The 57,330-nt window shown below is 71.9% G+C and carries 51 protein-coding genes (1 of these 51 only partly in view); 33 read left to right on the top strand and 18 right to left on the bottom strand.

Annotation, left to right across the window (positions count from 1 at the left end; genetic code table 11):
* The 6 genes from ACFY3L_RS10440 to fabF form a co-directional block, all read left to right on the top strand.
* Positions 1-535, top strand: the 3' portion of a protein-coding gene (locus ACFY3L_RS10440; protein ID WP_389321301.1) for a cellulase family glycosylhydrolase. 473 nt of this gene lie to the left of the window's left edge; the window shows 535 of its 1,008 coding nt (coding positions 474-1,008); its start codon lies beyond the left edge, outside the window; it ends in the stop codon at positions 533-535.
* A 12-nt stretch (positions 536-547) separates the two neighbouring features.
* Entirely contained in the window at positions 548-1,774 is a 1,227-nt protein-coding gene (locus ACFY3L_RS10435; RefSeq protein WP_389321299.1) for a PucR family transcriptional regulator, read from the top strand.
* A 215-nt stretch (positions 1,775-1,989) separates the two neighbouring features.
* Positions 1,990-3,150 (top strand): acyltransferase domain-containing protein, encoded by a 1,161-nt coding sequence (locus ACFY3L_RS10430; protein ID WP_389321297.1) that lies wholly within the window; start codon positions 1,990-1,992, stop codon positions 3,148-3,150.
* The gene (locus ACFY3L_RS10425; protein ID WP_389321295.1) at positions 3,147-4,100 is read left to right on the top strand and encodes a beta-ketoacyl-ACP synthase III; all 954 of its coding nucleotides are present in this window, start codon (positions 3,147-3,149) and stop codon (positions 4,098-4,100) included. The genes ACFY3L_RS10430 and ACFY3L_RS10425 overlap by 4 nt, the downstream gene beginning before the upstream one ends.
* 73 nt (positions 4,101-4,173) lie before the next feature.
* Positions 4,174-4,419 carry an acyl carrier protein gene (locus ACFY3L_RS10420; protein ID WP_033362432.1) on the top strand — a complete coding sequence of 82 codons (246 nt, stop codon included), beginning with the start codon at positions 4,174-4,176 and terminating at the stop codon, positions 4,417-4,419.
* A gap of 115 nt (positions 4,420-4,534) precedes the next feature.
* The gene (gene fabF, locus ACFY3L_RS10415) at positions 4,535-5,752 is read left to right on the top strand and encodes a beta-ketoacyl-ACP synthase II (RefSeq protein WP_389321293.1); all 1,218 of its coding nucleotides are present in this window, start codon (positions 4,535-4,537) and stop codon (positions 5,750-5,752) included.
* Positions 5,753-6,784: 1,032 nt separating this feature from the next.
* On the opposite strand, the gene ACFY3L_RS10410 is transcribed toward fabF, so the two are convergent.
* Complete coding sequence (locus tag ACFY3L_RS10410) at positions 6,785-8,470, bottom strand: glycoside hydrolase family 3 protein (RefSeq protein WP_389322574.1); 1,686 nt, start codon at positions 8,468-8,470, stop codon at positions 6,785-6,787.
* Positions 8,471-8,571: 101 nt separating this feature from the next.
* Positions 8,572-9,063 carry a DUF3145 domain-containing protein gene (locus tag ACFY3L_RS10405; protein ID WP_389321291.1) on the bottom strand — a complete coding sequence of 164 codons (492 nt, stop codon included), beginning with the start codon at positions 9,061-9,063 and terminating at the stop codon, positions 8,572-8,574.
* Positions 9,064-9,399: 336 nt separating this feature from the next.
* Between ACFY3L_RS10405 and ACFY3L_RS10400 the strand changes: the two genes are divergently transcribed.
* Positions 9,400-9,729 (top strand): hypothetical protein, encoded by a 330-nt coding sequence (locus ACFY3L_RS10400; protein ID WP_389321289.1) that lies wholly within the window; start codon positions 9,400-9,402, stop codon positions 9,727-9,729.
* Positions 9,730-9,881: 152 nt separating this feature from the next.
* Complete coding sequence (locus ACFY3L_RS10395) at positions 9,882-10,922, top strand: alpha/beta fold hydrolase (protein ID WP_389321287.1); 1,041 nt, start codon at positions 9,882-9,884, stop codon at positions 10,920-10,922.
* On the opposite strand, the gene ACFY3L_RS10390 is transcribed toward ACFY3L_RS10395, so the two are convergent.
* Entirely contained in the window at positions 10,894-11,904 is a 1,011-nt protein-coding gene (locus ACFY3L_RS10390) for a saccharopine dehydrogenase family protein (RefSeq protein ID WP_389322573.1), read from the bottom strand. The genes ACFY3L_RS10395 and ACFY3L_RS10390 overlap by 29 nt on opposite strands.
* 117 nt (positions 11,905-12,021) lie before the next feature.
* Here ACFY3L_RS10390 and ACFY3L_RS10385 point away from each other — a divergent pair, with 117 nt between their 5' ends.
* From ACFY3L_RS10385 to galK, 5 genes are all read left to right on the top strand, one after another.
* Complete coding sequence (locus ACFY3L_RS10385; protein ID WP_389321285.1) at positions 12,022-12,672, top strand: DedA family protein; 651 nt, start codon at positions 12,022-12,024, stop codon at positions 12,670-12,672.
* Positions 12,673-12,719: 47 nt separating this feature from the next.
* On the top strand, positions 12,720-14,888 hold the full coding sequence (locus tag ACFY3L_RS10380; RefSeq protein ID WP_389321283.1) for a HelD family protein: 2,169 nt from the start codon (positions 12,720-12,722) through the stop codon (positions 14,886-14,888).
* Between the two features lie 241 nt (positions 14,889-15,129).
* Positions 15,130-15,909, top strand: coding sequence for a DeoR/GlpR family DNA-binding transcription regulator (locus ACFY3L_RS10375; protein WP_389321281.1), 780 nt, complete (start codon positions 15,130-15,132; stop codon positions 15,907-15,909).
* Positions 15,910-15,929: 20 nt separating this feature from the next.
* Positions 15,930-17,000, top strand: a complete 1,071-nt coding sequence (gene galT / locus ACFY3L_RS10370) for a galactose-1-phosphate uridylyltransferase (RefSeq protein ID WP_389321279.1) — start codon at positions 15,930-15,932, stop codon at positions 16,998-17,000.
* Positions 16,997-18,130, top strand: coding sequence for a galactokinase (gene galK, locus ACFY3L_RS10365; protein ID WP_389321277.1), 1,134 nt, complete (start codon positions 16,997-16,999; stop codon positions 18,128-18,130). The genes galT and galK overlap by 4 nt, the downstream gene beginning before the upstream one ends.
* Before the next feature lies 1 nt (position 18,131).
* Here galK and ACFY3L_RS10360 read toward each other — a convergent pair whose 3' ends face one another.
* Complete coding sequence (locus tag ACFY3L_RS10360; protein ID WP_389321275.1) at positions 18,132-20,234, bottom strand: NPCBM/NEW2 domain-containing protein; 2,103 nt, start codon at positions 20,232-20,234, stop codon at positions 18,132-18,134.
* Positions 20,235-20,486: 252 nt separating this feature from the next.
* On the opposite strand from ACFY3L_RS10360, the gene ACFY3L_RS10355 reads away from it, so the two are divergent.
* From ACFY3L_RS10355 to ACFY3L_RS10335, 5 genes are all read left to right on the top strand, one after another.
* Positions 20,487-21,572 carry an ABC transporter substrate-binding protein gene (locus tag ACFY3L_RS10355; RefSeq protein ID WP_389321273.1) on the top strand — a complete coding sequence of 362 codons (1,086 nt, stop codon included), beginning with the start codon at positions 20,487-20,489 and terminating at the stop codon, positions 21,570-21,572.
* An 89-nt stretch (positions 21,573-21,661) separates the two neighbouring features.
* Complete coding sequence (locus ACFY3L_RS10350) at positions 21,662-23,188, top strand: sugar ABC transporter ATP-binding protein (RefSeq protein WP_389321271.1); 1,527 nt, start codon at positions 21,662-21,664, stop codon at positions 23,186-23,188.
* On the top strand, positions 23,185-24,177 hold the full coding sequence (locus tag ACFY3L_RS10345) for an ABC transporter permease (RefSeq protein ID WP_389321269.1): 993 nt from the start codon (positions 23,185-23,187) through the stop codon (positions 24,175-24,177). Before ACFY3L_RS10350 ends, ACFY3L_RS10345 begins: the two co-directional genes overlap by 4 nt.
* Positions 24,174-25,181, top strand: a complete 1,008-nt coding sequence (locus tag ACFY3L_RS10340; protein WP_389321267.1) for an ABC transporter permease — start codon at positions 24,174-24,176, stop codon at positions 25,179-25,181. Before ACFY3L_RS10345 ends, ACFY3L_RS10340 begins: the two co-directional genes overlap by 4 nt.
* 192 nt (positions 25,182-25,373) lie before the next feature.
* Positions 25,374-26,762, top strand: coding sequence for a nitric oxide synthase oxygenase (locus ACFY3L_RS10335; protein ID WP_389321265.1), 1,389 nt, complete (start codon positions 25,374-25,376; stop codon positions 26,760-26,762).
* A 422-nt stretch (positions 26,763-27,184) separates the two neighbouring features.
* On the opposite strand, the gene rocD is transcribed toward ACFY3L_RS10335, so the two are convergent.
* From rocD to ACFY3L_RS10320, 3 genes are all read right to left on the bottom strand, one after another.
* Positions 27,185-28,396, bottom strand: a complete 1,212-nt coding sequence (gene rocD, locus ACFY3L_RS10330) for an ornithine--oxo-acid transaminase (protein WP_389321263.1) — start codon at positions 28,394-28,396, stop codon at positions 27,185-27,187.
* Complete coding sequence (gene ddaH, locus ACFY3L_RS10325; RefSeq protein ID WP_389321261.1) at positions 28,393-29,184, bottom strand: dimethylargininase; 792 nt, start codon at positions 29,182-29,184, stop codon at positions 28,393-28,395. Before ddaH ends, rocD begins: the two co-directional genes overlap by 4 nt.
* Before the next feature lie 226 nt (positions 29,185-29,410).
* A complete protein-coding gene (locus ACFY3L_RS10320) occupies positions 29,411-29,626 on the bottom strand; it encodes a hypothetical protein (protein WP_344506134.1) in 216 nt (71 codons plus the stop codon).
* 141 nt (positions 29,627-29,767) lie between these two features.
* On the opposite strand from ACFY3L_RS10320, the gene ACFY3L_RS10315 reads away from it, so the two are divergent.
* From ACFY3L_RS10315 to ACFY3L_RS10300, 4 genes are read left to right on the top strand one after another with little or no spacing between them, the layout of a single operon-like run.
* Positions 29,768-30,142, top strand: coding sequence for a hemerythrin domain-containing protein (locus tag ACFY3L_RS10315; protein ID WP_389321258.1), 375 nt, complete (start codon positions 29,768-29,770; stop codon positions 30,140-30,142).
* 22 nt (positions 30,143-30,164) lie between these two features.
* Positions 30,165-30,764 carry a nucleotidyltransferase family protein gene (locus ACFY3L_RS10310; RefSeq protein WP_389321256.1) on the top strand — a complete coding sequence of 200 codons (600 nt, stop codon included), beginning with the start codon at positions 30,165-30,167 and terminating at the stop codon, positions 30,762-30,764.
* 10 nt (positions 30,765-30,774) lie between these two features.
* Positions 30,775-31,020, top strand: coding sequence for a hypothetical protein (locus ACFY3L_RS10305; RefSeq protein ID WP_389321254.1), 246 nt, complete (start codon positions 30,775-30,777; stop codon positions 31,018-31,020).
* Positions 31,017-31,778, top strand: coding sequence for a metallophosphoesterase (locus tag ACFY3L_RS10300; RefSeq protein ID WP_389321252.1), 762 nt, complete (start codon positions 31,017-31,019; stop codon positions 31,776-31,778). Before ACFY3L_RS10305 ends, ACFY3L_RS10300 begins: the two co-directional genes overlap by 4 nt.
* Positions 31,779-31,792: 14 nt before the next feature.
* Here ACFY3L_RS10300 and ACFY3L_RS10295 read toward each other — a convergent pair whose 3' ends face one another.
* Both ACFY3L_RS10295 and ACFY3L_RS10290 read right to left on the bottom strand, forming a co-directional pair.
* A complete protein-coding gene (locus tag ACFY3L_RS10295) occupies positions 31,793-32,605 on the bottom strand; it encodes an RNA polymerase sigma factor SigF (protein WP_389321250.1) in 813 nt (270 codons plus the stop codon).
* A gap of 213 nt (positions 32,606-32,818) precedes the next feature.
* A complete protein-coding gene (locus ACFY3L_RS10290; RefSeq protein WP_389321248.1) occupies positions 32,819-34,084 on the bottom strand; it encodes a glycosyltransferase in 1,266 nt (421 codons plus the stop codon).
* A gap of 178 nt (positions 34,085-34,262) precedes the next feature.
* Here ACFY3L_RS10290 and ACFY3L_RS10285 point away from each other — a divergent pair, with 178 nt between their 5' ends.
* A complete protein-coding gene (locus ACFY3L_RS10285; RefSeq protein WP_389321246.1) occupies positions 34,263-36,905 on the top strand; it encodes a SpoIIE family protein phosphatase in 2,643 nt (880 codons plus the stop codon).
* 213 nt (positions 36,906-37,118) lie between these two features.
* Here the strand turns inward: ACFY3L_RS10285 and ACFY3L_RS10280 are convergent, their stop codons facing one another.
* The 3 genes from ACFY3L_RS10280 to ACFY3L_RS10270 all read right to left on the bottom strand — a co-directional run bounded on the left by ACFY3L_RS10280 (position 37,119) and on the right by ACFY3L_RS10270 (position 39,659).
* Positions 37,119-37,727: a hypothetical protein gene (locus tag ACFY3L_RS10280; protein WP_389321244.1), complete on the bottom strand. Its 609-nt coding sequence runs from the start codon at positions 37,725-37,727 to the stop codon at positions 37,119-37,121.
* 771 nt (positions 37,728-38,498) lie between these two features.
* Positions 38,499-38,864 carry a hypothetical protein gene (locus ACFY3L_RS10275; protein WP_389321241.1) on the bottom strand — a complete coding sequence of 122 codons (366 nt, stop codon included), beginning with the start codon at positions 38,862-38,864 and terminating at the stop codon, positions 38,499-38,501.
* 153 nt (positions 38,865-39,017) lie between these two features.
* Complete coding sequence (locus ACFY3L_RS10270) at positions 39,018-39,659, bottom strand: hypothetical protein (RefSeq protein ID WP_389321239.1); 642 nt, start codon at positions 39,657-39,659, stop codon at positions 39,018-39,020.
* Between the two features lie 60 nt (positions 39,660-39,719).
* Between ACFY3L_RS10270 and ACFY3L_RS10265 the strand changes: the two genes are divergently transcribed.
* From ACFY3L_RS10265 to ACFY3L_RS10255, 3 genes are all read left to right on the top strand, one after another.
* Positions 39,720-40,508: a phosphatase gene (locus ACFY3L_RS10265; protein ID WP_389321236.1), complete on the top strand. Its 789-nt coding sequence runs from the start codon at positions 39,720-39,722 to the stop codon at positions 40,506-40,508.
* Between the two features lie 116 nt (positions 40,509-40,624).
* A complete protein-coding gene (locus tag ACFY3L_RS10260) occupies positions 40,625-41,659 on the top strand; it encodes a S1 family peptidase (protein WP_389321233.1) in 1,035 nt (344 codons plus the stop codon).
* Positions 41,660-41,712: 53 nt separating this feature from the next.
* On the top strand, positions 41,713-44,895 hold the full coding sequence (locus tag ACFY3L_RS10255; protein WP_389321230.1) for a BTAD domain-containing putative transcriptional regulator: 3,183 nt from the start codon (positions 41,713-41,715) through the stop codon (positions 44,893-44,895).
* Here the strand turns inward: ACFY3L_RS10255 and ACFY3L_RS10250 are convergent.
* Positions 44,833-45,624: an ABC transporter permease gene (locus ACFY3L_RS10250; RefSeq protein WP_389321227.1), complete on the bottom strand. Its 792-nt coding sequence runs from the start codon at positions 45,622-45,624 to the stop codon at positions 44,833-44,835. The genes ACFY3L_RS10255 and ACFY3L_RS10250 overlap by 63 nt on opposite strands.
* On the bottom strand, positions 45,621-46,574 hold the full coding sequence (locus tag ACFY3L_RS10245; protein ID WP_344506117.1) for an ATP-binding cassette domain-containing protein: 954 nt from the start codon (positions 46,572-46,574) through the stop codon (positions 45,621-45,623). Before ACFY3L_RS10245 ends, ACFY3L_RS10250 begins: the two co-directional genes overlap by 4 nt.
* A 145-nt stretch (positions 46,575-46,719) precedes the next feature.
* Between ACFY3L_RS10245 and ACFY3L_RS10240 the strand changes: the two genes are divergently transcribed.
* Genes ACFY3L_RS10240 through ACFY3L_RS10230 form a run of 3 tightly spaced genes read left to right on the top strand, consistent with a single transcriptional unit; the run spans position 46,720 to position 47,844 of the window.
* Positions 46,720-47,175: a cysteine dioxygenase gene (locus ACFY3L_RS10240; protein ID WP_389321223.1), complete on the top strand. Its 456-nt coding sequence runs from the start codon at positions 46,720-46,722 to the stop codon at positions 47,173-47,175.
* Entirely contained in the window at positions 47,172-47,561 is a 390-nt protein-coding gene (locus tag ACFY3L_RS10235; RefSeq protein WP_389321220.1) for a rhodanese-like domain-containing protein, read from the top strand. Before ACFY3L_RS10240 ends, ACFY3L_RS10235 begins: the two co-directional genes overlap by 4 nt.
* 4 nt (positions 47,562-47,565) lie before the next feature.
* Positions 47,566-47,844 carry a Smr/MutS family protein gene (locus tag ACFY3L_RS10230; RefSeq protein ID WP_360563622.1) on the top strand — a complete coding sequence of 93 codons (279 nt, stop codon included), beginning with the start codon at positions 47,566-47,568 and terminating at the stop codon, positions 47,842-47,844.
* 118 nt (positions 47,845-47,962) lie between these two features.
* On the opposite strand, the gene ACFY3L_RS10225 is transcribed toward ACFY3L_RS10230, so the two are convergent.
* The gene (locus ACFY3L_RS10225; protein WP_389321217.1) at positions 47,963-48,343 is read right to left on the bottom strand and encodes a DUF6401 family natural product biosynthesis protein; all 381 of its coding nucleotides are present in this window, start codon (positions 48,341-48,343) and stop codon (positions 47,963-47,965) included.
* A gap of 154 nt (positions 48,344-48,497) precedes the next feature.
* Between ACFY3L_RS10225 and ACFY3L_RS10220 the strand changes: the two genes are divergently transcribed.
* Positions 48,498-50,822, top strand: coding sequence for a M28 family peptidase (locus ACFY3L_RS10220; protein WP_389321214.1), 2,325 nt, complete (start codon positions 48,498-48,500; stop codon positions 50,820-50,822).
* Positions 50,823-51,851: 1,029 nt separating this feature from the next.
* Here ACFY3L_RS10220 and ACFY3L_RS10215 read toward each other — a convergent pair.
* From ACFY3L_RS10215 to ACFY3L_RS10205, 3 genes are all read right to left on the bottom strand, one after another.
* Positions 51,852-53,075 (bottom strand): LCP family protein, encoded by a 1,224-nt coding sequence (locus ACFY3L_RS10215; protein WP_389321211.1) that lies wholly within the window; start codon positions 53,073-53,075, stop codon positions 51,852-51,854.
* Positions 53,076-53,137: 62 nt separating this feature from the next.
* Positions 53,138-53,263 carry a hypothetical protein gene (locus ACFY3L_RS10210; protein ID WP_389321209.1) on the bottom strand — a complete coding sequence of 42 codons (126 nt, stop codon included), beginning with the start codon at positions 53,261-53,263 and terminating at the stop codon, positions 53,138-53,140.
* Positions 53,264-53,372: 109 nt separating this feature from the next.
* Positions 53,373-54,350, bottom strand: coding sequence for an isopenicillin N synthase family dioxygenase (locus ACFY3L_RS10205; RefSeq protein WP_389321206.1), 978 nt, complete (start codon positions 54,348-54,350; stop codon positions 53,373-53,375).
* Between the two features lie 62 nt (positions 54,351-54,412).
* Between ACFY3L_RS10205 and ACFY3L_RS10200 the strand changes: the two genes are divergently transcribed.
* The 3 genes from ACFY3L_RS10200 to ACFY3L_RS10190 are packed head-to-tail and all read left to right on the top strand — an operon-like array spanning position 54,413 to position 56,339.
* A complete protein-coding gene (locus ACFY3L_RS10200; RefSeq protein WP_389321203.1) occupies positions 54,413-54,673 on the top strand; it encodes a helix-turn-helix domain-containing protein in 261 nt (86 codons plus the stop codon).
* On the top strand, positions 54,673-55,221 hold the full coding sequence (locus ACFY3L_RS10195) for a Clp protease N-terminal domain-containing protein (protein WP_389321200.1): 549 nt from the start codon (positions 54,673-54,675) through the stop codon (positions 55,219-55,221). Before ACFY3L_RS10200 ends, ACFY3L_RS10195 begins: the two co-directional genes overlap by 1 nt.
* 32 nt (positions 55,222-55,253) lie before the next feature.
* Positions 55,254-56,339, top strand: a complete 1,086-nt coding sequence (locus ACFY3L_RS10190) for a winged helix DNA-binding domain-containing protein (RefSeq protein ID WP_389321197.1) — start codon at positions 55,254-55,256, stop codon at positions 56,337-56,339.
* The last annotated feature ends 991 nt before the right edge of the window (positions 56,340-57,330 follow it).

The raw sequence follows: 57,330 nt of genomic DNA, 5'->3' as shown, positions 1-57,330 counted from the left end.
CCACGCGGTGAACATGGACTGGATCGGCGACACGAAGCGGGCGATCCAGCGGCTGCGCGCCGCCGGCCTGCTGCACGCGATCATGGTCGACGCGCCGAACTGGGGCAACGACTCGTTCCACGTCATGCACGACCACGCGGCGGAGGTGTTCGCCGCCGACCCGGAGCACAACACGGTCTTCGACGTGCACATGTACGGGCCGTTCAACACCCCGGACAAGGTCTCCGGCTACCTCGACACGTTCGTGCGGCAGCGGCTGCCGATCGTCGTCGGGGAGTTCTCCTCGCTCCACCAGTACGGCGACCCGGACGAGGACGCGATCATGGCGTACTGCCAGCAGCACGACCTCGGATACCTCGGCTGGGCGTGGAGCGGCAACAGCGCCGAGTACCACTACCTGGACATGGTCGAGGCGTTCCGCCCGGCCCGCCGGACCGACTGGGGCAGGCGCCTGATCGACGGCCCGGACGGCCTGCGGCAGACCTCCCGGGAGGCCGGGATCTACGGCGGCTTCTGGTTGGCGGCCAGACGATGAAAAGCTGTGCGGGTGACGAACCAGGAGTCGACGGCAGGGCGCGACACCCGCCGAAGCCTCGAGGCGAGCGTGCGCTCGATCGAGCGGGCCGCCGGCGCCCTCGCGACCGCGAGCGTGGCGCGGATGGACGAGACGCTGCCCTGGTTCCGGGACCTCCCGGCCGACCAGCGGGCGTGGGTGATGCTGGTCGCGCAGGCTGGCGTCCGGTCGCTGGTCGACTGGCTGCGCAACCGGCAGGAGGGCGGGACGCTGCCGCCCGACAACTCCGACGAGTTCTTCGACGCCGCCCCGCGCGCCCTGGCCCGCTCGATCAACCTGGGCCAGACGGTCCAGCTGATCCGGGTCACGATCGAGGTCGTCGAGGAGCAGCTGCCGCTGCTGGCCGCCGAGGGCGAGGAGGCCGGGATCCGCGAGGCGGTGCTGCACTACAGCCGGGAGGTCGCGTTCGGCGCCGCCCGGGTGTACGCGCGGGCGGCGGAGACCCGCGGCGCCTGGGACGCGCGGCTGCAGGCACTGCTCGTCGACGCGCTGCTGCGCGGCGACTCCTCCGACGTCCTCGCCAGCCGGGCGGCGGCGCTGGGCTGGGCGGACGCGCCGCCGGTCGCGGTCGCGGTCGGCCGGTCCCCGGGCGGGGAGGCGACCGCGGTGCTGCACACCGTCTACCGGGCGGCCCGCCGCATCGGGGTCGAGATCCTCGGCGGCGTGCACGGCGACCGCCTCGTGGTGGTCCTCGGCGGCGCGCCCGACCCGATCGCGGCGACCGAGCGGCTCCTCGTCGGGTTCGGCGAAGGCCCCGTGGTGGTGGGGCCGGCGGTGCCGTCGCTGGACGAGGCGACCGAGTCGGCCAGGGCCGCCCTGGCGGGGTTCCGGGCCGCGCCCGCCTGGCCGGCCGCGCCCCGCCCCGTCGCCGCCGCGGACCTGCTGCCGGAGCGCGCCCTCGCCGGCGACGCGGAGGCGCGCCGGATCCTGCGGCAGGACATCTACGGCGCGCTCGTGCGGGCCGGCGGCGAGCTCCTCGAGACCCTGGACGCGTTCTACGCCGGCGGTGGCGTGCTCGAAAGCGCCGCGCGCGGGCTGTTCGTGCATCCGAACACGGTCCGGTACCGGCTGCGCCGCATCGGCGAGGTCACCGGGTTCGTCCCGCTGGTGCCGCGTGACGCGTTCGCCCTGCGGATCGCGCTGACGATCGGCAGACTGGATCCGTTCGCACCCGCACCTTCCAGTCCGCCGTCCCAGTGATGTACGGGCAGCTGTGACGCAGTCGCGTGACGTACGTCGCAGCCCCACGTGACGCACGTCGCAAGGCAGGTGAACGGAGCGTTGCGGTGGGTGACCGCATGGAGCTGTTGGGGCAACACCACGCAAACTCTTGTAGGGTTCCTACAAACGACCTGGTTCACTTTGGTGTGTCGCGCTACCCGCGCGATTGACGGAAATCCGGAAAAGTCATAGACGTGCTCGCCGTACTCGCCCCAGGGCAAGGCTCCCAGAAACCCGGCTTCCTGACACCGTGGCTCGCGCTGCCCGGCGCCGAGGCCCGCCTGCGCTGGTGGTCCGTCCTCGCCGGCGTCGACCTGGTCCACCTCGGCACGAAGGCCGACGCGGACGAGATCAAGGACACCGCGAAGACCCAGCCCCTGCTCGTCGCGGCGGCGCTGCTGACCGCGGAGCAGCTGCCGATGTACGACGCCACGATCGTCGCCGGGCACAGCGTCGGCGAGCTCGCCGCCACGGCGCTGGCCGGGGTGCTCAGCCCCGAGACGGCGGTCACCCTCGCCGCGGTCCGCGGCCGGGAGATGGCGGCCGCGTGCGCGCTGGAGCCGACCGGCATGAGCGCGGTCCTCGGCGGCGACCCCGACGAGGTCATCGCCGCCATCGAGGCCGCCGGCCTGTACCCGGCCAACCGCAACGGCGCCGGCCAGATCGTCGCCGCCGGCTCCCTCGCCGGCCTGGAGAAGTTCGCCGCCGCGCCCCCGGCCCGCACGCGGATCATCACGCTGCAGGTCGCCGGCGCGTTCCACACGCCCTACATGGCACCGGCCGAGGAGGCCCTCGCCGCGATCGCGGCCGGCGTCACCACGGCCGCCCCGGCGAAGCTGCTGCTGTCCAACCGGGACGGCACCGTCGTCGAGCACGGCCCGAGCATGCTGCAGCGCCTCGTCAAGCAGGTGACCGCGCCGGTGTGCTGGGACCTGTGCATGGCCGCCCTCGCCGACCTCGGCGTCACCGCCGTGATCGAGCTGGCCCCCGCCGGCACGCTCGCCGGGCTCGTCAAACGCACCATCAAGGGCATCGAGATCGTCACCGTCAACACGCCCGACGACCTGGCCGCCGCCCGTGACCTGATCACCCGTCACGGCAGCGCGCCGGTCCTCGAGCCGCACCCGCAGGGCAACGTGGTCCTGTCGACGGCGGCAGGCACGTTCACCCCCGCCGAGGGCCTGGCCGAGGGCGCCGAGGTCGGCGACGGGCAGCGCATCGGCACAGTGCAGACCCCGCAGGGGCCGGTCGACGTCACCACCCACGGCGCCGGCGTGCTCGCCGAATGGCTTGTCACCCTGGACGACCCGGTCGCGCCCGGCCAGCCGCTCGCTCGCATTGGAGACCAGCTATGAACCAGCCGACCGGGTCGAAGATCCTCGCGTTCGGGCACTACCAGCCGTCGCAGGTGGTCACCAACGACGACCTGTCCAAGGTGATCGAGACCAACGACGCGTGGATCCGTGACCGGGTCGGCATCGCCGAGCGCCGCATCGCCGGCACGGAGAGCGTCGCCGACATGGCGATCGCCGCCGCCGGGAAGGCCCTCGCCGCGTCCGGGCTCACCGCCGCCGACATCGACCAGGTGATCGTCGCGACGTGCAGCTCGGTCGACCGCTGCCCCAACGTGGCGACCCGGGTCGCGGCGAAGCTTGGCATCCTGGCGCCCGCCGCGTACGACCTGAACACTGCCTGCTCCGGCTTCTGCTACGGCCTCGCGAGCGCCGACCACGCGATCCGCGCCGGGGCCAGCCGCAACGCCCTCGTCATCGGCGCGGAGAAGCTCTCCGACGTCGTCGACTGGACCGACCGGACGACCGCCGTGCTCTTCGGCGACGGCGCCGGCGCCGCGGTCGTCACCGCCACCTACGGCGACGAGCCGACGGGTGTCGGGCCGGTCGTCTGGGGCTCCGCCCCCGACAAGGGCGACGTGCTGAAGATCGAGGGCTGGCGGCCCTACATCAAGCAGGAGGGCCAGTCGGTCTTCCGGTGGGCGACCACCGCCATCGCCCCGTACGCGCAGGCCGCCCTCGATCGGGCGGGCGTGCAGGGCAAGGACATCGCCGCGTTCGTCGCGCACCAGGCCAACACCCGCATCATCGACGGCATCGTCAAGCGGCTCGACCTGCCCAACGCGATCGTCCTCAAGGACCTCGTCGAGTCCGGCAACACGTCGGCGGCGAGCATCCCCCTCGCGCTGTCGAAGGCCATCGAGCGGCGTGAGGTACCCTCCGGCGCGCCGGTGCTGCTGTTCGGCTTCGGCGGCGGCCTGACGTACGCGGGCCAGGTCGTCCGCTGCCCCTGAGGCATGCCAGCTGTTGTTTCGCCAGCGTTCGACTTCAGGTCGGTGCTGCGTCAACCCAAGGAAGGAAAGCTCTATGTCCACCCGTGAAGAGATCGCCGGCGGTCTCGCCGAAATCCTCGAAGAGGTCGCCGGGGTCAACCCCGACGATGTCGCCGAGGACAAGTCGTTCACCGACGACCTGGACGTCGACTCGCTGTCGATGGTCGAGGTCGTGGTGGCGGCAGAGGAGAAGTTCGGCGTGAAGATCCCGGATGACGAGGTGCCGAACCTCAAGACCGTCGGTGACGCCGTGTCGTACATCGTGAAGTCGCAGGCCTGAGAGCCGTTGCCGCGGTCTCGGGTCTGGACGGTCACCCCGGACCTGCCCGAGACCGCGTCATGTGGGTCAGCCAGACGAGACCGCGAACGCGGTCCGCGCGAGAGGTAGTAGTGCTGTGAGTGTTGAGGTCGTCGTCACCGGACTCGGGGCCACCACGCCCCTGGGCGGAGATGTCGCGTCCACCTGGGACGCCATGCTCGCCGGGAAGTCGGGCGTGTCGGCGCTGACCCAGGACTGGGCCGCGCAGCTGACCGTGCGGATCGCCGCGCAGCTGGCCGTGGAGCCCAGCACGGTCATCGACCGGGTGCAGGCCCGCCGCCTGGACCGCTCCGAGATGACCGCGATCATCGCCGCCCGCGAGGCCTGGGCCGACGCCGGCGCCCCCGAGGTCGACAAGCTGCGGCTCGCCGTCAGCGTCGGATCCGGCATCGGCGGCGCGCAGACCCTCCTCGCCCAGGACGACATCCTGGAGGCCAGCGGGCCGCGCAAGGTGTCGCCGCACACCGTGCCGATGCTCATGCCCAACGGCCCGGCCGCCTGGGTCGGCCTGGAGCTCGGCGCGCAGGCCGGTGTGCACTGCGTCGCCAGCGCCTGCGCCACCGGCGCCGAGGCCATCGCGCACGGCCTGGACCTGATCCGGCTCGGCCGCGCCGACGTCGTGGTCGCCGGCGGCACCGAGGCCGTGATCCACCCGCTGCCGATGGCCGGGTTCGCCTCGATGCGCGCCATGTCGATCCGCAACGACGAGCCCGAGCGCGCGTCCCGCCCGTGGGACAAGGGCCGCGACGGGTTCGTGCTCGGCGAGGGCGCCGGCGTCATCGTCCTGGAGCGGGCCGACCACGCCCGCGCCCGCGGCGCCCGCATCTACGCCCGGCTCGCCGGCTCGGGGCTCACCTCCGACGGGTACGACATCGTCCAGCCGCACCCGGAGGGCGACGGCGCCGTCCGCGCCATCGACTTCGCGCTCCGCGACGCCGGTATCGCCAAGTCCGACGTCGTCCACGTCAACGCGCACGCCACCTCGACGCCCGTCGGCGACCTCGCGGAGATCAAGGCGCTGCACCGCGCGCTCGGCGACCACCCGCTGATCACGTCCACCAAGTCGATGACCGGGCACCTGCTCGGCGCGGCCGGGGCGGTCGAGTCGATCGCGACGATCCTCGCGATCCACCACGGGGTCGTCCCGCCGACCATCAACCTCGACGACCCCGACGAGGGCCTCGACCTGGAGGTGGCCGCGCACAAGGCACGCCACCTGGACATCCCGGCGGCGCTGAACAACTCGTTCGGCTTCGGCGGCCACAACGCGGCGCTGGTCTTCGCCCGCGCCTGAGGTCTCACCCTGATCGGACCGGGGGCCTGCGGGCCTCCGGTCCTTTCTCGTTTCCCGGCTTCCTCGTCTCCCGGCTTCCTCGTCTCCCGGCTTCGCGGCTTCCAGCTTCCCGGCTTCCAGCTTCCCGGCTTCCCGGCTTTCGGGCGCCGCATCACGCGTACCGCGGCGCTCCCCCGGACATGTCCGCTGCCCTTCCCCTTTCATACTGAAGCGGCGCGTGCGCGAAGCGTGATTTCCGCGAGATCGATTAGATCGATGGATGTACGGTGTGGAAGAAGGCCCGTCACCGGCACCGAGCCCTCCTCGCCGCGACGTGCCGCGCCCCGCGACGTGCCGCGCCCCGCGACGTGCCGCTCCCGAGGACTGCCGCATCCCCCGGCCAACGAAGCGCCATCGCGCCCCGCGCGCCGCGCCCGCGCCCGCGCGCCGCGCCCGCGCCCTGCGCGCCACGATGGCGCAGGCGACCGCTGAGCGCCGACAGCGGCGGTCAGCCACGGCGCGCCGCTGTCGGCGGTGGGTCAGATGCGGCCCTCGTCGGGCGGGTCGGACGCGGACGCTGTCGTCGGGTCCGTCGCCGCCGAGGTGCGGGCGAGGGTGTGATGCGGGGTGTCGTTTGTCGGGGGTGGGTCAGACGCGGGCCGTTGTCAGGGCCGTCCTCTCGTCGCCGGGGCGTGGGCGAGGGGCAGTCGCGGCGCGCTGCTGCTGGCGGTGAGTCAGACGCGAACACTCGTCGTCGGGTGGGCCGGGCGCGGGCGTTGTCGTCGGGTTGCCGGCGTCTTCGTCGCCGCCGGGCGTAGGCAAAGAGAGCCGGAGGAGACGCCGGCCGCGGACAGCGGTCGCGGCGTGCCCTCGCCGGGGTGGGTCAGACGCGGGCGTTGCCGCCGGGGGCCGGCGTCTTCCCGGCTTCGCACGTACGGGCGCCGCATCGCGCGGACCAAGGCGATCCCCGGACATGTCGGCTGTGCGAACATATCCGAAATTTCGGTTATGTCGGCTCGTACGTGCTCGCCGACGGTGCTGGCCGGCTTCGCGTCAGGTGCAGGCGCTCGCCGGCAGGCCCTGCACCGGCACCGGTGAGCGGCCCGGGGCCTTCGCCTTGCCGACCAGGACGTCGGCGAGGGCCAGCATCGACGCGTGCGACGACGAGTAGGTCGCGACCAGGGTCCCCTTCGCCGAGCGCAGCACGTACGGGGTGTCCACCGCCACCGTCACCGCCGCCGACGACGACAGGTCGGAGGTGCCCTTGCCGTACCCGAGCAGCCGGACCTCCGAGCCGCCCTGCTTCACCACCGTCGCGCCCGCCGCGGTCAGCGCCGCCTCCAGCCAGCCGCGGGCCGTCTCGCTGCCGGCGCTGGTGACCCGGACCGGTCCGGTGACGAGCGCGCCCGTACAGGGGCCGCGCAGGACCGTGACGGCCGCGGCGGCGCTCGCCCGGGCGGCCGCCTTGCCGGCGTCGCCGTCGACGACGGAGGCCTCGGGGCGCGGCACCGCGGCGAGGCGGAACTTGAGCGTCAGGATGCGGGTCGCGGCCTCGGTGAGGCGCTGCTTCGTGATCCGGCCGGAGCGCACCGCGTCGAGGAGTCCCTTGTACGCCTCGGTCAGCTTCGGCGGCATCAGCAGGATGTCGTTGCCGGCCAGAACGGCCCGCACCGCGGCCTCGCCCGGCCCCCACTGCTCCGCGGGCTCCATGTTCAGCGCGTCGGTCACCACGACCCCGGTGTAGCCGAGCCTGGTCCGCAGGAGGTCGACGAGCACCTTGCTGGAGAACGACGCCGGTACACCGGGATCCACCGCCTTGACGTCGAGGTGTCCCGACATGACGAGCCCGACGCCGGCCTGCGACGCGGCCACGAAGGGCGGCAGGTCACCGGACTCCAGCGCCCCGATGTTCTGGCTGAGGAGGGGCAGGCTGCTGTGGCTGTCCACGGTGGTGTGGCCGTGCCCCGGGAAGTGCTTCACGGTCGCGGCGACACCCGCCGCCTGCAGCCCCCTGACCGCGGCGGCCACCTGGTCGGCGACGAGCTTCGGGTCGCTGCCGAACGACCTGGACCCGATCACTCCGCCCGGCTGCGCGCCGAGGACGTCGGCGTCGGGGGCGAAGTCGAGGTTGATCCCGATGGCGGCGAGCTCGGCGCCCGCGGCCTTCCACGCGGCCTCCGTCAGCGCCGGGTCGCCGCCCGCGCCGAGGGCGAGCGCGCTGGGCAGCTGCACCATGCCGTCACGGATGCGGGTGACCTGGCCGTACTCCTGGTCGGTGCCGATGAGCAGCGGGATCCTCGCGGGCAGGCCGAGCGCGGCGGCCTGCAGTCCGGCGGTGAGCTTCGCGACCTGTGCCGGCGACTCGACGTTGGTGGTCTTGTTGGTGCCGGCGGTCGGGTCGTCGGCGCTGCTGGACACCAGGATGATCCCGCCGAGGTGGTACTTCCTGACGATCTCCGCCGGGGTCGCGGCGCCCGCGTACGCCTTGTTGGCCGACACCGAGCCGGAGGACACCTTGTCGGCGGTGTTGCCGTACGCGTACGGCATCAGCAGCTGCCCGACCAGCTCCTCGTCGGACAGCTTGGCGACCAGGTCCGCGGCCTGCTTCGCCGGGTCACCGCCGGGCTTCACCGCCGAGTCCTGCGACGCGGCGGACGGCGCCGGCGAGCCGGGTTTCCCGTCGGAGCACCCGCTCACGAGGACGGCGACCGCCGTCATGGGCACGAGCAGGCGGGACATGGATTCCAGACGCGGCACCTTGCCACTCAACCATGCACGTGCAACTCACGCTGTCTTCATCTTCACCCGACGCGGGTTATTCACAAGCTCACCTGGGCCGATCAGCCGACCCGGGTGAGCAGCGTCATGGGGACGCCGTCGGCCGCGTGGCGGTAGGGCTCGAGCTCCGCGTCCCACGGGCCGCCGAGCGCCTTCTCCATGGCGTGGGCGAGCGTCTCGTACCCCCGCGACGTCGCGATCAGGCTGCGGAGGCGGTCCTCGGACAGGACGATGTCGCCGTTGGCGCTCGTGGAGCCGTGGAACAGCCCGCGGCCCGGCACGTGCATGAACCGCTCGCCGTCGACGCCGTTGCTCGGCTCCTCCGTCACCTCGAAACGGATCATGGGCCACTGCCGCAGGGCAGCCGCCAGCTCGCCCCCGGTGCCGGGCACGCCGGACCAAGAGCACTGCGCCCGGCGAGCCGACGGCTCGACAGGCTGCGGCGTCCACTCGAGTCTGACCGGCGCTCCGAGGACGCGTGCGATCGCCCACTCGACGTGCGATGACACGGCGAGCGGTGACGAGTGAACATATATGACGCCACGCGTGGGCACGTACAACCTCCCGGAGACCGAGGTGCGTCTTCCCCTACGACCTCGAACCCGGCACGGCCTGCCCGGTAGCTATGTGCTTGTGGGACTCATGATGACGATGATGCGGGCGGTGCGCCAGCGAATCGGCAACTCGGGTCCTACGAAATGTCCAACGTGTGGAGCCTCCACCAGGTAACTCACTTTTTTGGGCCGGACCAGCAGGGTGTTACAGTTTTGCTGTCTCGCCTGGGGCAGCAGTCTGCGATCTTCACGGTCGCGAGGCCGGCGGCCCTTCGGAGCCTTATGTAGTACAGCACCAACTTTCCGTAGTTACAGCCTCGACAAGGAGTTCCCGCCGTGGCGACCAACACCTCAAAGACCGCGCGGGCTTCAGTCCGCGCCGGCCAGGGCGCCGCCGGCGCCCTGAGCGTGCTGGGTGAGTTCAAGTACCTCATCCCGCTCAACGGCGGCAAGCACGTCTACGTGCGCAACCTGACCAACGGCAAGACCAACCGCCTGGCGACCTCATCCGACGCGTTCATCGAGGAGATCCGCGTGCTGGCCGGCGCCGGCCACGCGACCAAGGTGCGCACCGAGCTGCAGGCCCTCAACGTCGCCCACCCCGGCCACGGCTGGGACGCGACGGAGCAGCGCCTGGTCGACGCCGGCGTGTTCGAAGCCGCCTGAACGCTCCCCCATCACAGCACTTCCTCAAGGCCGCCGCCCGGTTCCCGGGCGGCGGCCTTGTCACTCCCGAAATACTCCCGGAGTTCGCCGGAGTAGTTCGACGTACTTCCGGGTAACAATGGTTCATGGGTACCGTCGTCTCATCCTCCACCGTGAGGCTCCCGGACGGCGCCCGCCTGCACAGCGTGCTGCACACGCCTGAGCGCGCTCCGGCGCCGCGCGGTGCGGCACGGACCCCGGTCACGGTGGTCCTCCTGCACGGCTGGACGCTCGACAACCGGCTCTGGCGGCGGCAGATCGCCGACCTCCCCGCCCGCCTCGCCACCCTCACGACGAGACCCGTCCAGCTGCTCACCTTCGACCTGCGCGGCCACGGCCGCTCCTCCGCGACCAGGGGCACCGACGCGACCCTCGAACAGCTCGGCGACGACCTGGCCGAGGTCGTGACCCGGCTGGTGCCGGACGGCCCTGTCGTCCTCGTCGGCCACTCCCTCGGCGGCATGGCGATCATGGAGTACGCCCAACGCCACGCCAAGGCCTTCGCCGCCCGCGTCGTCGGCGTGGTCCTCATCTCGACGTCCGCGGAGGGCTCGTCCCGCACCAGCTACGGCCTGAGCCCGCGCCTCGCCCGCGTCATGCGGATCCTCGAGATCCAGGGCGCCTGCCTGCTCGCCCGCTCCGGCGCCTGGCGCCCCCACCGGCGCCTGATGCCCCTGCTGGCCCCCGGCGTCCGCTGGCTCGTCTTCGGCGACCGCGTCGACACGTCGTGGGTGGCCCTGACCGCCTCGATGGTCGGCAACGCCCCCCTGTGCGCGATCGGCGGCTTCCGCCCCTCGGTCGACCTCCACCACCGCGTGGAGACCCTGGCCGCGATGCGCGGCCTACCGGTCTCCGTCCTCGTCGGCACCCTGGACCGGCTGACACCCCCCGCCTGCGCCGCGACGATCGCGGACGAGCTCCCCGACGCCGAGCTCATCACCTGCCACGACGCCGGCCACATGCTGCCCATCGAACGCCCCGACACCGTCACCGACGCCATCGCCGAGGTGATCCGCCGCGCCGCGGACACCGGCCGCATGGCCCGCCACCGCCCCCGTCCCGCCCCCTCGGCGCGCACGGCCGCCAAGGCCGCGCCCACCGCGACCCCAGCGCCCGCGACCGCCGTCACCGAGCCGGTCGGTGGGGTGGGGTGACGGTGACGCCGTCCAGGGTCTGCACGAAGGAAGGGCCCAGCGCGGTCGCCGGGGTGTGCGTGCCCGGAGGAATTCCGCCGGCGAGGACCGCCTGCACGGCGCGCAGCGACGCGTCGGCGGTCAGCGCGTAGGCGTTGGGGCCGGTCAGGGTCGCGGTGAGGGTGGCGCCGGAGGCGTCCGTCACCTCGCCCCAGACCTCGCAGCCGGTCTCCGCGCGGCGGGTCTCGGAGGGGCCGCCGGCGGGGATCAGGGCCCTGGCGGCCGCGCGCAGCGCACCGATCCGGAGCAGGCGCACGAGCGGCGACGCGGCGTTGCGGGGCAGCCGCATGTACACGGTGATGTCGGGCACGCCGGTCGAGTGGTAGGCGGTCACGAGGTCGCCCCAGCGGGTGGCGCCGACGGTGCGCGGGCCTGACGGGAAGGGGACGGTGCGGGAGGGGGTGCCGAACGGGGTATCGACGAGGCGGCCGTCCACCCGGCGGCGGGCGCCGGACGCGGCCTCGGCGAGGCTGGTGCGGGCGGTGCCGCGGCTGAGGCCGCCCGGGGCGTCGAAGGCGAGCTCCAGCCGCACGGCGCCCGGCATGGCGGCGGCGAGCATCGCGGCGAGGCAGTCGGTGGGGACGACGTCGAAGCCGGCGCCGGTGAGCAGGACGACGCCGGCGGTCACGGCGCGGGGCGACTGGGCGAGCATCCAGTCGAAGACGTCGAGCTCACCGGTGATGTCGAGGTAGTGCACGCCGGCGGCGAGGCAGGCCTCGACGAGGGGGCGGGCGGTGGCGGCGAACGGGCCGGCGCAGTTGACGACCGCGCTGACGCCGGACAGGTCGGGTGCGGTGAGCGGGAACGACCGGTGCGGCAGGCCGAGCGGGTCCGCGAGGGCGGCCACGGCGGCGGAGCGGCCGGCGAGCACCGGGCGCTCGCCGCGGGCGGCCGCGAGCCGGGCGAGCAGTGACCCGCTGTAACCGTTCGCGCCATACACCATCCACGTCACGGTCGCCACGGTATGAGAAGGTGGAGGACGCCGCAAAGGTGCTGCCACAGCGAACGCACAGCACGAAGGCACGACAATGGCCAGCGGGGCAACCGCGGGGAGGCGACTGTGCATCACATCGAGACGTGGATGGCGACCCTGTCGCCGATCTGGGTCTACCTGCTGGTCGGCAGCGTGATCGGGATCGAGAGCATGGGGATCCCGGTGCCGGGCGAGATCACACTCGTCACGGCGTCGTTGCTGTCCGTAACGACGAAGATCGACCCGTGGATGGTGGCCGCGTCGGCGTCGGCCGGGGCGATCGTCGGCGACTCGATCGGCTACTTCATCGGCCGGCGGGGCGGGCGGCACCTGCTCGAGCGGGTCGGCCGGCGGTTCCCGAAGCATTTCGGGCCCACGCACCTGGCGAAGGCCGAGCGGGCGTTCCAGCGGTGGGGCGTGTGGGCGGTGTTCTTCGGCCGGTTCATCGCGCTGCTGCGCATCCTCGCCGGCCCGCTCGCCGGGGCGCTGCGGGTGCCGTATGGCAAGTTCCTCATCGCCAATGCGCTCGGCGGTCTGACCTGGGCGTTCGGCACGGTGTTCGCGATCTACTCGCTGGGCCGGGTGGCGGAGAAGTGGCTGAAGGACTTCTCCTGGGTCGCCCTCGCGGTCGCGCTCGTCGCCGGTCTCGCCACGACGTGGTATCTGCGCCGCAAGGCGGCGGCGGAGGCCCGGGCACTGCGCGAGGAAGCGGAGCAAACACCGGCGCCCACGCCGTGAAGTAGGCTCTTAGGGTTGTTTTCAACCCGGTGCATAGGGGTGGGGCGTTGAACGACGCGGTTCGCGAGTCGGAGATCGCCGCCGAGCAGGCTTACCTCGACCGGGTCTACACCCGCCTCGACCAGCTGCGGATCACTGCCGCCGAGGTCGAGCGCGAGGGCTACAGCCTCGCCAGGGTCGGCAACTTCGGCGCGCTGGTGGAGCGCGACGCGATGGTCTATCACGCCGCGAAGCGCCGCCGGGCCCTGGAGAGCGAGCACGACGGTCTCGTCTTCGGCCGCCTGGATCTCGGCCCCGACGGCCGGTCCGGCGACGGCAAGGACGCCGCGTCCGCGGACCCGGTCGTGCCCGGCGGTGAGGTGCGTTACATCGGCCGGCTGGGGCTGCGCGACGAGACGTACGAGTCGCTGGTGGTCGACTGGCGGGCGCCCGCGGCGGCGCCGTTCTACCGGGCCACCCCCGCCGACCGGATGGGGGTCGTGCGGCGGCGCAGCATCCGCAGCAGCAACGAGAAGGTCGTCAGCATCGAGGACGACCTGCTGGACCCGGAGGCCGCGCCGAGCGACATGGCGGTGATCGGCGACGGGGCGCTGCTGGCGAACCTGTCCCGCGCGACGGGCACCGGCATGAAGGACATCGTCGCGACGATCCAGCGGGAGCAGGACGACGCGATCCGCTCCCCCAGCCTGGGCGTGACGATCGTCCGCGGCGGGCCGGGCACCGGCAAGACGGCGGTCGCCCTGCACCGCGCCGCGTACCTGTTGTATGCGGACCGTAACCGGTACGAGTCGGGCGGGGTGCTCGTCGTCGGCCCGTCGGACGTGTTCGTCGGATACGTGTCGCGGGTGCTGCCGTCGCTCGGTGAGGACACCGCGTCGCTGCGGTCGCTGGGGCAGCTGCTGGAGGGGGTCCAGGGGACCCGGCACGAGCCGCCGGAGGTGGCCGCGATCAAGGGCTCGCTGCGCATGCAGCGGGTGCTGAGCCGCGCCGCCCGCGGCCCGGTGCCCGGCTCGCCCGAGCGGATCCGGCTGCTGTACCGCGGAGAGCTGCTGGTCCTGGAGCGTCCGGCGCTCGACGAGCTGCGTCGCACGGTGCTGAACCTGGGGGTCCGCCGCAACGCCGCGCGGGCGAAGGCGGCCGGGCACGTGCTCGACGCGCTGTGGCGGCAGAGCGTGGAGCTGCTTCCGTCGGGCCGGCAGCAGAAGCGGGAGGAGTTCGCGCCGGACATCGCGGAGCGGCCCGAGTTCGTAAGTTTCATGCGGGGCTGGTGGCCGGTGCTGCGGCCGGCGGAGGTGCTCGGCTGGCTCACGGACCGTCACCGGTTGTCGCGGTGGGCGAACGGGGTGCTGAGCAACCGCGAGATCGCGGTCCTCGCCGGGTCGATCCGGCCGGACGACCCGTCGGTGGAGGACGTGGCGCTGCTGGACGAGCTGCAGGAGCTGCTCGGCGACCCGCCGGTGCGCAAGCGGGTGGCGCGGGACCCGTTCCACGTCGCGGAGGGGGTCCGGGAGGTCACCACGTACGCGGACCGGATGGCGGCGGCGCGGGCGCAGGCGGTGGAGCGTCCGGCGGACTACCGCGACTACGCGCACATCATCGTCGACGAGTCGCAGGACGTGTCGCCGATGCAGTGGCGGATGATCGGCCGGCGCGGGCCGAACGCGACGTGGACGATCGTCGGCGACCCGGCGCAGGCGGCGTGGGACGACGCCGCGGAGGCGGAGCGCGCGATGGAGGGCGCGATCGGCACCCGGCGGCGGTCGGCGTTCACGCTGACCACCAACTACCGCAACTCGGCGGAGATCTTCGAGGTCGCCGCGCGGGTCATCCGGAAGGTCCAGCCGGACATCGAGCTGCCCACGGCGGTGCGGTCCTCCTCGACGAAGCCGGTCCTGACGACGGTGACCGCGCCGGAGCTGGAGGCGGCGACGCGGGCGGCCGCGCAGACGCTGCTGGAGCAGGTGGAGGGCACGGTCGGGGTGATCACGCCGACGGCCCGCCGGGACGAGATCGCGAAGTGGGTCGACGGGCTCAGCGAGGACGGGCGGCTGCAGACCGTGGGCGCGCTGGACTCGAAGGGCATGGAGTACGACGCGGTCCTGGTGGTCGAGCCGGCGCAGATCAGGGACGAGGCGAAGACCGGGTTCAGGACGCTCTACGTGGCGTTGTCCCGGGCCACCCAACGTTTGACCACGGTAGGAACCACACCCTTCTGAACACCGTTCGCACAGTTCTCTGTTCGAGTTTGTTGACTTCTGGTCGGCTAGGTTCGAAGCTGTAGCGCATGCGAGCGCACCTTGCCGCCCTTCGAAGGGGTGTCCACCCGGCCGTCAGTTTCGGCCGGGTCACCGGGGTGCACACCGTCCCTGGCGACGTAACGTCTGCGTTGGAATCTGCGATGGGATTTGCCATCCGCGCAGCCGCGCCAGCCGCTGCGCCTGCGAAGGGAACGGCGTGATGCTCGCACAGCAACGTCAAACGGCCATTCTGGATCTGGTGCGCCGGCACGGTGGCGTTCGGGTGAGCCAGTTGGTGCGCCAGTTCGGCGTCTCCGACATGACCATCCGTCGCGACCTCGAGGCCCTGGCCGACCGCGGCCTGGTCGACAAGGTGCACGGCGGTGCCACCGTCGCCGGCCCCGGATCCACCGAGGAGCCCGGCTTCGACGCCAAGTCGGTGCGTCAGCGCAACGAGAAGGCCGCGATCGTCGAGCGGGCCGCCAAGCTCATCGAACCGCACACGGCGGTGGCGCTGTCCGCCGGCACCACCACGGCGGCCCTCGCCGCGCACCTGGTCGACGTCCCGGGACTGACCATCGTCACCAACTCGATCCCGGTCGCCGACACCCTGTACCACGCCGGCAGGCCCGACCAGACGGTCGTGCTCACCGGCGGCATCCGCACCCCGTCCGACGCCCTCGCCGGCCCGGTCGCGGAGGCGGCGATCGGCTCCCTCAACGTCGACGTGCTGTTCCTCGGTGTGCACGGCATGAGCCCGCGCACCGGTTTCACCACGCCGAACCTCATGGAGGCCGGCACCAACCGCCTGATGGTCTCCGCCGCCCGCAGGCTGGTCGTGCTCGCCGATCACACCAAGTGGGAGATGGTCGGCATCGCCACCATCACCCCGCTCGACGAGGCGGACATCCTCATCACCGACGTCGGGCTTCCCGCCGAGGCACGGGTGCAGCTCGCTGAGCGCGTCGGTGAACTCATCGTGGTCGATCCGAACGGTTAGCCACCCCAACTGGAGAACGAGTGAAGCGCACGGTCACCCACCTCGCCGACGGTCGGGAACTCATCTACTTCGACGAGCGCGACGACGCGTCCCGGGACGCCGTCGACCTGCGGGAGCTGCCACCCCCGCCCGCCGCGTCAGAGATGCGTCACGACCCCATCCTCGATGAGTGGGTGGCCATCGCCGCGCACCGGCAGTCCAGGACGTTCCATCCGCCGTCGGACGAGTGCCCGCTGTGCCCGTCGTCGCCGGCGTGGCAGAGCGAGATCCCCGCGAGCGAGTACGACGTGGTCGTGTTCGAGAACCGGTTCCCGTCGTTCAGCCACCGGGTCGGGCCCGAGCAGGGCGACGTCCTGCCGGGGCTGGTGCCGACGCGGCCGGGCGCGGGCCGGTGCGAGGTCGTGTGCTTCACCTCCGACCACAACGCGTCGTTCGCGTCGCTGTCGCAGGCCCGGGTCCGCACCGTGATGGAGGCGTGGGCGGACCGCACCGCCGACCTGTCGACCCGCGACGACGTGGAGCAGATCTTCTGTTTCGAGAACCGGGGCACCGAGATCGGCGTGACGCTGTCGCACCCGCACGGGCAGATCTACGCGTACCCGTTCGTCACGCCGCGCACCCGCCGGATGCTGGAGTCGGCGCGGGCCCACGACGGCAACCTGTTCGCCGACGTGCTGGCGGCAGAGCGCGCCGACGGGTCGCGGGTGGTCGCGCAGAACGCGCACTGGACGGCGTTCGTGCCGGCCGTCGCGCGCTGGCCGTTCGAGGTCCACCTGTACCCGCACCGGCAGGTCCCCGACATCCCGGCGCTGACCGCCGGTGAGCGCGACGCGTTCGCCCCCATCTACCTGGAGGTGCTGCGGCGCCTCGACGGCATGTTCGGGCTGCAGATGCCGTATATCTCGGCGTGGCACCAGGCGCCGGTCCGGGTCGACCGGCACCTGGCGTACCTGCACCTGCAGCTGTTCAGCACCCGCCGGGCGCCGGGCAAGCTCAAGCACCTCGCCGGGTCCGAGTCCGGCATGGGTGTGTTCGTCAACGACGTGCGGCCGGAGCAGGCCGCCGCGATGCTGCGGGAGGTCCAGCTGTGACGACAGCCGCGGAGCGCCTGGCGAAGACGGCCGGCGCCGGGGTCCTGTGGGCGAGCCCGGGACGGGTCAACCTCATCGGCGAGCACACCGACTACAACGACGGCTTCGTCCTGCCGTTCGCCCTCCCCCAGGCGACGGCGGTGAGCGGCGGCCGCCTCGCGGAGCGGCGCTGGGTGGTCTCGTCGGAGCAGACGGGCGAGACGGTGACGTTCGACCTCGACGGCGGCGGGAAGGTCGGCGGCTGGGCGTCCTACGTGGCGGCCGTCGTGTGGGTGCTGCGGGAGGCCGGGGTCGACGTGCCGGGCGCGAGCCTGACCATCGCCTCCGACGTGCCGTTCGGCGCGGGCCTGTCCTCCTCGGCCGCCCTGGAGTGCGCCGTCATGGCCGTCCTGGTGGACCTGGCCGGCGCGGACGTGCCGATGCGGGACCGGCCGCGGCTCGCGCAGCGCGCCGAGAACGAGTACGTGGGCGCCCCGACCGGCATCATGGACCAGGCCGCGTCGACGCTGTGCCACGAGGGCAACGCGCTGTTCCTGGACTGCCGGTCCCTGGCGACGGAGCAGGTGCCGTTCGACCTCGCCGGCGCTGGGCTGAAGATCCTCGTCGTGGACAGCAAGGCGCCGCACGCGCATGTCGACGGCGAGTACGCGGCCCGCCGCCGGGCCTGCGAGGAGGCCGCCGGGATCCTGGGCGTCGGCGCGCTGCGCGACGTCGACGTCGACGCGCTGCCCGACGCCCTCGCGAAGCTCGACGACGAGACCATGCGCCGCCGGGTCCGGCACGTGGTGACGGAGAACCAGCGGGTCCTGGACACGGTCGAGGTGCTGCGCGCCGGTGACCTGCGCGCGGCGGGGCCGCTGATGACGGCGTCGCACGAGTCGATGCGCGACGACTACGAGATCACGGTGCCGCAGGTCGACACCGCGGTGCGGGTGGCGCTCGAGCACGGCGCGCACGGCGCCCGGATGACCGGCGGCGGCTTCGGCGGCTGCGTGCTGGCCCTGGTCGACGAGGAGCACTGCGACACGGTGGAGGTGGCGGTGCGGGAGGCGTTCGCCGCGAACGGCTTCACGCCCCCCGACACCTTCGTGGTGACGCCCGGTCAGGGCACGTACCGGATCAGCGGGTGAGTCAACACGTCAGCCGGGCGTCGGCCCAGTCGGCGTGGTCGAAGTCGATCGATCCGGCGCCGCTGGTGACGAGCCGCAGGTTGGTGCGGCCCGCGACGGACACGTCGACGGCGGCGGGTGCCGCCGCGGTCACGGTCGGGCTGGTCCACAGCGTGACGCCGTCGGCGACGACGCTGAACACCACCCCGGTCGAGGACGTGCCGACCTCCGCGTCGAGGCCGGCGACGGCGGTGAACCGGCTGCACGCGCCGCCGAGGGGCACGGTGAGGTCGCCGTCGGCGTGGACGCCGACGCCCTTCGGGTAGCTGACCCCGCCGACGGTGATGACGCTGCCGTCACCAGCGGCCTGTTCGCCGTTGGAGGTGTCGCGCTCCGCCGGCCCCCAGCCGTTGGTGGCGGTGCCCCAGGTGCGGTCGCTGACGGCCGTACCGGCGCCGCTGCCGCCGCACACGAGCGTGGGCGCGCCCCAGTCGGCGTGGTCGTAGCTGATGCCGTTGCGGGCGTCGGTGACGCGGAGCTCCAGCGTCAGGTAGCCGCCGGTGGACACGGTCAGCCTGGTGGGTGCCTGGCCGCCGGTCTTCACGCCGGTGTATCCGAGCAGCCGGCCGTCGCCGTACACCGCGAACCGCACCGAGCCGTTGGCGCCGGCCTCGCCGTCGACGCCGACCTGGGCGGTGAACGTGCGGCAGGCGCGGCCGAGCCAGACGTGGACGGCGGCGTCGGCGTGCGCGCCGATGCCCTTGGCGAACGCGGTCCCGCCGATGTTCAGGGCCGCGCCGTCGCCGGCGGCCTGCTCACCGTTGGCGCGGTCGCGTTCGACCGGGCCCCAGCCGCCGCTGGAGGCGAGCCACGGCAGGTCGCTCACCTGGAGGGTGCCGGCGGCGGGCGCGGCCGCGAGGGTGCCCGCGCGGGTCACCCGGAACATCGCGACGCCGTGCGACGCGACGGTGGCGGTGATGGTGCCGGACGTGGTGCCGGTCGCCCCCGTCCAGAGGTTCTTCGTGGTGTACGAGCTGGAGCCGCCGATGCCGAGGGCGGCGGTCGTGGTGCTGATCGTGGCGGCGGCGCCGCCGCGGTTGAACAGCACGGCGGCGAGGGACCCGTCGCTCATGGGTTTCGCCCACACCTCGGTGTCGCCGTTGTCGACCATGCGGCGGCCCTGTGAACCGCCCCAGTCCTGGTTGACGGCGATGACGTCGGCGTTGCGCAGCACGTTGAGCGTGGCGGCGGGGACGCTGCGCAGGTCGTTGCCGAGCAGCAGCGGCGAGGACAGCAGCGACCAGAGCGAGAAGTGCGCGATGTTCTCGTCGGCGGTGAGCGGGCCGTTGCCGACCTCGAGCATGTCTGGGTCGTTGTAGTACCCCTTGCGCGCGAACGTCTCCAGGCCTGCCTGCTGGTCCAGCAGCGACGTGATGCTGCCCCAGCTGGCGTTGATGTCGCCGGTGGTGCGCCACAGGCTGCCGCCAACGTTCGGCGCGAACTCCCACGGCGCGTCATCGCCCCAGTTGCAGATGCTGTAGACGATGTGCCGGCCGGTGGCCTTCAGCGCGTCGCCCATCGCCTTGTACCGCTGCGCGGCGGGGCGGCCCTGGTTGTTGCAGTTGTCGTACTTGAGCAGGTCGATCCCCCACGACGCCCACGTCTGCGCGTCGACGGTCTCGTGGTCGAGGCTGGCCGGCAGGCCCTGGCAGGTGGCGGTGCCCGCCGAGGAGTAGATGCCGAGCTTCAGCCCGCGGGCGTGGACGTAGTCGGCGATGGCGGCGATCCCGCCGGGGAAGCGGACGGGGTCCGGGCGGAGCCGGCCCTGCGCGTCTCGGGTGGAGGCCATCCAGCAGTCGTCGATGTTGACGTACGTGTAGCCGGACGCCTTCAGCCCGGTGCTCACCATGGCGTCGGCGGTCGCCTTGATGAGGTTCTCGTCGATGTTGCAGCCGAACCGGTTCCAGCTGTTCCACCCCATCACGGGGGCGGTGACGGGGCCGGGCTGCGGGGTGGCGGTGGCGGCCGCCGGTTCTGTCGCGATCGAAGTGATGACTGCTGATGCGATCAGGGCCGCGGCGGCGGCCGTCAGGGCGCGCTTCAGCGCCCGGGGACTTCGGGTCATCCCAGCTCCCAGGTTCGTTAAGATCGAAAGTGTTGAATATTGTGGCATACCCGCAGGGGATTGGACACGATCGATCGCTTCGGTGTCGGGACAACTTCGGCAAGGTCTCGAACATGTGACAGTTGGTGTTTGGTTTTGGTCGGGTGGGTGGAAAGTCTTGACAGAAAAAGTTGGAGGATGAGTGAATGCGGTACACCCCGAACGCGGCGTGCCTCGCGCCGCGGTCCCCCTCGCTCAAGGGAGTGACCCGACATGATCGATATGCGTGGCCGCTGGCGGCCCGCCCTGGCCGTGCTCAGCGCCTCCGCCCTGCTGCTGACCGGCTGCGCGAAGTCCGAGGACGACCCGGCCGCGAAGACCACCGCCGACAGCTCGGCCGCGGCGCAGACGACGAAGTCCGCCGCCGCCGGAGGCTCCACCTGCACCCTGACGAAGTTCGGCGGCCAGAAGGTCGACCTGAAGACGGCCACCATCGGCTTCTCCCAGTCGGAGAAGGAGGCCAACCCGTTCCGCATTGCCGAGACCCAGTCCATCAAGGACGAGGCGGCGAAGCTGGGCATCCCGGCCGCGAACCTGAAGGTGACCAACGCCGACTCGAAGTTCGACAAGCAGATCACCGACGTCAGCACCCTCATCGACCAGGGCGTGCAGCTGCTCGTCATCGCGCCGCTCAACTCCGACGGCTGGGACTCGGTCTTCCAGAAGGCCGCCGCGAAGAAGATCCCGATCGTCACCATCGACCGGAAGATCAACGCGAAGCACTGCACGGACTTCCTGACGTTCATCGGCTCGGACTTCTACGAGCAGGGCAAGCGCGCCGCCGACAAGATGGCCAAGGCCCTCAACAACACCGGCACCGTCGCGATCCTGCTCGGCGCCCCCGGTAACAACGTGACCACGCTGCGGACCAACGGGTTCAAGGAGCAGATCGCCAAGGTCGCCCCGAACATCAAGATCGAGTTCGAGCAGACCGGCCAGTTCTCCCGCGAGGAGGGCCAGAAGGTCTCCGAGCAGCTGCTGCAGTCCAAGCCCAACATCAACGGCATCTACGCCGAGAACGACGAGATGGCGCTCGGCGCGATCACGGCCCTGAAGGGCGCCAGCAAGAAGGCCGGCGACGTCAAGATCGTCACCATCGACGGCACCAAGGGCGCCGTCCAGGGCATCGTCGACGGCTGGATCTCCTCGGTCATCGAGTCCAACCCGCGCTTCGGCCCGCTCGCGTTCGGCACCGCCACGAAGTTCTTCAACGGCGAGGAGATCGCGGAGAACATCATCATCTCCGACCGCGAGTACGACTCCACCAACGCCGCGGCAGACCTGGGCCTCGCGTACTGACCTACTGACCGTTCGTAGCTGACTGTCGCAGCATGGCCCAGGTCGGGGATGATCCCGGCCTGGGCCTTCTTCAAGATGGGACCTCTCGCATGTCCGATCCGGACGCGCCGCTGCTCGAAGTGGACGGCGTCAGCAAACAGTTCCCGGGGGTGCGCGCCCTCGACGACGTCTCGTTCGCCCTGCGCGCCGGTGAGGTGCACGCCCTCGTCGGCGAGAACGGGGCCGGCAAGTCGACCCTGATCAAGGTCCTCACCGGCGTCTACCAGCCCGACGGCGGCGACCTGCGGCACCTGGGGAAGGTCGTCACGTTCAACGGCCCGCTCGACGCGCAGGCGGCCGGCATCTCCACGATCTACCAGGAGGTCAACCTCGTCCCGCTGATGAGCGTGGCGCGCAACCTCTTCCTCGGCCGCGAACCCCGCAACCGGCTCGGCCTCGTCGACGTCCCCCGGATGAACCGGGAGGCGGCCGAGATCCTCGCCGGCTACGGCATCACCTCCGACGTGCGCCGCCCGCTGGGCCTCATGGCGCTCGGCGCGCAGCAGATGGTCGCGCTCGCCCGGGCCGTCATGGTCGACGCCCGCGTCGTCGTCATGGACGAGCCGACGTCCTCGCTCGAACCCCGCGAGGTCGAGACCCTCTTCGGCGTCATCCAGCGCCTCCACGAGCGCGGCGTCGGCATCATCTACGTCAGCCACCGCCTCGACGAGCTGTACCGCATCTGCGACCGCGTCACCGTCCTGCGCGACGGCAAGCTCGTGCACACCGGCCTCATCAAGGACCTCGACCGGCTGCAGCTCGTCTCGCACATGCTCGGCCGGCCCATGTCCGAGGTCCGCAAGGAGGGCTTCACCAGCTTCGGCGGCGAGCACGCGGCCGCCGGCAGCAAGCCCGTGCTGCGGGTCGCCGACCTCAACAGCCGGCACAAGCTCACCGGCGTCAGCTTCGAGGTGCTCCCCGGCGAGGTCGTCGGCCTCGGCGGGCTCCTCGGCGCCGGCCGCAGCGAGACCATCAAGGCCGTCGCCGGCGCGCTGCCACTGGACAGCGGCACCGTCGAGATCGACGGCGCCACCCTGCGGCGGCCCAACCCGGTCGCCGCGCTCAAGGCCGGCATCGCCGTGCAGCCCGAGGACCGCAAGGCCGAGGGCCTCGCCCTCGGCCTGTCGATCCGGGAGAACATCGCCCTCGCGGTCCTGCCCCGCCTGTCGACCGCCGGCATCGTCTCCGAACGCAAGATCGACAAGATCGTCGAGACCTTCATGACCCGGCTGCGGGTCAAGGCCTCGGGTCCGCACCAGCGCGTCGGTGACCTGTCCGGCGGCAACCAGCAGAAGGTCCTCCTGGCCCGGCTCCTCGCGACCGGGCCCAAGGTGCTGCTGCTGGACGAGCCCACCCGCGGCATCGACGTCGGCGCGAAGGCCGAGGTCCAGGCGCTCATCGACGAGCTGGCCGCCGAAGGTCTCGGCGTGGTGCTGGTCTCCTCCGACGCCGAAGAGCTCGTCGAGGGTTCCGACCGTGTGGTCGTGCTGCGCGACGGCGCCGTCGCCGGCATGCTGCGCGGCGAAGAAGTGACTACGGAGCATCTGATGAACGTGATCGCGACGGCGGCGTCATGACCACCGCCGTGTCCCCCTCCTCGCCGCCCGCCGCCTCCTCCTCCTCCTCGTCGTGGAACAGCGCCACGATCCGACGGCTGCTGCCCCTGTACGGGGTGTACGTCGCACTGGCCGTCCTCGTGCTGTTCAACGCCGTCTTCACGGACAACTTCCTCACCTGGAGCAATCTGCGCGTCCAGCTGGTCCAGGTGACCCCGGTCGTCATCGTCGCGCTCGGCATGGCGCTCGTCATCGGCACCGAGGGCATCGACCTGTCCGTCGGGTCCGTGATGGCGCTCGGCGCCGCCCTCATCCCGCTGTACCTCGGGTACGGGATGGTCCCGGCGATCGTGCTCGCCCTCGCCGGCGGCCTGCTCGTGGGGATCGTCAACGGCGGCCTCGTCGCGTTCGTCGGCCTCCAGCCGATCGTGGCGACCCTCGCCATGCTCGTCGCCGGCCGCGGCGTCGCCCTGGTGGTGTCCAACGGCAAGTACAAGGACATCCGCGACAAGGACTTCCTCGCCATCGGCACCGACGCGTTCCTCGGCGTGCCCTACACGGTGTGGATCGCCGCCGTCCTCGCCGTCGTCGTCGGGTTCGTCGTGCGGCGGACCGTGTTCGGCCGGCGGCTGCTCGCCATCGGCGACAACCGGGCCGCCGCGCAGCTCGCCGGCGTCCCCGTCAAGCGGGTCCTGATCGTGGTCTACATGATCGCCGCGGTCCTCGCCGCCGTCGCCGGCGTGATCCAGGTGTCCCGGATCGGCTCCGCCGACGCGTCCCGCATCGGCCTGCTCATCGAGCTGTCCGCGATCACCGCCGTCGTCGTCGGCGGCACGCCGCTGACCGGCGGGAAGGTCCGCGTCCTCGGCACCGTCGCCGGCGCGCTCCTCATGCAGCTGCTGACCGCGACGATGATCACCAACAACCTGAAGGACTCGACGGCCCAGATGGTCCAGGCGGTCATCATCCTGGTCGCGGTCTACACGGCCCGCGAACGGAGGACCCGATGACCCTCGTCGCCGAACCCCAGCTGGAGAAGGCCGAAGCGGCCTCGCTGCGCACCGAGCGGATCGTCGAGCTCGTCCAGCGCCAGGGCGCCCTCGCCGTCCTCGGCATGGTCCTCGTGGTCGGCCTCGTCGCGTACGACAACTTCCGCAGCTTCGACAACGCCGCCACCATCCTCGTCTCGGCCGCGCCGGCGGCGCTCATCGCGCTCGGCATGACCTTCGTGATCATCACCGGCGGGATCGACCTCTCCGTCGGCTCCCTCTACGTGCTCGGCGGGGTCCTCGCCGCGTGGGCGTCGCAGTACGGCGTCGCCGCCGCGTTCGCCGTGCCGCTCGCCGTGTGCGGGGTGTTCGGGCTCGTCCAGGGGCTCGTCATCGCGTACGCGAGGCTGGCGCCCTTCATCGTCACGCTCGCCGGGCTGCTCGGCGCGCGGGGGCTCATGCTCGCCCTGTCCGGCGAGGGCCGCACCACGTACCTCGTGGACCCCGGCGCCTTCAAGGACTTCGGCAAGGGCGAGCTGCTCGGCATCAAGTACGCCGTCTACCTGGTCGTGGTGCTCTTCGTGATCGGGATGATCGCGCTGTACCGCACCCGCTTCGGCCAGTCCGTCTACGCCATCGGCGGCAGCGAGGACGCCGCCAGGCTCATGGGCGTGCGGATCCGCAGCACCCAGATCCGGGTGTACGTGCTGTCGGGGCTCCTCGCCGGGCTCGCCGGGGCGATCAACGCGGCCCGGCTCGGCTCCGGCGTCACCGTCCTGGGCACCGGCATGGAGCTCGACGCGATCGCCGCCGTCGTCATCGGCGGGACCCTGCTCACCGGCGGCGCCGGCACCCTCGGCGGCACGATCGCCGGCGTGCTGCTGCTCCAGGTGATCCAGAACCTGATCAACCAGAGCGGCAAGATCACGTCGGCGTGGCAGACGGTGATCAGCGGGGCGTTCATCGCGCTCGTCGTCGTCGCGCAGACCTACCTGGCCCGGCTGCGGCGGGTCGCGTCGGGCTAGCGTCCCGGCACCTCACGGGCCTTCCGCATGGCACCCCGGTCGCACCGCCGACCGGGGTGTCATGCCGTTTTGCACCTTGCATCACTGACTGACCGGCATGATGCGCACACGGTGTGCGACCCGCGCGGTGGCACCGCACACAACATGAACTCCTTGCCGCGTCGGGACCCCCGTCGGCGTTGGGAGGCCAGTATGAGTGTGCCTGGATACCGCGACATGCCAGGTCAGCAGTGGGATCCGCAGCAACCTGTGGATCCCCGCGAGGCAGAGGACTTCCTCGACCTGTACTACCGGGAGAACCCGCAGCGCGGCGACGTCCGGGAGCGCCTTGCCCGCGTCGTCGACGAGATCGCCGAGACGGGCACCTACACCCACACGTACGCCGAGCTGGTCTTCGGCTGCCGGGTGGCGTGGCGCAACGCGAGCCGCTGCATCGGCCGGCTCTACTGGCGCAGCCTCGTCGTGCGCGACCTGCGCAAGGTCGGCGCCCCCGACGAGATCTTCGAGGAGCTCGTCCGCCACCTGCGCCTCGCGGGCCAGCGCGAACGCAACGTGATCCGCCCCGTGATCTCCGTCTTCGGACAGCACGTCCCCGGCCGTGGCGGCGCCCGTCTGTGGAACGAGCAGCTCATCCGGTACGCCGGCCACCGCCGCCCCGACGGCCTGATCACCGGCGACCCGCGGAACACGCAGTTCACCGAGACCCTGCAGCAGTACGGCTGGCGGGGCAAACCGGACAACCCCTTCGACGTGCTCCCCCTCGTCATCGAAGGCCCCGGCGGCGACGTCAACCTGTACGACCTGCCCGAGCACGCGGTCTGGGAGGTGCCGATCGAGCACCCGACGCTGCGCTGGTTCGCCGAGCTGGGCCTGCGCTGGCACGCCGTCCCGGCGATCTCCAACATGCGCCTCACCATCGGCGGCGTCGACTACCCCCTGGCCCCCTTCAACGGCTGGTACATGGGCACCGAGATCGGCGCCCGCAACCTCGCCGACCCCGACCGCTACAACCTGCTGCCGCTCATCGCCGAGCGGATGGGCCTGGACACCAGCACCGAACGCTCCCTCTGGCGCGACGGCGCCCTCCTCGAACTCAACCGCGCCGTCCTGTGGTCCTTCGACCAGGCGGGCGCCCGCATCAGCGACCACCACTCCGAGTCGGAGCGCTTCCTCGCCCACATCGCCAGCGAGGAACGCGCGGGCCGCGAGGTCCCCGCCGACTGGTCCTGGATCGTCCCCCCGATGAGCGGCTCCACCACCGGCGTCTTCCACCGCTACTACCACGAGGCCGACCAGCGACCCGCCTTCTACCTGGACCCGGACGCCCGCGACCTCGCCCGCCACGGCCGCTCCCCCGCCGCCGAGACCCCCCGCTCCCCCGCCTCCCCCGCCGCTGAGGCCCGCCGCTCCCCCGCCGCCGAAGCCCTCAAGGTTCCCAAGGCCACCAAGGCCTCCCAGATCCCTCAGGCTCGCCAGGCCCCCCAGGAGCCGGCCTCGTGCCCGTTCCACGAGTCCGGCGCGCCGGCCACCCCCGCCGCCGAACCCCGCGGCTGGTTCAGCCGCCTCCTCCACCGCACCTGACGACCGCATCCGACGCCCGCAGTTTCGCCTCGCGCCTCGCCGCAGCAACAGCGGCCGCAGCAACAGCGGCGAGGCCCGCAGCAACAGCGGCGGCAGCGGCAGCGGCGAGCGGCAGCGGCGAGCGTGTGCCGGGCTACCGCGCGCGACGTGACGTGCGCGAGGCGCCTGGCGAAGGCTCGGCCCGGGTCAGCCGCAGGGCGCCGTCCACGCCGGCCGCGAAAGTCGACGTGACGGCTGGACGGTCCCGGTGACTGCTTCCTAGACCGTACCAACAGCCACCTAATCGATCTCCAATCCGGTAGGCGGAAAGGCACCCTCCGCAGTGGCAGCTGCTCAACCGCACCATAGTCCATGCACGACAAAGACCGCCCCCGGTCGGCACAAGGCCGGGGGCGGTCTCGGGGGCGCAAGAGCCGCGGGCGTCAGGACTTCAGGACGGCGTGGAGGGCGTTGACGGCTACGTCCACGTCCTCCTTCGTCACCTGCAGCGGCGGGGCGAGGCGCAGCGTCGAGCCGTGGGTGTCCTTGGCCAGGACACCGCGGGCCAGCAGGGCCTCGCAGGCCTGGCGGCCGGTCATCAGGGCGGGGTCGATGTCGATGCCGGCCCACAGGCCGCGGCCGCGGACGGCGGTCAGGCCGTGGCCGACCAGGGCGTTGAGCCGCTCGTGCAGGTGGGCGCCGACGGTCCGCGCGTTCGCCTGGAACTCGCCGGTGTTCAGCAGCGCGATGACGGCACGGGCGACGGCGCACGCGAGGGGGTTGCCGCCGAACGTGGAGCCGTGCTCGCCGGGGCGCAGCACGCCCAGGATCTCGCGCGAGGCGGCGACCGCCGACACGGGCACGATGCCGCCGCCGAGGGCCTTGCCCAGCACGTACATGTCGGGAACGACCGGCGACGAGGCGAATGTCGCACCGGTGCGGCCCAGGCCTGACTGCACCTCGTCGGCGATGAACAGCACGTTCTTCGCCGAACACACGTCACGCACGCCGGGCAGGTAGTCCGGTGGCGGGACGAGGACGCCGGCCTCGCCCTGGATGGGTTCGATGAGCACGGCGACGGTGGTGTCGTCGATCGCCGACGCGAGGGCGTCCAGGTCGCCGTACGGCACGATCCGGAACCCGGGCGTGTAGGGGCCGTAGTCGGCGCGCGCGTCGGGGTCGGTGGAGAAGCTGATGATCGTGGTGGTGCGGCCGTGGAAGTTGTCGGCGGCCACGACGATGGTGGCTTGGCCGTCGGGGACGCCCTTGACCTTGTAGCCCCACTTGCGGGCCACCTTGATCGCGGTCTCGACGGCCTCGGCGCCGGTGTTCATCGGCAGGACGAGGTCCTTGCCGCACAGCGACGCCAGCTCCTCGCAGAACGGACCGAACTGGTCGTGCACGAACGCGCGGCTGGTCAGCGTGATCCGCTCCAGCTGGGCGTGCGCGGCGGCGGTGAGCGCCGGGTGGCGGTGGCCGAAGTTGAGCGCCGAGTAGCCGGCGAGGCAGTCCAGGTAGCGGCGGCCGTCGACGTCGGTGACCCAGGCGCCCTCACCGGAGGCGAGGACGACGGGCAGCGGGTGGTAGTTGTGCGCGGTCCAGCGCTCGGCCTGATCCAGGAAGGGGCCGGTCGACGAGGAAACGGCGGTGGTCATGCGCGCACCTCCAGCGTGCAGCACTTCGGGCCGCCGCCGGCCTTGTGCAGTTCGGACACGTCGACTGGCACCGGCTGGAACCCTTTCGACGCTAGCTCCTGCGCGAGGCGGGTGGCGGCGGACGGCAGGACGACCCGGTGCCCGTCGCTGACGGCGTTCAGGCCGAGGACGGCGGCGTCGGCGGCGGTCGCGATGACGGCTTCGGGGTACAGGCGGCGCAGCACCGCCTGGCTGCCCGGCGAGAACGCGCCCGGGTAGTAGGCGACATTGGTCGGTGACAGGACGGTCAGCGCCGTGTCGAGGTGGTAGTAGCGCGGGTCGACGAGCTGCAGGGTGATCACCGGCCGCCCGAAGAGCTCCTGCGCCTCGGCGTGCGCGGCGAGCTCGGTGCGCAGGCCGGTGCCGGCGAGAAGGTGCTCGCCGGCGAGGAGGATGTCGCCCTCGCCCTCGTTGACGCTCTTCGCCGCGTGGACCTGGAAGCCGTTGCGCTCGAACCAGGCCAGGTAGGCGGGGCCCTCGTCGGCGCGCTCCGGGTGGCGGAACTGCGCGCCGTAGACGACCCCGTCGACGACGGTGGCGCCGTTGGCGGCGAACACCATGTCGGGCAGGCCGGGCACCGGGTCGATGAGGTCGACGGTGTGGCCGAGCGACAGGTAGAGCTCGTGCAGCCGGGTCCATTGCGCGACGGCGAGGTCGGCGTCGACGGGCGCGGTCGGGTCCATCCAGGGGTTGATCGCGTAGTCAACGGCGAAGTGCGTGGGTCGACACATCAGGTAGCGACGGCTCATGCGATCAAACGTAGGCGCCGCCCGCCCGGCGTTCCATTGCGGAAAGCTGCTTCTTGTCGGCGTTTTCCTGTCTTGTACGACAAGCCGGCGGCGATTCGTTGCGCGGGGTCCCCAAGAAAGGCGGCCCGGACAGGCAGCCACTCAGCTACCGCCCCGGACCCGGCGCGCAACGAAGCGGCTCCAGAGCCGAGCAGGCCCGAACAGAGCCGAGCAGGCGCGAACAGGCTCAGCGCAGCTCGCGCCAGTCGCCGGGCTGGGCGAGCAGGCCGGAGACGCAGTCCATCGCCGGCTCCTCGGCGTCGAACTCGTAGGTGCGGGAGCGTCCGTCGGCGCCGCCCTCCCGCGACTCGACCCACCAGTGGCCGGCGTCCTCGAACAGATAGACGTCGCGGCGGGCGAGCCGCCCCCAGGTGCCGTTCCACCAGTGCTTCCTGCGCTCCATGAGGAGACATTCGAACACACGTACCAAGGCGGATGGAAGCCCGCCGCGCCGAAATCGATCAGGTCTGCTTCATGACGGTTAGCCGGGTGGCGCGCAGGGTACGCAACGCATGCCTGAGCCACGGAATCTGGGGAGCTGACCATGGAGCAGGATCTCGTCGACCTGCTCGTCGGCGAACACCGCCGGCTCGAGTCGCTGTTCGCGGAGATCGAGACCGCGCGGTCGCCGGCCGCCCGCCGGGACGCGCTGGACGCCGCCGTCGCGATGCTGGCCGCCCACACGGCGACGGAGGAGCGGCTGCTGCACGCGCACCTGCCGGCGGAGCTCGCCGAGTACGAGGCGGCCGAGCACCGGCGCGTCGCCGAGATCGTGGCGAGGCTGACGGAGCTCAACGATGTGGACCCCGCGTTCGGGATGCTGCTCGCGGCGCTGCTGGAGGCGGTGCGGGAACACGTACAGGAGGAGGAGACCGAACTCTTCCCGCGGCTGCCGCAATCGGTGCGTGTGACGGAATGACCAGACGGGTAAGCCGTTCTGCATGGCAGTTCCGGAGGACAGGCAGCCGCTGATCGCCACGCTGAAACGTGCCGCGTTCCATTTGAAGGACTCGGGCATCCCGTTCTGCCTGGCCGGCAGTTTCGCCGTGTACGCGCGGGGAGGCGAGTCCGTCGACCACGACATCGACTTCCTCATCAAGGCCGAGGACGCCGAGCGGGTGCTGACGGCCCTGGCGGAGGTCGGGTTCCGCGGCGAGGTGCCGCCCGAGGGCTGGCTGGTGAAGGCGTGGGACTCGGTGGAGGACGAGGACAACCTCATCGACTTCATCTTCTGTCCGGTGCAGCGGCCGGTCACCGACGCGACGCTCGCCGACACCGACGTGATCGCCGTCAACGCGTGCCACATGCCGGTGCTGTCCGCGACCGAGTTGATGATCCACAAGGTCCTGACGTGGTCGGCGCACTACTGCGACTACGCCCGCGGGCTGCCGGTCGCCCGGTCGCTGCGGGAGCAGATCGACTGGCCGCGGGTGTACCGGGAAACGGCCCACTCGCCGTACGCGCATGCTTTCCTGTTCTTGATCGACCGTCTCGGCGTCATGTCGCTGGACGAGACCAGCGCCCTCGCCGCTTCCCTGTGAGGAGGCACTCGTGATCATCGACCAGCACGTCGAGAGCGAGCTGCATCAGCTGCTCATCGAGGACGCCCGTATCGCCGAGCAGGGCATCCGGGTGGTCCGCACCGAGGACGGGATCGGCCTCGTCGGCGAGGTGGAGAGCGCGGAACGCCGCGACCTGATCTGCCAGGTCGTCCACGAGGCGTTCCCGGACCTGCCGGTGCACTGCAACATCGGGCTCACCAGGGTCAACGAGCCGCAGGACGTGGAGGAGCTATGACGTTCGACGAAGGCAGCACCAGTGGTTGCGTCAGGGTCGCCGCGGTCGGCGACGTCCACCTCGACGCGGACGTCGTCGGCCGGTACCGGCCCGCACTGGAGCACCTCGGCGGCAAGGCCGACATGCTGCTGCTCGCCGGTGACCTGACCCGGCACGGCACCGCCGACGAGGCGCACTGCGTCGCGCAGGAGTTCGGCGGCCTGGCCGTGCCGGTGGTGGCGATCCTCGGCAACCACGACCACCACTGCGACCAGCCGGCCGAGGTGACGAAGGTCCTGGAGGACGGCGGGATCACCGTCCTGGAGTGCTCCGGCACGGTCCTGGACGTGGACGGGGTGCGGGTCGGGATCGCCGGCACGAAGGGCTTCGGCGGAGGGTTCGCGGGGGCGTGCGCCAGCGAGTTCGGCGAGCCGGAGATGAAGGCGTTCACCCGGCACAGCCGCGAGCTGGCCGAGCGGTTCGGAGCCGCGCTGTCGGCGTTGGACGCTGATGTACGGATAGCGCTCACCCACTATTCGCCGGTGCCGGAGACGTTGCTGGGCGAGCCGCTGGAGATCTACCCGTTCCTCGGGTCGTACCTGCTCGCACAGGCGATCGACGCGGCGCCGGGGGTCGGGCTGGCCGTGCACGGGCACGCGCATGCCGGGTCGGAGCGGGGGACGACGCCCGGCGGTGTGCCCGTCCGCAACGTCGCCCACCCGGTCATCAAGCAGGCATACAACGTGTATCAGCTGTCGTCGGTACTGACGCCCGCCTAGCTCTCCAGCGAGCGTCACAGCGGTGTGACCAGAGCGCCTCTCAGGTGGGTCAGGGCGTGGGCGAGCAGGCGCGACACGTGCATCTGTGAGATGCCGAGCCGGTCGGCGATCTGCGTCTGTGTCATGTTGCCGAAGAACCGCATCGCGATGATCTTCTGCTCGCGCTCCGGCAGCTGCGCGATCAGCGGCCGCAGCGACTCGCGGTCGTCGACGGCCTCCAGGTCGCGGTCCATGCCGCCGAGCAGGTCGGCGAGCTCCGGGCCCGCCTCCTCGTTGCCGGTCGGCGCGTTGATGGACAGCGCCCGGTACGCGTGCCCGGACTCGATGCCCTCGATGATGTCCTCCTCGCTGACGCCGAGCTGCGCCGCGAGGTCCGCGACGGTCGGCGAGCGGCCCAGCCGCTGCGCGAGGTCACCGGACACCTTGGAGATCTCCAGCCGCAGCTCCTGCAGCCGGCGGGGCACCCTGACGTCCCAGCCCTTGTCACGGAAGTGCCGCTTGAGCTCACCGACGATCATCGGGATCGCGTAGCTGGTGAACAGGGCGCCGCGCGCCGGGTCGTAGCCGTCGACGGACTTGATGAGCCCGACGTTGGCGACCTGGGTCAGGTCGTCGAGGGGTTCGCCGCGGTTGCGGAACCTGCGGGCGAGGTACTCGGCGAGCGGCAGGTGCAGCTCGATGACCCTGGCCCGCACCCGGTCGTGGTCGGCGCTGCCGGCGGGCAGCTCGCTCAGGAGCGCGAGCAGCGCGCGCGCCTCGGCCTCGAGGTCCTTGTGGCCGGCGCGGGTGCGGGGCCGCGGGACGGGGCGGTGGACGGTGACGGTCATGGGGGGACCCCCTGCCTGCTGCCGCGATCCGCCCACCCTTGGATGCGGGCAGCGGTTACGCGGGGAGATTTCGCCGGCAGACGCCCTGGTCTCGAACGTCCGGCGCACAACCCGACACGGCGACCGCGACTGGTTTGACGGTCGAGCCGATCAGCCGTTCAGCTGATGGATCGGGTCATACAAACGTACGCCCGTCGCCCTGTGATGACAAGGTTACGAAGAGACGTCGGTAAGGGCCTCGTCGTCGGCGTCGGCGTCCGCGTCGCTGTCGGGGTCACCGGCCGCGCCCTGCCCGGTCACCGCCCGGTACACCCGCTCGACGTCGGTCGCGGTGCGTTCCCAGGTGTACCGGGAGCGGACCCGGTCGATCGCGGCGCTGGCGTAGCTCATCCGGCGCACCTCGTCGCCGAGGAGGCCGCGCAGCGCGGACGCCATCGATGCCACGTCCCGCGCTGGCACCAGCAGCCCGGTGACGTTGTCGATGACGCTCTCGCCGATGCCGCCGACCTCGTACGCGACGACCGGCACACCGCAGGACATCGCCTCCAGGGGCGTGAGGCCGAACGGCTCGTACCACGGCGCGCAGGCGAGCACGTCGGCGGAGCGGTACCAGCTGGGCAGGTCCTGCTGGGGGACGGCACCGATGAGCCTGACCCGGTCGCCGACCCCGAACCGGTCGGCGAGCTCCATCAGGCGGCGGGCCTCGGGGTCGCGGTGGATCTGGTCGGCGGCGGGCCCGCCGACGACGACGAGCTCCGCGCCGGGGACCCGGCGCAACGCCTCGACCAGGTCCGCGAACCCCTTGCGCGGCACGAGCGGGCCGACGCTGAGGATGCGGCGCATGCCGGGGCGCAGGTGGTCGGCGCGGGGACCGTTCGGCGCGAACGTCTCCCCGTCGACGCCGGACGGCACGATCACGGTGTCGGACCGGCGGATGCCCATCCGGCCGAGCTCGACGACCTCGTCCTCGCACTGCGCGACGACCCGGTCGACCATCGTGCCGAGGGTCCGCTCCAGGCCGATCCGCGCCTCGGGGCTGGCGTCGCGGTCCTTCAGCATGCGCCGCTTGACCGTGCCGAGCCCGTGGTACGTCTGCACGACCGGGATCCGGTGCTCCGCCGTCGCGGTGAGGGCGGCCAGGCCGCTGAGCCAGAAGTGGGCGTGGATCACGTCAGGGCTGGCCGCTTCGTCGCGCCAGTGCGCGGCGAGCCACCGGCCGAAGTCGCCGACGTGCGGCAGCAACGCGTCCGCCGGCAGCTCCTCGGCCGGGCCGGCCGGCACGTGCTCCACGGTGAACCCGGCGCCCGTCATGACGACGTCGTCGGGGGCCGCGGCGGCACGGCGGGTGTAGACCCGCACGTCGTGCCCGCGGCGTCCGAGCGCCTCCGCGAGGGCGGTGACATGGGTGTGCTGGCCGCCTGTGCCCGACCCTCCGAGCGCCAGGGGGCTCGCGTGCACGGACACGATCGCGATCCTCAAGCCGCACCCGCCCACGACGAAGACGCCTGTTGCACTGCGCGCACCTCCACGTGGCCGACTGTGCTGACCTGCCAACGCCCCTACCCGGGCCGGTTGGTGGTAAACATCAACGGGCGAGTCGCAACGGCTCGGGTGACTTGTAGGGTCGGCTGCACGTTCAACTGCACAGGACCGGGATATGGAGGGCATGGTGGCCAAGCCGTCGGGCACAGGTCGGCCGGGTGCCGCGACGCCGTCTGACGGCGCAAGCACCTCGACGCCTGGGGGCACCGCGCCGTCCCGGAGCGCCGGGTCCACGCCGCCTGCGGGCACCGCGTCCGCCAGGGCGGCCTCGGCGTCGCCCGCGAAGGCGGCATCGGCGCCTGTCGGGGGTGCCGAGGGTGGCAGTGCCGAGCCGGCGGAGGCCCTCGCCGCGCTCGTCGCCAAGCTGCGGGCCGAGCTCACCGGCGTCCGCACCGCCATGCGGAACCGGGCCGTCATCGAGCAGGCCAAGGGCGTGCTCGTCGAGCGGCTCGGCGTCAGCCCCGACCAGGGGTTCGACCAGTTGGTCCGACTGTCGCAGCGCACCAACATCAAGCTGATCGAGGTCGCCGCCGCGATCGTCGGCACCACCTCGCCCGACCCGGACGCACCCGATGTGGTGAATCTCATCGACGACGAGCTACGCCAGCACGTCGCGCGCAGCCGCAGCCGCACCGCGGCCCCCTCCGGCGTGCCGGAGCCCGTCGCGGAGAAGCCGCGCCGCCGGACCAGCCGCTCCCCCGAGGTCGAGGCGCTGCAGTCCCAGCACCAGCTGCTGAGCGCCCGGATCGCGGCCGCCCGCGGCTACGACGAGATCGCCGAGGTCCTCGGCACCGCGCCGACCGCGTGGCCCGCGCCCAGCTCGATCATGATCACGCTGCTCGACCCGGACGGCGCGCAGCGCGGCGTCGGCGCGTTCGGCATCCCCGGCGAGGTCCGCAGCCGCTGGTCCCGGATCCCGCCGGACCCGGCGCTGCCGCTCGTCGTCGCCGTCCAGGACGTCGAGACGATCTGGCTCGTCGGCGGCGAGGAGGTCACCAGCCGGTTCCCGGTGATGGACCAGCTGCCGTTCAGCGGCGACACCGTCCTCGCCTCGCCGCTCATCTCCGGCGAGCGGGTCATCGGCGCCATCATCATGAGCTGGGCCGAGGGCCTTCCCGACGGCGACGAGCTGCGGCGGTACGTGGCGGCCCTGCTCGAGCCGGTCGCGCGGCAGGTCGACGCCCTCATCGGCGACGAGATCGCCAGCGCCTGGTTCCACGTCGAGGGCGAGGAGAGCGCGCAGGCCGCCCCGGCGCAGGTGTGGCTGCCGACCGTCGTCGACGCCCTGCACAACCCCGCCGCGCTGCTGTCCCCGGTGACCGTCGACGGCCAGCTGGTGGACTTCCGCGTCGAGTACGCCAACGTCATGGCCAGGCAGGTCCTCGCCACCGCCCGGGTCGACCCCGACGAGGCCACGCTGCTCGCCGCCTATCCGACCCTCGGCAGCGCCACCCTGCTGCCGGAGTTCGCCCGCACGCTGCAGGACGGCCAGCCCCGCCGGCTGGAGGGGCTGCGGGCCGATCCGCGGGCGGACGGCGTGCCGACCGCGCAGACGATCTCCATGCACGCCGTGCGCCTGTGGGACCGGGTGTTCGCGGTGTGGCGGATCGCGACCGAGGCCGACCTCCTGTACGACCAGCTCCTGCAGGCCGAGCGGATCGCCGGTGTCGGCTCGTTCTGCTGGGAGCTGCGCGACCCCGAGCCGCGCTGCTCACCGGAGCTGATCCGGCTCTTCCACGGCGGCCGCGACGCCAACCGCGTCCCCGTCGACGAGCTCACCGCCAGCGTGCACGCCGACGACCTCCTGGCCGTCCAGGACGCCGTCCGCCGCACCGTCGTGGAGGGCAAGCACCTGCTCGCCGAGGTCCGCGGCGCCGGCCGGGTCAACGGCCGCCGCCTGCGCATCACCGCCGAGCCGCTCTTCGACGACACCGGCAACGTCACCGCCGTGCGCGGCACCGTCCAGGACGTCACCGAGGAGCGCGCCATCGAGGCCCGCCTCCGCCGCGCCGAGGAGGCCCTGGCCGCGCAGCGGCACCGGGTCGCCGACGAACGCCGCGCCGCGGAGGCCCTGCAGAAGGCGCTCCTGCCCACCGAGCCCGAGCTCGGCCACATGGAAGGCGTCGAGGTCTGCGGCCACTGCCGCTCCCCCGAGCGCGTCGGCACCGTCGACGGCGACTGGTTCGACGCCACCTCCCTCCCCGACGGCGGCACGGTCCTCGTCCTCGGCGACGTCGACGACCGCGGCCTGTCCTCCATGACGACGGCGGCGAGGCTCCGGTACGCGGTGCGCGCCTACGCGGCCCTGGACATGACCCCCGGCGACATCCTCAGCGCCGTCAACGGGATGCTCTGCGCGATGGAGGTCGAGCACACCGCCTGCCTCGTCGTGGCCCGCTACTCCCCCACGACCCGCGAGCTCCGCTGGGCCGCCGCCGGCCAGGTCGCCCCCATCCGCTACACCGCCGCCGGCCAGGGCACCGTGCTGTCAGGCCCCCTCGGCCTCCCCCTGGGCGAGGTCACCGAGATGCGCTACTCCGACACGACCGTGACGCTGGAGCCGGGCGACCGCGTCCTGCTCTACACCGGCGGCCAGGCCCGCGTCGACCGCCGCCGCGGCGGCGGCCTCGACCTCGTCCGCCGAGCCGGCGAACACGTCGACCTGAGCGACTTCGACGCCGTCGTCACCCACCTCGTCACCAGCCTCAACATCCCCGACGACGAAGACGTCTGCGCCCTGCTCGTGCACGTCCCCTGACCCCCTCCGGCAGTCGCGCCAAGACGGAGTTCGCAGCGGCCCGGACCCACGGCCTGGCCGCCCGCCACGCCACGAGGCTGACCCGCCTGCGCAATGCCCGCGAACTGGCCGGCACTCCCTCCCCGACCCCACACCCTCACTCCGCCGGCCTCACCGCACCGCCGACGCGCCGCCCAGCCCTTCCAGCACCCCCGAAACCACCGCCCATCACGCTCAGGCGGTCCTGGAGTCCCAGTTCCAGGGGAAGCCGAGCCCGTCGAAGCGGCCCAGGGCGTCCCGGTGGCGGGCGGACAGGACGATGCGGTCGGGGCCCAGGTGGGCCAGGAGGTCGTCGTCGCCGTAGTACCGGGTGTCCGGGGACGGCCAGCGCCACAGGGGGTCGTCCAGTTCACGGAGGCGGAGCTGGACCTCGCGGAGCGCGGCCGGGGGCGGGGACAGGTAGACGAGGCCGTGCAGCGGCGTGTACGTGGCCTCGTACACGGCGGCGTACACGAGAAACCTCGACAGCAGCAGACCGGTCTCGATCGTGTCGTTCTCGATCACGGGCGGATCATCGGGCCCGGGGACGTACGAGTACCAGTCGTCGGCGCCGGACCAGAAGCGGACCAGACCAGCGGACTCCGCGAGCTCGGCGGGGCCGAGCATCACGTGGTCCCGGCTCAAGGGAAGGGAGTAGCGAGACGCGACACGATGCCAGTCGGCGAGCGGCGCGGGCAGCCCTGGCGGCAGGTCAAGGTCGCGACGAGGACGGTCAGGCAGCCCGTACCACCGCGAGACGAAGCGACCGAGACTGTCATCGGCGATCACGTCAAGCTCGTACACGCCTCAAATCATGCCCGGCACCCACCAATCGACTGCCACCAGTCGCCCGCACCGTCCCTCACACGACCACGACGACAAGCGCGGCGCCGGCGGTCAGAGCGATAGGCACTGGTTGGAAAGCCAACGACGGCGTGGAAACACCGAATGACGCCCTCAACGGCGCTGAACCATGCGAGAACGGCGGCCAGGGAACATCACCGCAACCACGCCACCTGGCGCCCGCCTCCGGATCCGTGCCGGAAGACGCACGCTCCCTCCCCACGGACATCACCACCAGGACAGCGAACGCGGATCTCTCAGCCGAGCACCCTCGCCATCACCGTGATCGAAGGACAGCCCTGGCCGCCCGGACGACCACCAGACGACTTCGATCTTTGAAAGCCACGACCACGATCGCTCCGTGGGGGACTGCGCGGATGGTGTCTGCGACGGGAGTGCGTTGCGCTGGTTTGTGAAGCCAACGACGGCGAGCGCGGCGCCGGCGGTCAGCGGGATGTGCACTGGTTGTGAAGCCAGCGACGGCGTGGAAGCACCGAACGATGCCCTCGACGGCGCTGGACCATGCGAGGGCGAAGGCCGGGGACCATCACCGCGACCACGGCACGGACCGCGACCACGCCACTCGGCGCCCGGCCCAGGCTGAGCGGAAACAACCCACCCACCGCGCTGGCCTGCCACTGCGAAATCCCACATGGATCGGCGGACCCGCACGCGGACAGCAACCACCGGGACCAGCGGACCCGCACGCGGATCCCTCAGTCGACGGCGGGGTCAGTGGGTGGCGGCGCGGTGGTGGGCGAGGATCGTGGACAGGGCGGTCTGGATCTCGCGGGCGGCGAGCTCGGCGCGGTGGAGTGACGCCAGGTCCTCGGCGTCCGCGGGGTAGAACGTCAGGCGGCCGTCGTCGTGCAGGGTCATCGGCACGTCGAGACGGTCCAGGATCGTGGTGAGCAGCTCCTGGCCGTGGCGCAGTGTCGCGGCGGACCGGCGCAGGGCGTCGGCGGTCGCGCGGCGGGAGTCGGGCAGGCGCAGCGCCGCCTCGCGCATCGCCCGCCAGTCGCCGCGGACCCGCCACACGTCGTCGACCGTGACCGCCGCCACCGTCGCGCCGCCGGCAGGAAGAGCCGTGACCGTCACCGCCGCACCTCCAACCGGAAAAGCCGCCGCCAATCGGAAAGCCACCGACCGAACGCCGCCGACCAGCAGCGCCGTCATCGCACCAACCGTACGAGCCGCCCAACCCCCACCGGAAGCAAGATCTTCTTCCTGTGGATAACCCCCCGGAACGGCCTACTCGGCTCGGTCCTGCATCTCCCACAGGTGGTCAAGGACGTGCCAGGCGTAGCGGCGGGTGGCGTAGCGGCTGGTCCAGCCGTTGTCGGTCAGTGGCGAGCCGTCGCTGGGCCGGCCCAGGACGGTGAGGATGTCCTCGCGGAGGGCCGCGATCGCCTCCGTGTCGGTGATCGCCGGCTGCGGATGCTTGATGCCGATCTTGCGACCGTAGCCGGCCTCGGCGCCGACGACGTGGTCGATCATCTTGTCGCGGTCGCGGCCGCCGCCGCGCGGGCCCTTGCGCAGCGAGGCGGGCGCGGTCGCGGAGAACGCGTCGAAGGCCGCCCACGCGGCGGTGAGCAGCTTCTTCTGCCGGGTCGCGACGGCGCGGGAGACGGCGCGGCCGTCGGCGTCGGGGTGGGCGTCGGGGACGCCGAACTGGGTGGCGGAGGTCCCCGGGCACCGTTCGACGACCTTGAACGTGGGTGCGGCGGGGAACGAGTAGCCGGCCGCCTCGGCGATCGGCGCATACCGCGCGCCGTACGCCGCAAGGGCGCCGAGCGCGTCGTCCTCGGTTTTCGCGAAGCGGCCCCAGCCCGGCCAGTCCAGGCAAGCCGCGAACACCTTCTTGTCCGTCACCTCGAGATACACGTCTGCCATGACTGTGACCTTAAGCCGCTTTCCTCTGCGCCGCAGGGGTGCTTGCATACCATGGGTCGCATGCCTGACCTCGTGAGCTATCTTCGTGAAGCACTTCTCGCCGGCGATGTCGAGACCACCCGGGCATCCAATCACGGCAACGCCGCGGCGTTCGCCGACGGGCACGAGGGCTACCTGTTCGGCCTGGCACCGCTGAAGGCCTGGACCCTCGCCGAGGTGCTGGGCGTGATGGCCGAGCGGGTCGGCATCGACCCGGACCCGGAGCGGTCGACGGGCACGGACGTGATCGACCCGTACAAGACGGTGGCGGCGCTGGACAGGATGCGCGACCGGCTGCGGGAAGCGGCGCGGCGCAAGGAACGGGTTCTGGTGGCGTCCGGACACCCGGCCGGGGTCGTCGAGGTGCACCTGGCGGTCGTCGCGGCGCTGCGCGCCCAGGGGTGCGAGATCCTCACGCCGGCGGCGGGCGCCCCGTTCGCGAAGCCGGGCCGGTACGACGGCCGCGAGTTCCCCCTCGCCGTGCGGTACATCGGCGGCGTGGGCATGGGCGCGGAGCGGGGCATCGCGATGTGGCACACGCACTCCCCGGACGGCATGCGGGCGATGCTGGCCGAGCTGGAGGACACCGGCGCACCCATGCCCGACCTGGTGTTCGCCGACCACGGGTTCGCCGGCGCGGCCGCCGCGGCGGGGCTCGACGTGGTGTCGTTCGCCGACAGCAACGACCCTGCGCTGTTCGTGGGTGAGGCCGAGGGCAGGGTGTCGGTGACGGTGCCGATCGACGACAACGTCCAGCCGCACCTGTACTGGCCGATCAGCGCATACCTTCTGGAAGGGATAGCCGCTTAGTGATATGACACGGGTGCTATGGGGCAATTTGGACGCAGATTCTTGTGCGCCTCCCCGACCGATGACAGCATCGGTCGCGGCCGATATTCATCGGTACCGATATAGGGGAGGCTCACGTGAGACTCACAAGGTCCAGACTCCGTCGCGCCGCGGTCATCGCCGCGGGCACCGCCCTCGTCGCAGGCTCGGTCCTCATGCCGTCACCGGCCCAGGCCGCGCCGCTCGGCAGCACCGACGCCCTCGTCTCGCAGCTCGGCCTCGCCACCGCCGGCTCGTACTGGGACGCCCAACTCGGCAAGATGGTCGTCACCGTCACCGACGCCACCACCGCCAGGAGCGTCGAGGCGACCGGCGCCGTCGCCCGCAAGGTGAAGCACAGCGGTGTCGAACTGGCCCGCATCACCTCGACGCTCGACGCGAAGGTCTCGATCCCGGGCACCGCCTGGGCCGTCGACCCGGTCGCCAACCAGGTGGTCGTCTCCATCGACCCGACGGTGTCGCCCGAGCACGTCAAGACGATCGAGGCGACCGTCGCGTCGCTCGGCAGCGGCGCGACGATCGAGCGGCTCCCCGGTGAGCTGCGGCCGACCATCTCCGGCGGCCAGGCGATCTACTCCGGCGGCTCCCGGTGCTCGCTCGGCTTCAACGTGGTCAGCGGCAGCACGTACTACTTCCTGACCGCGGGCCACTGCACCAACATCGGCTCGACGTGGACGACCAGCATCGGCTCCGTCCTGGGCACCCGGGCCGGCACGAGCTTCCCCGGCAACGACTACGGCATCGTCCGGTACGCCGCGGGTGTCGCCCACCCCGGCAACGTGTCGCTCGGCGGCAGCTCAACGCAGGACATCACGGCCGCGGGCAACGCGACCGTCGGGCAGTCGGTGCGCCGCAGCGGCTCCACCACCGGCGTGCGCAGCGGGTCCGTGACACAGCTCAACGCGACCGTCACGTACTCGCAGGGCCAGGTCAGCGGCCTGATCCGCACCACGGTCTGCGCCGAGCCCGGTGACAGCGGCGGCTCGCTGTTCGCGGGTTCGATCGCGCTGGGTCTCACGTCCGGCGGCAGCGGCAACTGCAGCAGCGGCGGCGTCACGTACTTCCAGCCGGTCACCGAGCCGCTGAGCGTGTACGGCGTCAGCGTCTACTGACCCCGGGAAAACCCTGTGCCACCCTTCGCGAGAAGGGTGGCACAGTGGTGCGCATGCGGGTGGGCATCCTCGGGCCGTTGACGGTCGACGTCGGCGGGCAACCGGTCGACGTCGGCGGTGCCAGGCTCCGGACGCTGCTGATCCGGCTCGCCTGCGAGCCCGGCCGGCTCGTGTCCGTCGAGCAGATCGCGGTCGCGCTGTGGCCGGACGCCGCCCCCACCGACCCCGCGAACGCCGTCCAGTCCCTCGTGTCGCGGCTGCGCAAGGCCCTCGGCGGCGACCCGGCCCTGGTGTCCGGCGCCGGAGGGTACAAGCTGGACCTCGCCCCCGACGACGTCGACGCCTACCGCTTCGAGCGGCTCGCCGCGTCCGGTAGAGCGAAACTGCGCGACGGCGACCCCGCCCGCGCGGCGACAGTGCTGGCCGAGGCCCTGGACCTGTGGCGGGGGCCGCCGGCCGTCGACGACGCGCTCGCCGCCCGCTGGGAGGAGCTGCGGCTCGCCGCGATCGAGGACCACGTCGAGGCCGCCGGCCCGCGCGCACCCGGGCTGGTGGCGCGGCTGCGCGAACTCACCGCCGCCCACCCCCTGCGGGAGCGGCTCGCCGCCCACCTGGTCGAGGCGCTGCACGCCGAGGGCCGCCGCGCGGAGGCCCTCGCCGCGTTCGAGGAGTGCCGGCACCACCTCGCCGAGGAGCTCGGCGTCGACCCGTCGCCGCGGCTGCGCCGGGCGCACCTGCGGGCCCTCACCGACCGGCCCACCGGCAACCTGCGCACCCCGCTGACCAGTTTCGTCGGCCGCGACGACGACGTCGACCGGCTCGGCGCGCAGATCCTCGACCGCCGGCTCGTCACGCTGGTCGGGCCCGGCGGCGCCGGCAAGACCCGGCTGGCGACGACGGTCGCGGCCCAGGACCCGCACGCGGCGTGGCTGGTCGAGCTCGCCCCCGTCGCCGAGGCCGCCGACGTGCCCGCCGCGGTCCTGCGCGCCCTGGACACCGGCGGGCAGCTCGAGCCGCCGCAGGTCGCCCGCCGCCTCGACGTCGCCGGCCGGATCGCGGAGCTGCTCGCACCCACCGACGCGCTGCTCGTCCTCGACAACTGCGAGCACGTCGTGGCGGCCGCCGCGGCGCTCACCGAGGACCTCCTCGGCCGCTGCCCGAAGCTGCGCGTCCTGGCGACCAGCCGCGAGCCGCTCGGCATCATCGGCGAGTCACTGTTCCCCGTGGGGCCCCTCGCGGCGGACGCGGCGGTGCGGCTGCTGCGGGACCGGGCCGAGGCCGTGCGGCCCGGGTTCGAGGTGACGCCGGCCGCGGAGGAGATCTGCCGCCGGCTCGACGGGCTGCCCCTCGCCATCGAGCTCGCCGCCGCCCGGCTGCGGTCGTTCACCGCGGAGCAGCTCGCCGCCCGCCTCGACGACCGGTTCCGGCTGCTGACCGGCGGCAGCCGCACCGCGCTGCCGCGCCACCGCACCCTGCACGCGGTAGTGGCCTGGAGCTGGGACCTCCTCGAGGAGTCCGAGCGCGAGTTCAGCGCCGCCATCGCGGTGTTTCCCGGCACGTTCGACGCCGACGCGGCAGCGGCGGCGGCAGGTGTACCGGATGCCGAGCCGCTCCTGGACACGCTGGTCGACCGTTCGCTGCTCCAGGTCCTCGCCGACGGCACGGCCGGCGACACGGTCCGGTACCGGATGCTGGAGACGATCCGGGAGTTCGCGCTCGACGAGCTGGCCCGGGCCGGCCGGGCCGGACAGGTCAGGTCGGCGCACGCCGCGCACTTCCTCGCGCTCGCCGAGCGGGCCGAGCCGCACCTGCGGACCGCGGCGCAGGTCGACTGGCTGGCCCGGCTCCGTCCGGAGCGGGCGAACCTGCACGCGGCGGTCACCCACGTCTGCGACAGCGGCGACGCCGTCACCGCGTTCCGCCTCGGGGCGGCGTGCGCCTGGTTCTGGACGTTCGAGGACAACCACGCGGAGGCCGCGGCCCTGCTCGGCCGGATCCTCGCCGTCCCGGGCCAGGACCAGGCTGACGTGCCGCTGGACACGCGCGCCGTCGTTTTCGCCGTGTACGTCATCAACAGCGGCTTCGCCGGGGACTTCCAGTACGCCGACGGCCTCCTCGACGACCTGCTCGCCCTCGCCGCGCGGGTGCCGCCGGGCACCGGCCACCCGTTCGTGTCGCTGGTCGAACCGGTCGTGATGATGTTCCGCGACGACAGCAGTAACGGCGAGGCCGCGATCCAGCGCCGCCTCGCCGCGCCGGTCGAGCCGTGGTCGCGGGGCATGCTGCTGTCGATCCTCGGCCACCTGCGGGAGAACGACGGCGACATCGCCGGCATGCTCGCCGCGCAGGAGGCGGCGGCGGTCGCGTTCCGGGAGGTCGGCGAGCGGTGGGGGCTGTCGATGACGCTCGCGTCGATCGCCGACGCGCGGGCCCGCCGCGGCGACCACTCCACCGCCGCGGCGCTGTTCGCCGAGTCGATCGAGCTGCATCACCAGCTCGGCGTGCGCACCAGCGAGGCGTACCAGCGGATCCGGCTCGCCGCGCTGCGCCGCCACATCGACGGCCCCGCCGCCGCCCGCGCCGAGCTGCTCCGCTTCACCGAGGACCCGGTGGTGCTGCCCCGCGACGTGTCCCACGCGATGCTGGAGCTCGGCCACCTGGCCCGCCACGAGGGCGACCTCGACGAGGCGGAGCACTGTTACACGGCCGCGTGGCGGCAGCAGGAACACTCGCCGCTGGTCGCGCCGCAGTACCGGGCGATCCTGCTGATCGGCCGGGCGCGGCTCGACCTGGCGCGCGGGGACCTGCCGGCGGCCCGGGAACGGCTGTCGGAGGCGCTGTCGCTGGCCGTACCGGCGCGGGACATGCCTGTCGTGGCACAGGTCGCGATCGGGTCCGCGGCGCTCGCCGCCGCCGCCGGGCTGCCGGTGACCGCCGCCGAGCTGCTCGGGGCGGCCCGCACCCTCGGCGGGGGCGACGACCTGTCCAACGCGGACCTGCCGCTGCAGGCGGCGGCGCTGCGCGAGACCCTCGGGGACGCCGCGTTCGACGACGCGGTGCGCCGCGGCGCGGGGATGGACCGCGCCGCGGCGATGTCGCTGATCTCGGCCACCGCGCCACCAAGAGCGACAGGCGCGGACGGTTCCCGCCTTACGGCGGTAGGAGCGGACGGTTCAGGCCTTGCGGCGGTAGGCGCGGACGGCGAGGGGCGCGAAGACCGCCAGGATGCCCACTGACCACAGCAGGGTCTTGACCACGGCGTCGAGCACCGGCCCGCCGACCATCAGCCCGCGGGCCGCCTGCATCGCGTCGGCGACCGGGTTGACCTTCACCCACGCCTGCAGCCAGCCGGGGAGCGTGTTCGTCGGCACGAGCACGTTGGTGCCGAAGGTCAGCGGAAACATGATCACGAAGCCGAGGCCCTGGACCGCGCCGGGCTCCCTGACCAGCATGCCGAGCAGCACGAACATCCAGCTGAAGCTGAACGCCATGAACATCACCAGCAGGCACGCGGCCAGGACGGCCAGGGGGTTGGTCCCGAAGCGGAAGCCGAGGAGGTACCCGAAGCCGAGCATCACCACGATCGACACCACGAACCGGATCATGTCGCCGAGCACGCCGCCGATGAGGGGCGCGGACCGCCCGATCGGCAGGCTGCGGAACCGGTCGAACACGCCGGTCTTGATGTCGGTGTTGAGGCTGACGCCGGTCGGCGCCGACGCGAAGAGCACGTTCTGCACCAGCAGCGCCGGCAGCAGGAACTGCAGGTAGTCGTGCCGGGAGCCGGCGATGGCGCCGCCCAGCAGGTACACGAACAGGACGATGAAGATGATCGGCTGCAGCGTCACGTCGAGCAGCTGCTCCGGGGTGCGCATCGTCTTGATGAGGCTGCGCCGCGCCATCACCAGGCTGTGCCTGACCAGGCCGAACGGGCGTCCGGGCACCGCCGCCGTGAGCGTCGTCATGCCGCCACCTCCTGCTTCCTGTCCGTGCCCCGGGTGAGCGTGAAGAAGACCTCGTCGAGGCTCGGCAGGTGCAGGGACAGCTCGATGACGTCGATGCCGGCCTCCTCCAGCCGGCGGACGACGGTGCCGAGCGCCTTGGCGTCGTCGACCGGCACCGACAGCACGCCGCGCCCCCGCGACTCGACCCGGCCTTTCGAAATCGCCCCCAGGACCGCTTCGACCGTGTCCAGGTGCGCCGGGTCGGCCGGGCGGACGCTGATCGTCTGACCGCCGACGATGTGCTTGAGCTGCGCCGGCGTGCCGTGCGCGATGACCTTGCCGTGGTCGATCACCGAGATCTCGTCGGCGAGCGCGTCGGCCTCCTCCAGGTACTGCGTGGTCAGCAGCACCGTGGTGCCCTCCCGCACCTGCGCCCGGACCATGTTCCACACGTCTTCGCGCTTCGCCGGGTCGAGGCCGGTGGTCGGCTCGTCCAGGTAGACGATCGCCGGCCGGCCCACCAGGCTCGCGGCCAGGTCGAGCCGGCGCCGCATGCCGCCGGAGTACGTCTTGACCGGCCGGTCGGCGGCCTCGCTGAGGTCGAACTCGGCGAGCAGGTGCGCCGCCCGGCTCTTCGCGTCGCGCCGGCGCAGGTCCAGCAGCTGGCCGATGAGGACCAGGTTCTCGGTCCCGGTCAGATCCTCGTCGACGGAGGCGAACTGCCCGGTCAGCCCGCTGATGCGGCGGACCTCGGCGGGGCGCTTGACGACGTCGTGCCCGCCGACGACCGCGGTGCCCGCGTCGGGGCGCAGCAGGGTGGCGAGGATGCGCACGGCGGTGGTCTTGCCGGCGCCGTTGGGTCCGAGGACCCCGAGCACGGTGCCCGGCTCGGCGGCGAGGTCCACGCCCGCGAGGGCGGTGGTGCTGCCGAAGCGCTTGACCAGGCCGGTGGCCTGGAAAGCGAAGGTCATGGTGGTGTTCCCCCTTTGGTGTGTCCTCCGCCAGGGTGCCGGACGCCGCTGTCATTTCGCGCACATCCGCCTGTCCCGTCGCGCACGGCGATCCAGGTGTGGTAGTAATTCCTACTAAGTAGATGCGAATACTGGAGAATCTGCGATGACAGTCTCGACCCGGACGGACCTGCTCTCCGTCGCACGTTGGCACGCCGAGGACCCGGCCTCCTGGCCGATCGAGCCCCGGTACGACCCGCACACCCGGTGGTACGGCAAGCTGCACACCGCCGACGACCACGAGGTGTGGCTGCTCACCTGGCTGCCCGGGCAGGCCACCGACCTGCACGACCACGGCGGGTCGTCCGGCGCGTTCACCGTCGTGTCCGGCGAGGTCGTCGAGCAGACGGTGCAGGACGGTTCGCTGCTCAACACCACGATGAGCGCGGGGTCCGGGCGGCGCTTCGGCGCGCACCACGTGCACCGGGTCGTCAACGCCGGGACACAGCCCGCGATCACCGTCCACGCGTACAGCCCTGCACTCACGGTGATGACCCGCTACCAACTGCTGGAGGGGCGCCTTAGTGTGGAGTCCATCCAACAGGCAGGAGCGGACTGGTGAGTGGTGGGCGTTCCATCGACGAGATCCTGGCCTCCGCGCGGGAGCGGCTGACCCGGGTCACCCCGTCCGAAGTGCCCGAGGACGCGGTCCTCGTCGACATCCGCCCGGCCGCGCAGCGCGCCGCCGAGGGCGAGATCCCGGGCGCGCTGATCGTGGAGCGCAACGTCCTCGAGTGGCGCTTCGACCCCCGCAGCGACGCGCGGCTGCCCATCGCCGACCGGTATGACCTGCCCGTCGTCGTCGTGTGCTCCGAGGGCTACACGTCCTCGCTCGCCGCGGCCTCGCTGCAGGACCTGGGCCTGCACCGGGCGACCGATCTCGCCGGCGGGTTCCAGGCGTGGAAGCGTGCTGGGCTGCCGGTGTCCGGCGGGCCGGTGTCAGACTAGGGGCGTGAAGCTCAAGCTGGACCTCCACGACATCTTCAACCGCAGCGGCGACATCGACCGCGCGTTGAAGGGGATCATCGACGAGGCGGTGGCCAAGCGGGCCACCCTCGTCGAGATCATCCCCGGGAAGGGGTCGGGGGCGCTGAAGAAGCGGGTCCTGCGCTTCCTCGACCAGCGCGAGATCAAGGCGCTGTACCACCGGGTGGAGAAGGACTCCGACAACTTCGGCCGGCTCTTCGTCCACTTCCGGTGGAACGAGTCCTCGGGCCGAGGGCGCCGCTAGACCCTGTGCCGGCTGCTTCCGGCGTACAGGCTGCGCGCAGGGCGGACAGTGCGAGGGACGGCAGGCGTGTCATGGCGCGTCGACGCGCGTGCGGTGGTCCGGTCGTCCTCCGGGTCCGTCAGAACGCGTCCACGGCGTCGGCCAGGGAGCAGATCGACACCAGACGAAGGACGGTCCAGTCGGCGTCCTGCCAGTCGATGGTGTCCGGCGTCGGCAGCGGGCGGCCGTGCCGCTGGTGGACGGCGATGACGCTCCGGGCGTACCCGGCGAGCGAGATCGAGTCGACGGCCTTGCCGGCGGCGGTGATGCTCTGCCGGACCGCGGCGGCGTGCTGGTCGACCTTCGCCAGCAGGAACGGCTGCGCCAGGGCCGCCACCAGGCCGTCGACGCCGACCATCGCCATGACCTGGTCGAGGCAGAAGCGGGCGTCGAGCTCGGCGGTGGCGAGGTAGCTCGCGTCGAAGGCGGTCGGGGCGGCGGGGGTGAGTTCGTTGTTCATGGACGATGACGCTAGGCAGTCCGGCGGGCTTCCGGACCCCCAACAACCATCCGGCACCCGTTCATGACCCACTGCACTCCGTTCGGGGGTCGCCGGACGCGGATTTTTGTCGGTGGGGGCGTGCAGAATGTGCTCACCCCACAGGAGGCACACCTTGTCCGACCGAAGCTTCGCCGCACCGTCGCGGCGACCCCTCACGGCCGCGGCGGCCCTCGCGGTCCTGGCCCTGCTCGCCGCCCTCGGCATCGCCGACGTCCAGCCGCCGGCGCCCCGGTCCGCCTCCGCACCCGCCGGTGACTTCTCCGCCGCCCGCGCGTTCACCCACGTCGAGCGGATCGGCCAGGAGGTGCACGTCACCGGCAGCCCCGCCGCCGACCGGGTCCGCGAGCACATCGTCGCGACCCTCACCGGCTATGGGCTGCGCCCCGAGGTCCAGGACACCGTGGGGGTCAATGCCGGCAAGTTCGGGGACGGCGGCATGGCCCGCGTCCGCAACGTCGTCGCGGTCCTGCCCGGCTCCGCCTCCACCGGCCAGGTCGTCCTCATGGCGCACTACGACTCCGTCCAGGTCAGCTTCGGCGCCAACGACGACGGCGCGGGCAGCAGCACCCTGCTCGAGGTCGCCCGCGCCCTGACGACCGGCACCCCGCCGCGCAACGACGTCGTGTTCCTGTTCACCGACGCCGAGGAGGCCTGCCTGTGCGGCGCCGAGGCGTTCGTCAGCCGGCACCCCCTCGGCCAGAAGCCGTCCGTCGTGCTCAACTTCGAGGCCCGCGGCAGCCGCGGCCCCGCCGTCATGTTCCAGACCTCCGTGGGCAACGCCGACCTCATCGACGTCTATGCACGCACCCCGCACCCCGTCGGCACCAGCCTCGCCGTCGAGGTCTACCGGCTGCTGTCCAACGACACCGACTTCACGCCGTTCCTGGCGCAGTCGCGCTTCACCGGTCTCAACACGGCGTACATCGACGGCTCCAGCGTCTACCACAGCCCGTTCGACCGGCCGTCGACGATGAGCCGGGCCAGCCTCCAGCACCACGGCGACAACGCGCTCGCCCTCGCCCGCGCCCTCGGCGCCGCCGACCTCCCGCCGCTGCTGCGCCCCGCCGCCGGCGACGCGGTGTATTTCCCGTTCGCGGGCCTGCTGGTGCGATACCCGGCCGCGCTCACCTGGCCGATCGCCGTCCTCGCCCTGCTCGCCGTCGCCGCCCTGGTGTTCCTGGCCCGCCGCCGCGGCCTCACCTCGGTCCCCCGCAGCCTCGCCGGCCTCGGCCTCGCCCTCGTGCCGCTCATCGCGGTCGTCGTCGCCGCCCAGCTGCTGTGGACGCTGCTGGTCGCGCTGCGCCCCGGCTATGGCGAGCTGCTCGACCCGGCCCGGCCCACCTGGTTCCGCTTCGGCGTCGTCGCGCTCACCGCCGCCGTCCTGCTCGCCTGGTATGCGCTGGCCCGCCGGCGGCTGGGCCCCGTCCCGCTGTTCACCGGCGCCCTCGGCCTGCTCGCCGTGCTCGGCCTGGTCTTCGCCGCCGCGATCCCCGGCGGCTCCTACCTGGTGGCGCTGCCCGCCCTGTTCGGCGCCCTCGCGGGCATCGCCGCGCTGTACGTGCCGCGCCCGTGGCTCGCCACCGTGGTCCTCACCGCCGGCGCGGGCGTCGCCGTGCTGATCCTCGCCCCGACCGTCGCCCTCTTCTTCCCCGCCCTGGGCCTCGCGACCGGCGCCGCTCCCGCGCTCTTCGCCACCCTGCTCGGCCTCGCCGCCCTGCCCGCCCTGGAGCCCCTGTTCCGCCCCGCCGGCGCCGACCGGCACCGCCTCCTCGGCGCCACCCCTGCGCTCGCGGCGCTCGCGGTCGCGCTCGTCTGCACCACGACCGGCATGGTCGCCGACCGTTTCGACGCCACGCACCCCGAGCCGACCCACCTCATGTACGCCCTGGACCGCGACACCGGCACCGCCCAGTGGGTCAGTCTGGAGCGGTCCCCGGGCGCGTGGACCTCGCGGTATGTCCGCGGCCACCGCTCCCTCGACGAGCTCTTCCCCGTCCTGCCCGCAGGTGAGCTGTCCACCGGCCCGGCGGAGGCCGCCCCGCTGGCCGCTCCCACCGCCACCGTCCTGTCCGACACGACCACCGGCGACCGCCGCACCGTCACCTTCCGCCTCGCCTCCCAGCGCCCGGTCCGCTTCGTCTCCTTCTACGCCGAGCCGGGCTCCCACCGCGTCCAGCAGGCCACCGTCGCCGGCCGCGACGCCGTCCCGTACCTCCCCGACCAGAACCGCTTCGGCGTCGTCTTCCACGGCCCACCCACCGACGGCATCGAGGTCACCCTCGTCCTGCAGGGCCCCGGCCCCCTGAAGCTCCGCCTGGTCGACGGCAGCGACGGCCTCGACACGCTGCCCGGTTTCACCCCGCGCCCACCCACCGTCGGCGTCTTCGGCAGCCACTCCAGCGAACTCGCGGCCGTCGCCACCACGACCACGATCTGACCCGCCACCTGTTCCCCAGCGGCCGTCCTTCCCCAGGGCGGCCGCCACCTCCCGCTGCCGTCCTTCGACAGCCACTCCAGCAAGGACGGTGACGCCACCCACGGTCCAACCCACCGCCACGAAACCCACCGGATCCGCCTGACGCTCCACGCAATCGACAAACGGCGACGTCCTCGACACCCTGCCGGCCTCACCCGCTACTTTCACCGGCGTCTTCGGCAGCTACTCCAGCGAACTCCCCCCGTCATCACGGTCCAACCCAACGGCCGCTTTCCCCTCAGCCGCAGCAGCCGCCCGCTTCCTGGAGCAGACGCCAGCGACCGCGCCGTCACCACCACCTGACCCACCGCCGTTCCCCTGCAGCCGTCGCCTCTCGCCGCCATCATCGACAGCCACTTCAGCGAACGCGCCGCCGTCACCACCACCTAGGACCTGACCTCCGTCTCCGCCCCGCTCCTCCCTGCCCGGCAGAGCCCCGGTTCCCTCCGCTGACACTCCGCCCGGCCGACGGCAGCGACGAGGCAGCGACCCCGTGCCCGGTTTCACCCGTCCCGCCCACCGCCGGCACCTTCAGCAACCACCCAAGCAAGCCCGCAGTCGCCGCCACCCCCACAGCCCAATCCACCGGCCGCTCCCCCACCTCCCGTCCACCCCACCGTTGGCATCCTCGGCGGCCGATCCAGCGGACTCACCGGATCCAGCCACCGCCGCGATCTGGTCCCGCCCGCCACGCAGCCGCCCCGGTCCACCTCACACATCAAGCCGCACCCGCCCCGGGGCGGTGCTGCCCCTCCCGGCCTTCCGCTCGACCGGTCGTCCTCCGGGAAGAGCCGCCCGCGCTCGGGATGCCGATCTTCGCGGACCCAGGTTGCCCAAGACGGATCTGGCCGCCGGCATGGCCGAATCCATCTGCTGGTTCCAAACCCGGACCCCGTCGCCCATGGACGCGTCAAGCTGATCCCCGCAGCGGTGCACGCGCCATCCCAGCCAGGACCCGCCGCGCCGGCGGTGGGGCGGAAGCACAGCCGGTCAGCTGGAGATCAGGCCGGTGTGCTGGGACATGAAGTCCTGGACGGTGTTGGTGCGGATCGAGTCGAGCAGGGCGAGCGTGGTGGGGTCCAGGGCTTCGGCGGAGGGGTTCTGCGGGGACGAGTAGAAGGTGCCGTTGTTCGTCTTGACGGTCAGGAGGTTGTCGCCGGAGATGCCCCTCATGGCGAAGATCCAGTCGTCGAGGCCGATGCCGCCGGAGTCGATGGTCATGGACTGGCCGATGACGTCGAGGACCTTCTTGAGTTTGCCGGGGTCGGTGAGGACGTCCTTGCTGAGGATCTGCTTGAACAGGGCCTTGATGAACTGCTGCTGGTGACGCTGGCGGTCGTAGTCGCTGTTCGGGAGGGTCTCGCGCTGGCGGACGTAGTCGAGGGCCTGCCAGGGCTCCAGGTGCTGGAAGCCGACGTGGTACGTCTGCGGGGTGACGCCGGAGATCGGGATGAGCGTGGTGCCGCCGTTGCCGTTGTCGCGCTGGATGTACGGGACCTTGGTCTCACCCTTGGCGTCGTGGCCGATGTGGACCGACTTGACTTCCTGGTCGACGTACATGTCGACGCCGCCGAGGACGTTGACGACATTCTGGAAGCCGGTGAAGTCGATGATGGCGGCGGCATCGAAGGTGATGCCCCAATTGTCCTTGATCGTGTCGGCGAGGAGGGTGACGCCGAACTTGCGCTGCTCCTTACCGGTGGTTTCGAGGCCACCGATGGCGAAGGCGCCGTTGATCTTGTCGTGGCCGCCGGCGTACGAATGCTTGCCGTTGTCGAACTTGGGAATCTTGACCCAGGTGTCACGCGGGATCGAGACCAGGTACGCGGAGTCGTGCGAGGCCGGGATGTGCAGGATGATGATCGAGTCGGAGCGGATCGCCTCGGACTCGTCCTGGCCGGGGCGGGGGTCGATGCCCATGAGCAGGATGTTCTTCGCGCCGCTGATCGTGACGTGGCGGCCCTGCTGCTCGGCCGCCGGGACGATCAGGTCCTCCTGCTTGACGTTGCTCGTGGCGTAGCCGATCACGGCGTCCTTCGCCACGAACGCGCCGCCCGCGACGATCATCATGAGCGCGCCCGCCACCACCAGCGAGCGCGCCCACCAAGGATCCTTGCGGGAACGCCGCAGCGAGAAGGCCGGGTCGTCGGCGAGATGCTCGTGGCGTTGGAACACGTTCCGCAGCTCCTGTTCGAGCGAGGCGTCGGAGGTCATACCCCCAAGACGGAATGAGAGGTCCCGCTGATTGCACTTTTCCGCGGACGGCCGGAAGCGGCTCAGCCGCCGACGACGATCACGCCGATCACGCTGAGCAGCACGAGCGCGGCGAGGAACACGAGCATGCCCTGCTCGCTGTCGAGGTTGGTGAGCTTGCGGGTCGTGGTCGGCGTGGGGGTGGTCATCGGTGCCTCCTGGGGGCGGTGTGGTGACTCAAACGGTAGGTACACCGCGAACAGGTTTGCTCCCGTCATCGTGCCAGCCCTCTGACCTGCGTTTACAGCTTGCAAGGGTCTAACCGATGCGGGGTGCCTCCTGGTGACGGGTATCCGCGAACAGTTCCGGGAATACCTTGCCCACCTTTGCGACCAGATACTCGCCGTACGTCCCGGTGAATGCCCGCAGGTCCTGTCCGTCCCAGCGCGGGGCACCCTCGGACCCGCCGGAGCTCGGCAGCGGCGGCACCGCCTGGCTGAAGTCGGGGTCGAAGAAGAACGGGAACGACAGCCGCTCGTTGCCGCTGACGTTGCGGACCCGGTGTGGCGTCGAGCGGTACCATCCGCCGGTCATCCGGTCGAGCATGTCGCCGATGTTGCACACGAACGTGCCTGGGATCGGCGGGGCGTCGAGCCAGCCGTCGGGCGTGCGCACCTGCAGCCCGCCGTTGCCGTCCTGCAGCAGCAGTGTCAGCAGCCCGTAGTCGGTGTGCTCGCCGACACCCCACTCGTCGCTGTCCGGCGGGGACGGCGGGTAGTGGAAGATCCTGAACAGAACGGTGGGGTCCGCGGTGTACGACTCCGCGAAGTACCCGGCCGGCAGCTCGAGGCTCAGCGCGACGCCCCGCAGCACGGTCTGCGCGACCGTGGTCATCCGCGAGATGTACGACAGCACCACCGGCCGCAGGTCCGGCACCTGCGCCGGGAAGAGGTTCGCGCCGTGCAGCGGCAGCCCGGCGCGGACCTGCGGGGCGTCGGGCCCGAGCTCGGTGCCGAAGTAGAGGCCTTCCTTGCGGTCGGGGACGCCGGAGGTCAGCTCGGCGCCGACGGGGAAGAACCCGCGCCACGCCCGGCCACCGCGGGCCATCGCGATCTCCATCTTGGAGGCCGGCGGCAGGTCGAAGAACGTCCGCGCCGCCGCGTCGAGCCGGTCGGTCAGCGACGACGGCACGCCGTGCCCGGTGACGTAGAAGAAGCCGTTGTCGCGGCAGGCGGTCTCGATGCCGCGGGCGGCGGAGTCCAGATCGGAGATGTCGATGACCGGCAGCGCGTCCATGCCAGGAGCCTAGTTGTCAACCGCGGTTGACACCTACCGAAGCTGTCAACTACGGTTGACACATGACGGAAGCAGGCGATCTCGCCGACGCCGCGGCCAGCCCCGATCCCAGAGTCGGGCTGCGAGCGGCGGTGGCGCTGCGCCGCCTCGCCGACGCGCTCGAAGTGCTCCAGGTCGACAACGCCCGCCGGCACGGCTGGTCGTGGCAGGAGATCGCGGACGCCCTCGACGTGACGCGCCAGGCGGTGCACAAGAAGCACGCCGGCCGGGCAGTGACCCCGGCACCACCAGAGAAGGCATCCAGAGAGACAGGAGAACGGTGATGTTCGAACGGTTCACCCAGCGCGCCCGCACCGCGGTCCAGAACGCGCACGAGGAGGCCAACGCGCTCGGCCACCGGACGGTCGGCACCGAGCACCTGGTCCTCGCCATGTTCACCGTCGGCGGGATCGCCGCCGACGTGCTCCAGGCCTGCGCCGTGGAGCGCGAAGGGTTCCTCGCCTCCCTCACCGGCACCGACGACGCGGCCGCGCTCCGCTCCATCGGCATCGACCTCGACGCGGTCCGCAGCAGCGTCGAGCAGACATTCGGCCCGGGCGCCCTCGAGCAGGCCGAGCCGCCCCGGCGCGGCGGCTTCCTGTTCCGGCGCAGCAAGCTGCCCAACCGCTTCGGCAACGACGCGAAGAAGGCGCTCGAGCTGTCGCTGCGGGTCGCGCTGTCCATGAAGCACAACTACATCGGCACCGAACACCTCCTGCTCGGCATCCTGCGCGAGGAGCGCGGCACCGGTGGCCGGCTCCTACGCGAGCACGGCATGAGCTACGACCGCACCATGGAGCTCGTCAAGGCCGCGCTGCGCAACGTCGCCTGATTCTTGTCATACCCCTGTGCTTGAGTGTCCGCATGGAACGGACACTGACGTGGCGACACCTCAATCGCGCACTGCTGGCCCGGCAGTCGTTGGCGTCTCGTGTACGAGCTGACGTCCCCACCGTCCTGGAAACGATGGCGGGACTCCAGGCGCAGTATGCCCCGTCCATGTACATCGGACTGTGGAGCCGGATCGAGGGCTTCGAGCGGGAGTCGCTGACCCGGCTCCTGGAAGCCCGCGAGGTCGTCCAGGCGACCATCCTGCGCGCCACCATCCACCTCGTCTCGCGGGCCGACTTCTGGCCGTTCCTGATAGCGATCCGCGACGCCCGGCGCGACTGGTACCACCGCGTCATCCGCAACAGCGTCGGCCCCGCGGAGCTCGACGAGGCCGCGAAAAGCCTGCGCGAGCTCCTGCGGGAGCGGCCGCTCAAGCGGGCCGAGATCGACCAGCTCTACGGCCCGGCGGTCCGCGGCGGCGTCGGCATGCATCTCGACATGGTGCGTGTGCCCCCGTCCGGCACCTGGGCCCGCCGCCGCGCAGACCTGTTCGGCCTGGCGGAGGACTGGGTCGGCCCGCCCGAGGTCACCGTCGACGCCGGCCGGGAGCTGCTGGTGCGCAGGTATCTCGGCGGGTTCGGCCCGGCGCACCGCTCCGAGATCGCCGACTGGGCCGGCCTCAGCGTCACCGACGTCGCCAAGGTCCTGGCGACGATGGAGCTGCAGCGGTTCCGGGACGAGCGCGGCCGGGAGCTCGTCGACCTGCCGGACCAGCCGCTGCCCGACCCGGAGACGCCGGTGCCGGTGCGCTTCCTGCCCACCTACGACGCGACCCTGCTCGCACACGCCCGGCGGACCCTCATCCTGCCGGAGGAGCACCGCACCAAGGTGTTCCACGTGCGGATGCCGCAGTCGATCGGCACGTTCCTCGTCGACGGCCAGGTCGCCGGCACCTGGACGACGAGCAAGGGCGGCGTCGTGTCGTGGGAGCCGTTCGAGAAACTGCCGGCATCGGTCCGCCGCCAGGTCGACGCCGAAGCCGCAGCACTGACCGCATTCCACTCAACACCACACCCGCCCACCGCCAAACCGACGCCGAAGCAGAAGCCTGCGCGATGACCGCTTCCAACTCGACACCGCACCCGACCACCGCCAAGCCGACGCCCGGGCAGGCACGCTGACCGCTTCCAACTCGACACCGCACCCCACCACCGAGCCGACGCCAAAGCCGGCACGCCGGCCGCACTCCACTCGACCACCGCCGAAGCCAGGCGCTGACCACATCCCACTCAACGCCGCACCAACCACCACCAAGTCCATGCCGAAGCCACAGCACTGACAGCGTCCACACCCGACCATCGCCAAGCCGGGCGCTGACCACATCCCACTCAACACCGCACCCGACCACCGCCAGCCGACGCCCAGGCAGGCAAGCTGACCACATGCCACTCGACGTCGTAGCCGTAAGTCGGGCCGGCAATTTCCGCATCAACGACCAGCCCACTGACACCCTGACTCGAAACAACAGCGGCAACAGCCGCCGGGAACCGTCCGCGAAGCTCCCAGCACCCGCCCGCCCCCGAGCCGACACCGCAGCACCGACCTCATCCAACTCAACACCGCACTCAACCACCACCAAGCCAGGCGCTGACCACATCCCACTCAACGTCGCACCCAACCACCGTCAAGACGATGCCGAAACCACAGCACTGACAGCGTCCACGCCCGACCACCGCCAAGCCGACGCCGAAGCCACAGCGCTGACCGCACTCCATCCGACGTCGCACCCGACCACCGCCGAAGCCAGGCGCTAACCACATCCCACTCGACGCCGGCAACCAACCACCGCCAAGCCGACGCCGAAGCCACGGCACCGACCGCAACCCATCCGACGTCGCACCCGACCACCGCCGAAGCCAGGCGCTAACCACACTCCACTCGACGCCGGCAACCAACCACCGCCAAGACGATGCCGAAGCCGCAGCACTGACAGCGTCCGCATCCAATCACCGCTTAGCCTCGATCCACCGCTGATCTTGCTGGTGGTGGTTTGTGATGGCTGTTGATTGATGGTGGCTGATGGTCGGGTTGGTGGGCGTGGTTGTGCTGC

It is taken from the genome of Dactylosporangium sp. NPDC000521 (genome assembly GCF_042898305.1).
Lineage (GTDB): Bacteria > Actinomycetota > Actinomycetes > Mycobacteriales > Micromonosporaceae > Dactylosporangium.
Note: the sequence above shows the minus strand (reverse complement) of the source record. Positions and strands in the feature narration are given on the sequence as shown.

Coding starts and splice junctions, on each gene's coding strand:
- ACFY3L_RS10205 (WP_389321206.1), bottom strand. CDS start 54,350: ATGGACGCGCTGCCGGTCATCGACATCTCCGATCTGGACTCCGCCGCC.
- ACFY3L_RS10210 (WP_389321209.1), bottom strand. CDS start 53,263: ATGACCACCCCCACGCCGACCACGACCCGCAAGCTCACCAACCTCGAC.
- ACFY3L_RS10360 (WP_389321275.1), bottom strand. CDS start 20,234: ATGACCCGAAGTCCCCGGGCGCTGAAGCGCGCCCTGACGGCCGCCGCC.
- ACFY3L_RS10240 (WP_389321223.1), top strand. CDS start 46,720: ATGACAGTCTCGACCCGGACGGACCTGCTCTCCGTCGCACGTTGGCAC.
- ACFY3L_RS10390 (WP_389322573.1), bottom strand. CDS start 11,904: ATGGTGTATGGCGCGAACGGTTACAGCGGGTCACTGCTCGCCCGGCTC.
- ACFY3L_RS10425 (WP_389321295.1), top strand. CDS start 3,147: ATGAACCAGCCGACCGGGTCGAAGATCCTCGCGTTCGGGCACTACCAG.
- ACFY3L_RS10315 (WP_389321258.1), top strand. CDS start 29,768: ATGGAGCAGGATCTCGTCGACCTGCTCGTCGGCGAACACCGCCGGCTC.
- ACFY3L_RS10300 (WP_389321252.1), top strand. CDS start 31,017: ATGACGTTCGACGAAGGCAGCACCAGTGGTTGCGTCAGGGTCGCCGCG.
- ACFY3L_RS10420 (WP_033362432.1), top strand. CDS start 4,174: ATGTCCACCCGTGAAGAGATCGCCGGCGGTCTCGCCGAAATCCTCGAA.
- ACFY3L_RS10350 (WP_389321271.1), top strand. CDS start 21,662: ATGTCCGATCCGGACGCGCCGCTGCTCGAAGTGGACGGCGTCAGCAAA.
- ACFY3L_RS10320 (WP_344506134.1), bottom strand. CDS start 29,626: ATGGAGCGCAGGAAGCACTGGTGGAACGGCACCTGGGGGCGGCTCGCC.
- ACFY3L_RS10285 (WP_389321246.1), top strand. CDS start 34,263: ATGGAGGGCATGGTGGCCAAGCCGTCGGGCACAGGTCGGCCGGGTGCC.
- ACFY3L_RS10195 (WP_389321200.1), top strand. CDS start 54,673: ATGTTCGAACGGTTCACCCAGCGCGCCCGCACCGCGGTCCAGAACGCG.
- ACFY3L_RS10225 (WP_389321217.1), bottom strand. CDS start 48,343: ATGAACAACGAACTCACCCCCGCCGCCCCGACCGCCTTCGACGCGAGC.
- ACFY3L_RS10345 (WP_389321269.1), top strand. CDS start 23,185: ATGACCACCGCCGTGTCCCCCTCCTCGCCGCCCGCCGCCTCCTCCTCC.
- rocD (WP_389321263.1), bottom strand. CDS start 28,396: ATGACCACCGCCGTTTCCTCGTCGACCGGCCCCTTCCTGGATCAGGCC.
- ddaH (WP_389321261.1), bottom strand. CDS start 29,184: ATGAGCCGTCGCTACCTGATGTGTCGACCCACGCACTTCGCCGTTGAC.
- ACFY3L_RS10270 (WP_389321239.1), bottom strand. CDS start 39,659: ATGGCAGACGTGTATCTCGAGGTGACGGACAAGAAGGTGTTCGCGGCT.
- ACFY3L_RS10295 (WP_389321250.1), bottom strand. CDS start 32,605: ATGACCGTCACCGTCCACCGCCCCGTCCCGCGGCCCCGCACCCGCGCC.
- ACFY3L_RS10200 (WP_389321203.1), top strand. CDS start 54,413: ATGACGGAAGCAGGCGATCTCGCCGACGCCGCGGCCAGCCCCGATCCC.
- ACFY3L_RS10410 (WP_389322574.1), bottom strand. CDS start 8,470: ATGTCCCGCCTGCTCGTGCCCATGACGGCGGTCGCCGTCCTCGTGAGC.
- ACFY3L_RS10265 (WP_389321236.1), top strand. CDS start 39,720: ATGCCTGACCTCGTGAGCTATCTTCGTGAAGCACTTCTCGCCGGCGAT.
- ACFY3L_RS10310 (WP_389321256.1), top strand. CDS start 30,165: ATGGCAGTTCCGGAGGACAGGCAGCCGCTGATCGCCACGCTGAAACGT.
- ACFY3L_RS10335 (WP_389321265.1), top strand. CDS start 25,374: ATGAGTGTGCCTGGATACCGCGACATGCCAGGTCAGCAGTGGGATCCG.
- ACFY3L_RS10255 (WP_389321230.1), top strand. CDS start 41,713: ATGCGGGTGGGCATCCTCGGGCCGTTGACGGTCGACGTCGGCGGGCAA.
- ACFY3L_RS10190 (WP_389321197.1), top strand. CDS start 55,254: ATGGAACGGACACTGACGTGGCGACACCTCAATCGCGCACTGCTGGCC.
- ACFY3L_RS10245 (WP_344506117.1), bottom strand. CDS start 46,574: ATGACCTTCGCTTTCCAGGCCACCGGCCTGGTCAAGCGCTTCGGCAGC.
- ACFY3L_RS10250 (WP_389321227.1), bottom strand. CDS start 45,624: ATGACGACGCTCACGGCGGCGGTGCCCGGACGCCCGTTCGGCCTGGTC.
- ACFY3L_RS10375 (WP_389321281.1), top strand. CDS start 15,130: ATGCTCGCACAGCAACGTCAAACGGCCATTCTGGATCTGGTGCGCCGG.
- ACFY3L_RS10355 (WP_389321273.1), top strand. CDS start 20,487: ATGATCGATATGCGTGGCCGCTGGCGGCCCGCCCTGGCCGTGCTCAGC.
- ACFY3L_RS10340 (WP_389321267.1), top strand. CDS start 24,174: ATGACCCTCGTCGCCGAACCCCAGCTGGAGAAGGCCGAAGCGGCCTCG.
- ACFY3L_RS10215 (WP_389321211.1), bottom strand. CDS start 53,075: ATGACCTCCGACGCCTCGCTCGAACAGGAGCTGCGGAACGTGTTCCAA.